The sequence below is a fragment of the Luteimonas terrae genome (assembly GCF_031457535.1).
Taxonomy (GTDB): domain Bacteria; phylum Pseudomonadota; class Gammaproteobacteria; order Xanthomonadales; family Xanthomonadaceae; genus Luteimonas; species Luteimonas terrae_A.
In genome coordinates this window covers 1-57671 of the sequence record NZ_JAVDWO010000020.1, presented here as the reverse complement: position 1 = coordinate 57671, position 57671 = coordinate 1, and the positions used below count along the sequence as shown (strand labels likewise).

The 57671-nt window shown below is 67.0% G+C and carries 44 protein-coding genes (1 of these 44 running past the window's edge); 24 read left to right on the top strand and 20 right to left on the bottom strand.

The window, feature by feature from the left end; all coding sequences use genetic code 11:
• The 6 genes from J2W68_RS17760 to J2W68_RS17735 form a co-directional block, all read right to left on the bottom strand.
• On the bottom strand, positions 1-1797 hold the 5' portion of the coding sequence (locus J2W68_RS17760; RefSeq protein ID WP_310238687.1) for a S9 family peptidase. 252 nt of this gene lie to the left of the window's left edge; only the first 1797 of its 2049 coding nucleotides appear in the window; it begins with the start codon at positions 1795-1797; its stop codon lies off the left edge, out of view.
• A 249-nt stretch (positions 1798-2046) separates the two neighbouring features.
• Positions 2047-2844 carry a transferase gene (locus tag J2W68_RS17755; protein ID WP_310238685.1) on the bottom strand — a complete coding sequence of 266 codons (798 nt, stop codon included), beginning with the start codon at positions 2842-2844 and terminating at the stop codon, positions 2047-2049.
• A gap of 5 nt (positions 2845-2849) precedes the next feature.
• Positions 2850-3755, bottom strand: coding sequence for a 5'-nucleotidase (locus J2W68_RS17750; RefSeq protein ID WP_310238682.1), 906 nt, complete (start codon positions 3753-3755; stop codon positions 2850-2852).
• A gap of 196 nt (positions 3756-3951) precedes the next feature.
• Entirely contained in the window at positions 3952-4740 is a 789-nt protein-coding gene (locus tag J2W68_RS17745) for an NAD kinase (protein WP_310238679.1), read from the bottom strand.
• 146 nt (positions 4741-4886) lie between these two features.
• The gene (locus J2W68_RS17740) at positions 4887-9917 is read right to left on the bottom strand and encodes an NAD-glutamate dehydrogenase (protein WP_310238676.1); all 5031 of its coding nucleotides are present in this window, start codon (positions 9915-9917) and stop codon (positions 4887-4889) included.
• Positions 9918-10096: 179 nt separating this feature from the next.
• The gene (locus J2W68_RS17735) at positions 10097-11245 is read right to left on the bottom strand and encodes an acyl-CoA dehydrogenase family protein (protein WP_310238720.1); all 1149 of its coding nucleotides are present in this window, start codon (positions 11243-11245) and stop codon (positions 10097-10099) included.
• A 254-nt stretch (positions 11246-11499) separates the two neighbouring features.
• On the opposite strand from J2W68_RS17735, the gene J2W68_RS17730 reads away from it, so the two are divergent.
• The 4 genes from J2W68_RS17730 (at position 11500) to J2W68_RS17715 (ending at position 17887) form a co-directional block, all read left to right on the top strand.
• The gene (locus J2W68_RS17730; protein ID WP_310238675.1) at positions 11500-12429 is read left to right on the top strand and encodes an ArsR/SmtB family transcription factor; all 930 of its coding nucleotides are present in this window, start codon (positions 11500-11502) and stop codon (positions 12427-12429) included.
• Positions 12426-13523: a homocysteine S-methyltransferase family protein gene (locus J2W68_RS17725; protein ID WP_310238673.1), complete on the top strand. Its 1098-nt coding sequence runs from the start codon at positions 12426-12428 to the stop codon at positions 13521-13523. The genes J2W68_RS17730 and J2W68_RS17725 overlap by 4 nt, the downstream gene beginning before the upstream one ends.
• 100 nt (positions 13524-13623) lie before the next feature.
• Positions 13624-16386, top strand: coding sequence for a methionine synthase (gene metH, locus J2W68_RS17720; RefSeq protein ID WP_310238670.1), 2763 nt, complete (start codon positions 13624-13626; stop codon positions 16384-16386).
• Positions 16387-16465: 79 nt separating this feature from the next.
• Complete coding sequence (locus J2W68_RS17715; RefSeq protein WP_310238667.1) at positions 16466-17887, top strand: amidohydrolase family protein; 1422 nt, start codon at positions 16466-16468, stop codon at positions 17885-17887.
• A 59-nt stretch (positions 17888-17946) separates the two neighbouring features.
• Here the strand turns inward: J2W68_RS17715 and J2W68_RS17710 are convergent, their stop codons facing one another.
• The 6 genes from J2W68_RS17710 to J2W68_RS17685 all read right to left on the bottom strand — a co-directional run bounded on the left by J2W68_RS17710 (position 17947) and on the right by J2W68_RS17685 (position 22141).
• Complete coding sequence (locus J2W68_RS17710; protein ID WP_345784588.1) at positions 17947-18648, bottom strand: transporter; 702 nt, start codon at positions 18646-18648, stop codon at positions 17947-17949.
• 61 nt (positions 18649-18709) lie between these two features.
• Complete coding sequence (locus J2W68_RS17705) at positions 18710-19411, bottom strand: DUF2058 domain-containing protein (protein ID WP_310238662.1); 702 nt, start codon at positions 19409-19411, stop codon at positions 18710-18712.
• Positions 19412-19422: 11 nt separating this feature from the next.
• The gene (locus J2W68_RS17700; RefSeq protein ID WP_310238660.1) at positions 19423-19650 is read right to left on the bottom strand and encodes a SlyX family protein; all 228 of its coding nucleotides are present in this window, start codon (positions 19648-19650) and stop codon (positions 19423-19425) included.
• 52 nt (positions 19651-19702) lie between these two features.
• Positions 19703-20467 carry an FKBP-type peptidyl-prolyl cis-trans isomerase gene (locus J2W68_RS17695; protein WP_310238658.1) on the bottom strand — a complete coding sequence of 255 codons (765 nt, stop codon included), beginning with the start codon at positions 20465-20467 and terminating at the stop codon, positions 19703-19705.
• 77 nt (positions 20468-20544) lie between these two features.
• Complete coding sequence (locus tag J2W68_RS17690) at positions 20545-21459, bottom strand: FKBP-type peptidyl-prolyl cis-trans isomerase (protein WP_310238655.1); 915 nt, start codon at positions 21457-21459, stop codon at positions 20545-20547.
• Between the two features lie 91 nt (positions 21460-21550).
• A complete protein-coding gene (locus J2W68_RS17685) occupies positions 21551-22141 on the bottom strand; it encodes a glutathione peroxidase (protein ID WP_310238653.1) in 591 nt (196 codons plus the stop codon).
• 132 nt (positions 22142-22273) lie between these two features.
• Between J2W68_RS17685 and J2W68_RS17680 the strand changes: the two genes are divergently transcribed.
• The 8 genes from J2W68_RS17680 (at position 22274) to J2W68_RS17645 (ending at position 28099) form a co-directional block, all read left to right on the top strand.
• Positions 22274-22552, top strand: coding sequence for a hypothetical protein (locus J2W68_RS17680; protein ID WP_310238650.1), 279 nt, complete (start codon positions 22274-22276; stop codon positions 22550-22552).
• A 4-nt stretch (positions 22553-22556) separates the two neighbouring features.
• Positions 22557-22928, top strand: a complete 372-nt coding sequence (locus J2W68_RS17675; protein WP_310150180.1) for a GntR family transcriptional regulator — start codon at positions 22557-22559, stop codon at positions 22926-22928.
• Positions 22925-23800, top strand: coding sequence for an ABC transporter ATP-binding protein (locus tag J2W68_RS17670; RefSeq protein WP_310238647.1), 876 nt, complete (start codon positions 22925-22927; stop codon positions 23798-23800). Before J2W68_RS17675 ends, J2W68_RS17670 begins: the two co-directional genes overlap by 4 nt.
• Complete coding sequence (locus tag J2W68_RS17665) at positions 23797-24843, top strand: hypothetical protein (RefSeq protein ID WP_310238645.1); 1047 nt, start codon at positions 23797-23799, stop codon at positions 24841-24843. Before J2W68_RS17670 ends, J2W68_RS17665 begins: the two co-directional genes overlap by 4 nt.
• 43 nt (positions 24844-24886) lie before the next feature.
• A complete protein-coding gene (locus J2W68_RS17660; RefSeq protein ID WP_310238642.1) occupies positions 24887-25549 on the top strand; it encodes a hypothetical protein in 663 nt (220 codons plus the stop codon).
• Between the two features lie 108 nt (positions 25550-25657).
• Positions 25658-26512: a GIN domain-containing protein gene (locus J2W68_RS17655; RefSeq protein ID WP_430539774.1), complete on the top strand. Its 855-nt coding sequence runs from the start codon at positions 25658-25660 to the stop codon at positions 26510-26512.
• 26 nt (positions 26513-26538) lie between these two features.
• Positions 26539-27270 (top strand): hypothetical protein, encoded by a 732-nt coding sequence (locus J2W68_RS17650; RefSeq protein WP_310238639.1) that lies wholly within the window; start codon positions 26539-26541, stop codon positions 27268-27270.
• A gap of 154 nt (positions 27271-27424) precedes the next feature.
• Positions 27425-28099 (top strand): hypothetical protein, encoded by a 675-nt coding sequence (locus J2W68_RS17645; protein WP_310238637.1) that lies wholly within the window; start codon positions 27425-27427, stop codon positions 28097-28099.
• Positions 28100-28200: 101 nt separating this feature from the next.
• Here J2W68_RS17645 and J2W68_RS17640 read toward each other — a convergent pair whose 3' ends face one another.
• The gene (locus J2W68_RS17640) at positions 28201-29616 is read right to left on the bottom strand and encodes a class II fumarate hydratase (protein ID WP_310238635.1); all 1416 of its coding nucleotides are present in this window, start codon (positions 29614-29616) and stop codon (positions 28201-28203) included.
• Between the two features lie 121 nt (positions 29617-29737).
• Here J2W68_RS17640 and purB point away from each other — a divergent pair, with 121 nt between their 5' ends.
• Positions 29738-31120, top strand: a complete 1383-nt coding sequence (gene purB / locus J2W68_RS17635) for an adenylosuccinate lyase (protein WP_310238632.1) — start codon at positions 29738-29740, stop codon at positions 31118-31120.
• 22 nt (positions 31121-31142) lie between these two features.
• Positions 31143-31541: a VOC family protein gene (locus J2W68_RS17630; RefSeq protein WP_310238630.1), complete on the top strand. Its 399-nt coding sequence runs from the start codon at positions 31143-31145 to the stop codon at positions 31539-31541.
• Positions 31542-31595: 54 nt separating this feature from the next.
• Here J2W68_RS17630 and J2W68_RS17625 read toward each other — a convergent pair whose 3' ends face one another.
• Complete coding sequence (locus tag J2W68_RS17625; protein WP_310238628.1) at positions 31596-31751, bottom strand: hypothetical protein; 156 nt, start codon at positions 31749-31751, stop codon at positions 31596-31598.
• A 194-nt stretch (positions 31752-31945) separates the two neighbouring features.
• Between J2W68_RS17625 and J2W68_RS17620 the strand changes: the two genes are divergently transcribed.
• From J2W68_RS17620 to J2W68_RS17580, 9 genes are all read left to right on the top strand, one after another.
• Positions 31946-33166, top strand: coding sequence for a cupin domain-containing protein (locus J2W68_RS17620; protein WP_310238626.1), 1221 nt, complete (start codon positions 31946-31948; stop codon positions 33164-33166).
• On the top strand, positions 33163-34074 hold the full coding sequence (locus tag J2W68_RS17615; protein ID WP_310238623.1) for a GNAT family N-acetyltransferase: 912 nt from the start codon (positions 33163-33165) through the stop codon (positions 34072-34074). The genes J2W68_RS17620 and J2W68_RS17615 overlap by 4 nt, the downstream gene beginning before the upstream one ends.
• 198 nt (positions 34075-34272) lie before the next feature.
• Entirely contained in the window at positions 34273-37113 is a 2841-nt protein-coding gene (locus J2W68_RS17610) for a 2-oxoglutarate dehydrogenase E1 component (RefSeq protein WP_310238620.1), read from the top strand.
• Positions 37114-37171: 58 nt separating this feature from the next.
• Positions 37172-38407 (top strand): dihydrolipoyllysine-residue succinyltransferase, encoded by a 1236-nt coding sequence (gene sucB, locus J2W68_RS17605; RefSeq protein ID WP_310238617.1) that lies wholly within the window; start codon positions 37172-37174, stop codon positions 38405-38407.
• Between the two features lie 108 nt (positions 38408-38515).
• Entirely contained in the window at positions 38516-39958 is a 1443-nt protein-coding gene (gene lpdA / locus J2W68_RS17600) for a dihydrolipoyl dehydrogenase (RefSeq protein WP_310238615.1), read from the top strand.
• 137 nt (positions 39959-40095) lie between these two features.
• The gene (locus tag J2W68_RS17595; RefSeq protein WP_310238612.1) at positions 40096-40689 is read left to right on the top strand and encodes a TIGR00730 family Rossman fold protein; all 594 of its coding nucleotides are present in this window, start codon (positions 40096-40098) and stop codon (positions 40687-40689) included.
• Between the two features lie 280 nt (positions 40690-40969).
• The gene (locus J2W68_RS17590; protein WP_310238609.1) at positions 40970-41263 is read left to right on the top strand and encodes a GIY-YIG nuclease family protein; all 294 of its coding nucleotides are present in this window, start codon (positions 40970-40972) and stop codon (positions 41261-41263) included.
• Between the two features lie 17 nt (positions 41264-41280).
• Positions 41281-42273 carry an acryloyl-CoA reductase gene (locus J2W68_RS17585; protein WP_310238606.1) on the top strand — a complete coding sequence of 331 codons (993 nt, stop codon included), beginning with the start codon at positions 41281-41283 and terminating at the stop codon, positions 42271-42273.
• 64 nt (positions 42274-42337) lie between these two features.
• Complete coding sequence (locus J2W68_RS17580; RefSeq protein ID WP_310238600.1) at positions 42338-42718, top strand: response regulator; 381 nt, start codon at positions 42338-42340, stop codon at positions 42716-42718.
• 192 nt (positions 42719-42910) lie between these two features.
• On the opposite strand, the gene J2W68_RS17575 is transcribed toward J2W68_RS17580, so the two are convergent.
• Both J2W68_RS17575 and J2W68_RS17570 read right to left on the bottom strand, forming a co-directional pair.
• A complete protein-coding gene (locus J2W68_RS17575; protein WP_310238597.1) occupies positions 42911-43819 on the bottom strand; it encodes a DnaJ C-terminal domain-containing protein in 909 nt (302 codons plus the stop codon).
• A gap of 137 nt (positions 43820-43956) precedes the next feature.
• Positions 43957-44463: an Hsp20/alpha crystallin family protein gene (locus tag J2W68_RS17570; protein ID WP_430539773.1), complete on the bottom strand. Its 507-nt coding sequence runs from the start codon at positions 44461-44463 to the stop codon at positions 43957-43959.
• A gap of 129 nt (positions 44464-44592) precedes the next feature.
• On the opposite strand from J2W68_RS17570, the gene J2W68_RS17565 reads away from it, so the two are divergent.
• A complete protein-coding gene (locus J2W68_RS17565) occupies positions 44593-45072 on the top strand; it encodes a peroxiredoxin (protein WP_310238595.1) in 480 nt (159 codons plus the stop codon).
• Positions 45073-45428: 356 nt separating this feature from the next.
• On the opposite strand, the gene pbpC is transcribed toward J2W68_RS17565, so the two are convergent.
• From pbpC to mtnA, 4 genes are all read right to left on the bottom strand, one after another.
• The gene (gene pbpC / locus J2W68_RS17560; protein WP_430539772.1) at positions 45429-47816 is read right to left on the bottom strand and encodes a penicillin-binding protein 1C; all 2388 of its coding nucleotides are present in this window, start codon (positions 47814-47816) and stop codon (positions 45429-45431) included.
• Between the two features lie 105 nt (positions 47817-47921).
• Positions 47922-52814 carry an alpha-2-macroglobulin family protein gene (locus J2W68_RS17555; protein WP_430539775.1) on the bottom strand — a complete coding sequence of 1631 codons (4893 nt, stop codon included), beginning with the start codon at positions 52812-52814 and terminating at the stop codon, positions 47922-47924.
• Positions 52815-53157: 343 nt separating this feature from the next.
• Positions 53158-55866, bottom strand: a complete 2709-nt coding sequence (gene gyrA, locus J2W68_RS17550) for a DNA gyrase subunit A (protein WP_310238591.1) — start codon at positions 55864-55866, stop codon at positions 53158-53160.
• A gap of 247 nt (positions 55867-56113) precedes the next feature.
• On the bottom strand, positions 56114-57175 hold the full coding sequence (gene mtnA / locus J2W68_RS17545) for an S-methyl-5-thioribose-1-phosphate isomerase (RefSeq protein WP_310238589.1): 1062 nt from the start codon (positions 57173-57175) through the stop codon (positions 56114-56116).
• Positions 57176-57671: the final 496 nt, after the last annotated feature.

Genomic DNA, 57671 nt, shown 5'->3' with positions numbered 1-57671 from the left:
ATGCAGGATCAGTGTCGGCGTACGCGACTTTTCCGCGTGGGTGATCGGACTGGTCTGGCGATACATCTCCGGGCTTTCCCACGGCCAGGTCTGCATGTGCACGTTGTACTGCTCGTAAGGAATGTCGCCGGTCGTGACCAGGCTTGCCTGGTCGGAAATACCGACGAACATCACCGAGGCCGCAAAGCGCTCGCTGTAGTACGTGGCGCCCCAGGCACTGGCGTAGCCGCCGTAGGAACCACCGGTGATGCCGACCTTGTCGCGGTCCACCAGACCGGCCTCGACCAGTTGGTCGACGCCGTCGACGACATCGTCGAATTCTTCCATGCCCGGACGGCCCTGACCGAGCTTGGAGAACGCGACGCCGCGGCCGGTGCTCGACCGGTAGTTCGGGAAGAACGAGGCGAAGCCCCGCGCAGCGGCGACCTGCGCCGGCTGCGAATACGCGTTGAGCCATGCGTTGGAGAAGTGGGACTCGGGACCGCCGTGCACCACCAGGATCAGCGGTACGCGCGCATTGCCGCGGCGCTCGAGTGGATGCACCAGCAGGCCTTCGAGTTCGAGCCCGTCGCGCGCGGTGTAGCGCACGACTTCCTGGCGCGCGAGACGCACGTCCGCGAGCCAGGGATTGCTGTCGGTCAGCCGGCGCGCTTCGCTGGCCCCCGCGGCGAGATGGAACACTTCCGACGGATGCGTGGGATCGCTGCCGACCAGCGCGATGTCGCCGCGCGGCGACGTGCTCAGGCCCATGTGCACCGGGCCGCCCGCAGCCAGCACGGTGCGCGGATTGCCGCCGTCGGCCTGGACTTCACCGATGCGACTCTGCACGCCCTCGTGGCTGAGGAACACCAGTGTCGTAGCGTCGCGCCAGGCGACGCCGCGCACGTGACCTTCGAGGCCGGGCAGCAGATCGCGCTGCGCGCCGCCGTCGCGACTCACTACGGTCAGGCGGCCTTCGCTGGGATCGTTCTTGTCCTCGGCCGAGATGATCGCCAGATGCGCGCCATCCGGGCTCCAGGCCAGGTCGCCGAGCTTGCCGGGATTGTCCACTCGGCCAAGCTCGCGGCCTTCGACCGAGTAGATTCGCACACGCGCCTCGACCATCGTGTCGTCGGTGAGCTGGCGCGGTGTGACCACGACGGCCAGGCGGTCGCCTGCCGGGCTCCACCGCACCGCTTGCACGCTGCCCTCGATGTCGATGCGGCGCGGCGCGGCCTCAGCGCCGAGTTCAGCGATCCACAGTTCGACCGGGCGCCAGTCTTCTTCGTAGACCTTTTGCGAAAAGCCCTTGTCGCGCAGCGCCTTGCGTGCGTCGCTTTCGCGCTGGGCCGACAGCAACGCGGCGCGACGACCATCCGGCGAGAGGTCATAGCTGGAGATGTCGCCGGCGAGCTTCGCCACGCGTGTCGACTCACCGCCGCGCAGCGGAATCGTGTAGAGGCCGCGGGTTTCGTCGCCCTCGCGCTTGGACAGATACGCCACGCGCTGGCCATCGGGCAGCCAGCGTGGTGACGCGACATCGACCTTGCCGGTGATGAAGCCACGGCTGTTGTTGTTGCGATCGACGACATGCAGCTCGGTGCGCGCCGGGCCGTCGGGATCGACCCCCAGCGTGCGCGGCACCGACAGGATGTAGGCCACTTCCTGGCCGTCCGGGCTGATCTGCGCCTGGGTGACGGCGCGCGTCTGCGCGACCTGCTCGAGCGTCATCCCGCCCGTCTTCGTGGCCGCGCCCGCGAGCGGCGCGCCGGTTGCCAGCACGAGCGCGCAGGCGAGTGTCCGGATCCATCGTTGCATTCGGTATTCCCCGTGAACAGTTGCAGTCGACGAACGACTTTGCAGGGGAATGGGCGGGGGTGCAATGTCGCCATCCTCGCCATGCCGGCGGCTTTCGACGGACGAACGTCCGGCAAGGCCCGGATCCGGTGACTTCGAGACAACGACGTCAGCGTCCAACGTATCGCGGCGGCGCGCTGTTTCAGTTCCGTGCCGAGTCGCTGGATCCCGGCCTTCGCCGGGATGACGGACTTTTCCGCCCTGGAGGGTCTACCGCCCTGTCACCGTCCGATGCCGCACCACCCGCACCGCGATCCGCGGAAACACCTCCGGCAACAGCGAGCGCACCGACATCGGTACGCGCATCGTCAGCGCTTCGGCATCGAGCGCCGGCAACGCCCCGCGCCAGGCGAATGCGACCCGGTTGCTCATCTTCGGCTCGTCGACGACCAGCACATGGTCGGCACCGAACGCGGCGCGCAGCTTCTCCACATGCGTTTCGGGATCGCGCACATAGAGGTTGCAGGCCATGACGCCGGACGGGGTCAGCGCGTCACGGCAGGCATCGTAGAACCCCTGTGTGGAGAGTTCGGCGGGAATGCCGTGCTCGTCGTAGCCGTCGACCAGCAAAACGTCGAAGCGGCCGCGGCGCTGTTCCACGAACCGCACCCCATCATCGACGACGACCGACAGCCGTCCATCGTCATCGGGAATGCCGAACGCGCCGCGCAGCGCCACCACGTGCGGATTGTTCTCGACCACCTCGATACGTGTATCTGGCAGCTGCCGGTACGCAAACTTCACCTGCGAACCACCGCCGAGGCCCACCATGCCGAGCACCGCCGGCGCGGGCTGCCACAACAACGCGGCGAACATGGTGCGGGTGTAGTCGATCAGCAGGCGGTCCGGATCGTTGCCGACCATGCGGCTCTGGGTCTGGCGCCGCACGAACTGCAACGACACGAAACCCTCGTGCTCGCGTACATAGGGCTTGCGCGGTCCGGACGCGCCACCGCGCAACCGCTCGATCCAGCGGCCGAGTAGACCGCGTCCGTCCTTGCCCCTCATCGTGCTCAGCGGTTCGACCAGCCGTGCGGCACGTGGCCGGCGGCGACGTGCGGGCGCGCGGAGTCGATGTTGTGCTGCGAATCGTCGAAGAAGATGTCGGCGCCGAAGGCATCGAGGAACGGGCCCTTCGGACGACCGCCGAGAAACAGCGCTTCGTCCAGACGCACGCCCCAGGCACGCAGTGTGCGGATCACGCGTTCGTGGGCCGGCGCCGAGCGCGCGGTGACCAGCGCGGTGCGGATCGGCGCGTCCTTGCCGGCCGGATACGCGGCCTGCAGATCGTGCAGCGCGGCGAGGAAGCCACGGAACGGGCCGCCGGTCATTTCCTCGCGCGCGCGTTCGCGCTCGTGCTTGTGGAACGCGTCGAGTCCGCCTTCCTGCGACAGACGCTCGCCCTCGTCTCCGAAGATGACCGCGTCGCCGTCGAACGCGATCCGCAGCTGATCATTACGATGCGCCGGCGCGCGCGCGGGAATAATTGTTGCCGCGGCGACGCCGTTCTCCAGTGCGCGACGCACCGAGTCCGGATTCGCCGACAGGAACAGCTGGGTGCCGAAGGGTTTGATGTAGGGCCAGGTCGGCTCGCCGGACGTAAACGTCGCGCGGGTGATGCCCAGATTGTGATGCTGGATGGAATTGAAGATCCGCAAGCCGCTGTCGGCCGAATTGCGCGACAGCAGGATGACCTCCACGTGCGGTGCGTCCGGCGGCGCGTCGGTGTTCAGGGCCAGCAGTTTGCGCACCAACGGAAACGCAATGCCCGGCTCGAGGACATCGTCCTCGTGGGCACGCTGGTGTTCGGCGTAGGCCTCGATGCCTTCGGCCTCGAACACTGCATGGCTGTCCTCGAGATCGAACAGGGCGCGCGTGGTGATCGCGACGGTGAGCGTGGGCACGGACAGATCGGGCATGGCGGATCGCAGGTCGATGGGGGACGGCGCTGTCCGGGCGCGCGCGGAATACGAAGATCGCGCGGTGACCAGATGGCCTGCACGAATTATGCGCGATCCGGGCTGCCGCGCCCTGGACCGGAGGACCGGGCCGCCGCGCGCGCGGCGTGGGTTGCCGGACACGCAGAGAGGCGAGGCGCCCATCGCCTGACGCCGCTCAGACCACGAACTGTTCGCTGAGGATCCGCTCTTCGAGATTGTGTTCGGCGTCGAACAGCAGGGTCACGGTACGTTCGCGCGATTCGTGGATGGTGACCTCGACGACATCGCGCACTTCGTGCGAATCGGCGGTCACGCTGACCGGGCGCTTGTAGGGATCCAGCACACGGAACCGCACTTCAGTCTCGGCGCGCAGGATCGCGCCACGCCAGCGCCGGGGCCGGAACGGCGCGATCGGCGTCAGGGCGACGACGCCCGCGCCAAGCGGCAGGATCGGCCCGTGCGCCGAGAAGTTGTAGGCGGTGCTGCCAGCTGCGGTCGACAGGATCACGCCGTCGGCGACGAGCTCCTCCAGGCGTGTGACCCCGTTGAGATCGATCTGCAGATGCGCAGCCTGCCGTGTCTGCCGCAGCAGCGCGACCTCGTTGTACGCGAGCGAGATGATGGTTGCACCCGACTCTGTCTCGGCGCGCATTTCCAGCGGACGCAGCACCGCGGGCTCGGCCGCGGCGATACGCACGAGCAGGTCGGAGCCCGATGCGGGATCGTCCTGCCGGTAATGATTCATCAGGAAGCCGACCGTCCCCAGCTTCATGCCGTAGACCGGCTTGCCGAGCTGGCCATAGCGATGCAGCGTCTGCAGCATGAAACCATCGCCGCCGAGCGGGACCAGCACATCAGCGGACTCGGGATCACACTGCCCGTGCAGACCCGTCAGCACCGACAGGGCGCGCTGCGCCTCGCCGGCCTGGCTGGCGATGAAAGCGATGCGGGGCGTTGCGGTCATCGGCGGGCCGGTGCGTGAACGTCGGCGCGCAGCTTAGCGCAGGCGCTGTAGCAGGATGTCGCGCGCACGGCCGGCCGCAGCCGAACCCCGCTCCCGAAAGGGAGCGGGATTCGCGCACGAAGCGGGCAGACGCACGCGCAACCGGATCAGCTGCGCTGCACCAGCTGCGACACGCGCTGCACTGCGACCGAGGCGGTCGGATAGTCCAGCGACTTCTGCGTGGCGAGTTCGCCAAGCATCGCCAGCGTGAAGCGCAATGCGGAATCGTCACGTTCCAGCCATGCCTGCACCTTGGCTTCCGGCGTCGCGCCCGGCATCGACAGCACCTGCGAGACCAGCGCGCGGTGCTGCTGGCCCAGTTCCTCACGCAGCACGCCGCGCGCGACCGCATGCCAGCGACCGTCGACCTGAAGGGCATCGATCTGCGCGGTGAGCCACGGCAGGTTCAAGGCCTCGCCGAGACGGAAGTGCAGACGCGCGACGTCGACCGGCTTCTGCTTGCGTTCGCTCGCAACCTCGACGATGTCCCAGGCCGCCTCGAGGTACGGTAGCGCGGCCAGCTCGATCGCGAGCGACTTCGGCACGCCCTTCTCGATCCACGCCTGCAGGCTGGCGTCGTGTTCGGCGCGCTGGCCGTCGGCGATGATCTTGCTGCCGTCGCGGATCGCGTGGAAGCCATCGTGGTAACGCTCGACCGCGGTGGTGATGTCCGGAATTGCGCCCGGACGCGCCAGCAGCCAGCGCGTGAACGCACGCTGCAGATTCCAGATCACCTGCAGGGCATCGACCTGCACCGATTCCGGCACCTGGCCATCGAGCGCATCGATCTGGCCCCAGAGCGCACGCGCTTCGATCGTCTCGCGGGTGATCGTGAACGCCTTGGCGACCTCACCCGGCCCGCGGCCGCTGTCTTCCTGCATGCGCAGCAGGAAGGTCGCGCCCATGCGGTTGATCATCGTGTTGGTGACCGCGGTGGCGATGATTTCGCGCTTGAGGCGGTGGCCTTCCATCAGCTCGGCGTACTTCTTCTGCAGCGGCTGCGGGAAGTAGCGCTGCAGCTCTCGCGACAGGTAGGGATCTTCCGGAATGTCGGAGTCGAGCATCTGGTCGAACGCCACCAGCTTCGAATACGACAACAGCACCGAGAGTTCCGGACGCGTGAGGCCCAGCCCCTTGGTCTTGCGCTCGGCGATCTCGGCATCCGACGGCAGGAACTCGATCTGGCGGTCGAGCAGGCCCTGCGATTCCAGCGTACGTATGAAGTGCTGCTTCGAACCCAGGCGCGAAACGCTCATGCGCTCCATCAGGCTCAGCGCCTGATTCTGCCGGTAGTTGTCCCACAGCACCAGACCCGCGACCTCGTCGGTCATCGACGCCAGAAGCTTGTTGCGCGCCGGCAGTTTCATCTTGCCGTCCTGCACCAGTGCATTGAGCAGGATCTTGATGTTGACCTCGTGGTCGGACGTGTCCACGCCGGCCGAGTTGTCGATGAAGTCGGTGTTGAGCAGCACGCCGTGCAGTGCGGCCTCGATGCGGCCGAGCTGGGTCAAGCCCAGGTTGCCGCCCTCGCCCACCACCTTGCAGCGCAAGTCACGGCCGTCGACGCGCAGCGGATTGTTGGCGCGGTCGCCGACATCGGCATGCGTTTCGCTGGAGGATTTGACGTAGGTGCCGATGCCACCGTTCCACAGCAGATCGACCGGCGCACGCAGGATCGCCGACATCAACTCGTTCGGGCTGATCGACGTCGCGTCGCCTTCGATGCCCAGCGCTTGGCGCGCCTCCGCCGACAGCGGAATCGACTTCGCGCTGCGCGGCCACACGCCGCCGCCCTTGGCGATCAGGGTCTTGTCGTAGTCCTCCCAGCTCGAACGCGGAATCGCGAACATGCGCTGACGCTCGGCGAACGAACGCGCGGCATCCGGGTTTGGATCGATGAAGATGTGGCGGTGATCGAACGCGGCGACCAGGCGGATGTGTTCGCTGAGCAACATGCCGTTGCCGAACACGTCGCCGGACATGTCACCGACGCCCACGGCCGTGAAGTCTTCGGTCTGCGAGTTGCGGTTCATCGCGCGGAAGTGGCGCTTGACCGACTCCCATGCGCCGCGCGCTGTGATGCCCATGCCCTTGTGGTCGTAACCGACCGAACCGCCGGACGCGAACGCATCGTCAAGCCAGAAACCGTGCTCGCGCGCGATGCCGTTGGCGGTGTCGGAGAAGGTCGCGGTGCCCTTGTCGGCAGCGACGACGAGATAGGGATCGTTATCGTCATGACGCACGACATCCGCCGGCGGCACGATCTCGCCTTCGACGATGTTGTCGGTGATCTGCAGCAGGCCGTTGATGAAGAGCGTGTAGCAGGCGACGCCTTCGGCGAACTGCGCGTCGCGGTCGCCACCGACCGGCGGACGCTTGACGATGAAGCCACCCTTCGAGCCGACCGGCACGATGACCGTGTTCTTGACCATCTGCGCCTTGACCAGGCCCAGCACCTCGGTGCGGAAGTCCTCGCGGCGGTCCGACCAGCGCAGGCCACCACGCGCGACCGGGCCGAAGCGCAGGTGGATGCCTTCCACGCGCGGACCGTAGACGAAGATTTCGCGGTACGGGCGCGGCTTCGGCAGTTCGGGCACGCGCGCCGAATCGAACTTGAAGCTGATGGTGTCGAGCAGGCCGTTGTCGCGGTTCTTCTGGTAGTAGCTGGTGCGCAGCGTGGCGTCGATGACGGCGAGATAGCTGCGCAGGATGCGGTCCTCGTCGAGGCTGGACACCCGATCGAGCAGCCCCTTGAGCGCCGCGCGTGCGGCATCGTACTGCGCGTCGCGGTCGCTGCCACGGGCCTCGAGCAAGGGCTGCAGCGTCGTCAGCGTCGCATCGTCGTTGCCGCTCAGCGCCTGCAACTGGACAGCGAACGCGTCGCGGCCGGTCTGGATCTGCGCCCGGCTCTCGGTGCCCGTCGCCGGGTCGAAGCGCGATTCGAACACCTCCACCAGCAGACGCGCCAGCAGCGGGTAACGGCCCAGCGTGTCTTCGACGTAGGCCTGCGAGAACGGCACACCGACCTGCAGCAGGTACTTGCAGTAGCCGCGCAGCATCGAGATTTGGCGCCAGTCCAGATCGGCGCCCAGCACGAGGCGGTTGAAGCCGTCGTTCTCGGCATCGCCGCGCCACACGCGATCGAAGGCTTCCGTGAACGCTTCGGCGCGCGCTTCGACGTCGATCGCACCGACCGTGGCCTCGACGTAGAAGTCCTGCAGGAACAGCGTCGTACCGTCGACTTCGATCCGGGTGGGATGTTCGGCGATCACGCGCAGGCCGAGGTTCTCCATCACCGGCAGCACGTCCGACAGGGGGATGTGCGCATCGCGGCGATAGAGCTTGAAGTGCAGCACGGATTCGCCGGTGGTCGGCAACGCCTGGCTGTAGAAGCTCAGCTGCAGCGCATCGGTGTCCGCGGTGGCGGCCAGCTTTTCGACGTCGGTTGCGGCCACGGCCGGCGAGGCGAACTCGATGTAGGTCGGCGACAGGGCACGGCCGAAGCGGCTCGACAGGCGCAGGCCGTCGGCCTCGCCATGGCGGCGCACGAGTTCGTCGCGCAGATCGTCCTGCCAGTTGCGCACGATCGCCTGCAGCGCTTGCTCCAGCGCACCCTGGTCGATATCGGATGCGACGCCCGCGCGTGGACGCACGATCAGATGCAGCTGCGCCAGTGGCGATTCGCCGAGCACCACGCTCGCATCCACGTGATCAGCCTGCATGACTTCGCGCAGCAGCTGTTCGATGCGGTGACGCACGTCGGTGTTGAAGCGGTCGCGCGGAATGTAGACCAGCACCGAATAGAAACGGCCGTAGCGGTCCTTGCGCAGGAACAGGCGGCTGCGCACACGCTCCTGCAGGCCGAGGATGCCGGTGCCGAGGCGGAACAGTTCGTCGGGCGTCGACTGGAACAGCTCGTCGCGCGGCAGCGTCTCGAGCAGGTGCTTGAGCGCCTTGCCGCTGTGGCCGGTCGGCTTCAGACCGGATTCGGTCATCACGTGCTCGAAGCGCTCGCGCACCAGCGGAATATCCCACGGGCGGCGCGTGTAGGCACTCGACGTGTACAGGCCGAGGAAGCGCTGCTCGCTGACGACATTGCCGGCGTCGTCGTAGCCGAGGATGCCGATGTAGTCCATGTAACCGGGGCGGTGAACGGTCGAACGCGCACTGGTTTTGGTCAGGATCAGCGCGTCGATCAGACCTTCGCGGCGCAGTGCATCGGCGCCGAGTTCGCTGACCGGACGCGACTTCACCGCGCCGGGCGTGCGCAGCAGGCCCATGCCGCTGTCGGGCACCGCCTCGAGACGCGCGTCGTCACCCTTGCGCCGGACCTTATAAGCGCGATAGCCGAAGAACGTGAAGTGGTCGCTCGCGGCCCAGCGCAGGAATTCCTGTGCTTCCTCGCGGCTCGATTCGGACACCGGAATCTTCTGCGACTCCAGATCAGCCGCCATCTGCAGCATCTTCTCGCGCATCGCCGGCCAGTCGGCGACGATCACCCGTACATCGTCGAGCACACCGCGCACCAGCGCTTCGATGCGCGCATTCTCTTCCGGCGTCTGCCGGTCGATTTCCAGATGCATCACCGATTCGGCATCGCCCTCGCCCACGCCGGTCAGCCGACCGGCGCGGTCGCGCGCGATCGACAGCACGGGATGGCCCAGCACGTGCACGCCGATGCCCTGCTCGGCCAGCGCCATCGTCACCGAGTCGACGAGGAACGGCATATCGTCGTTGACGACCTGCAGCACCGTGTGCGGCGATTCCCAGCCGTGGGTCTTCATCACCGGATTGAACAAGCGCACGTTCGCCGTGGCCGGCTTGCGCTTGCCGGCGAAGTCGAAGAGATCCGCGGCGAGCGCGGCCCAGCCCTCGGCGTTGTGCAGAGGGAGTTCGTCCTCGGTCATGCGCCGGTAGAACGCCTGGGCGAAAGCGCTGGCGTCTGCATGCGCGGCCTTGCCGGCGCGGCGACGCACGGCGTCGAAGATCGGGTCCAGCAGCCCCAGGCCGGCGCGGCGCGGCGGCGCAGGCAGGACGCTGCCCCCCTGCTTGCCTGCCGGCGCGGCGGCCTTGATGGCCTTGGTGGCTTTCGCGGGCGTGGCCGCGGCGGATTTACCTGTCTTGCGCGATGAGGTCATGACGACAAACGTTCCGATGCAATGAGGCCCGCGTTTTCACGCGGGCCGACGGGAAGGAATCTCTCAATACGACGCGGCCGCATGTGCGACCGGGTCGGGAACCACCGACGCCGCGCGGCCACGGGGGCGGCGCAGGCGACGGAGACACGCGATGCTGGCGTGGCGAAGCGGCATGCGGATCAGCGCAGGCCGGTCTCGTTGCGGGCGATCACCAGACGCTGGATCTCGCTGGTGCCTTCATAGATCTCGGTGATCTTGGCGTCGCGGAAATACCGTTCGATCGGCATCTCCTTCGAATAGCCCATGCCACCGTGAATCTGCAGCGCCTGATGGGTGATCCACATCGCGGCTTCCGATGCGGTGAGCTTGGCGATGGCGGCCTCGTTGCTGAAGCGCTTGCCCTCGCCCTTGAGCCAGGCGGCGCGCAGGGTGAGCAGCAGCGATGCGTCCAGCTTGCACTTCATGTCGGCGATCTTGGCCTGGGTCATCTGGAACGCGCCGATCGGCTGACCGAAGGCCTTGCGTTCCTTGACGTAGGCCATGGTCGCTTCGTACGCAGCACGGGCGATGCCGATGGCCTGCGACGCGATACCGATGCGGCCGGCGTCGAGCACGCCCATGGCGATCTTGAAGCCCTGACCTTCCTCGCCCAGTACGTCGGAGGCCTGGGCCACGTAGTCCTGGAACTCGATCTCGCAGGTCGCCGAGGCCCGGATGCCCAGCTTGGGCTCGGTCTTGCCGCGGTGGAAGCCGTCGCGACTGCCGTCGACCAGGAACGCGGTGATGCCGCGCGCGCCCTTGTCGAGCTCGGTCACCGCGAACAGCACGAAGTACTTGGCGACGGGGCCGGAGGTGATCCAGCTCTTCTTGCCGTTGATGACATAGCTGCCGTCAGCCTGCTTGACCGCGCGGCACTTCATCGCGGTGGCGTCGGAGCCCGATTGCGGCTCGGTCAGTGCGAATGCGCCGATCTCGCGGCCTTCGGCGATTGCGCGCACGTAGGTCTGCTTCTGCTCCTCGGTGCCGTGGGTCAGGATGCCGTTGCAGAACAGCGAGTTGTTGACCGACATGATCGTCGAATGCGCGGCATCGGCCGCGGCCACCTCGATCATCGCCAGCACGTAGGAGATCGGGTCCATGCCGGCGCCGCCGTACTCGTCGGGCACTTCGATACCCATCAGGCCGTTCTCGCCGAGCACCTTCATGTTCTCGACGGGGAAGTCACCGGTGCGGTCATGGTGTTCGGCGCTGGGCGCGATGCGCTCCTGGGCGATCCGGCGCGCGATGTCCTGGATCATCAACTGCTCTTCGCTGAAACCGAACTCCACGGCGTGCAACTCCTGCTCGAAAACGATCCGGCGATTGTAACGTTCCAGCACGGTAAAACACCCGACAAACCGGTTGCGCAGTGCAGCATGAATCGCCCGGAAACACCGGGCGACGCGTTCGGCCAAGTGGGATGCAAAGGGTGTATGTCCACGCCCCGGCGATGTGACCGTCGCATGACGTCGCCCCCGCGCAACCTTGACCCAAGCGCCGTGCGCGCCGACAATTATCTCTATATCGCGATATGGAGATATTGATGGATCTGGAGGCCTGGTCCGCGCGCCTGAAAGTGCTCGCCGACCCCACGCGTGTCCGCCTGCTCGCCCTGCTTGAGGTCGAAGAGCTCACAGTGGCCGAGTTGTCCTCGATCACCCGTCTCGCGCAGCCGCGCGTGTCCACGCATCTGGCGCGCCTGAAGGAAGCGAACCTCGTGCGCGACCGCCGCGCCGGTGTGTCCGCCTATTACCGCTTCGATGATGCCGCGCTCGACCCCGCGCAGCGCGCCCTGTGGCAGGCCTTGTCGACCGGCAGCGACGATCCGCTGCTGCGCCAGGATGCCGAACGCACGCCCGCCGTGCTGGCGACGCGCGCCGCCGATCAGAGTTGGGCCGACACCGTGGCCGGCGACATGGAGCGGCACTACTCACCCGGCCGCACCTGGGAGGCGCTCGCGCGCTCGGCGCTGCCGCTGCTGGAAACCGGCGACGTGCTCGATATCGCATCCGGCGACGGCGTGCTCGCCGAGCTGCTGGCGCCACATGCAAACCGCTATGTCTGCCTCGACGCCAGCCGGCGGGTCGTCGCGGCGTCCGCCGAACGCCTCAAGCGGTTCACCAACGTCGAAGTGCGCGAGGGCGACATGCATGCCCTGCCTTTCGACGAGGCGAGTTTCGATCTGGTCGTACTGATGCATGCGCTGACCTACGCGACCAAGCCCGCGCAGGCCGTCACCGAAGCCGCGCGCGTGCTGCGCCCGGGCGGCCGGCTGCTGCTGTCGAGCCTCGACCGCCACGGTCACGAGACCGCGGTGCAGGCTTATGGCCATGCGAACCTCGGCTTCCCGGACAAGGAACTGCGTCGCTTCGTCACCAAGGCTGGCCTGGAGATCCACAGCGCGGAAACCGTCACCCGCGAGAAGCGTCCGCCGCATTTCCAGGTGATCTCGATCATCGCGAGAAAGCCATGAGTGCCTGGCTGCATCCCGAACGCGTCGCCGCGCTCGACGCGGCGCTGGCTACGCGCATTCTCGTCCTTGACGGGGCGATGGGCACGATGATCCAGCGCCATGAACTCACCGAAGCCGACTACCGCGGCGACCGCTTCACGGATGGCTACGACGCGCTGCATGCCGTCGATGACCACGCGCATGGCGCCAGCTGCGGCTGCGAAAGCTTTGATCAGCGCGGCAACAACGATCTGCTGACGCTCACACGGCCCGACATCATCCAGGGCATCCATGCCGATTACCTCGCCGCGGGCGCGGACATCGTCGAGACCAATACCTTCAACTCCACCGCGGTCTCGCTGGCGGATTACCACCTGCAGCACCTGGTCCACGAGCTCAACCGCGAGGGCGCTGCGCTCGCGCGCGCCGCGTGTGACGCCGCGCAGGCGCAAACCCCCGACCGCCCGCGCTTCGTCGCCGGCATCCTCGGGCCGACCAGCCGCACCGCGTCGATCAGCCCGGACGTCAACGATCCCGGCTATCGCGCGGTGACCTTTGACGAACTCGTCGCGATCTACCGCGACGCCGCGCATGGCCTGATCGACGGTGGCGCCGACATCCTGATGGTCGAGACCGTGTTCGACACACTCAACGCCAAGGCCGCGCTGTACGCGATCGAGACCGTGTTCGACGACCTCGGCGGACGGCTGCCGGTGATGATTTCCGGCACGATCACCGATGCTTCGGGCCGCACGCTGTCCGGCCAGACTGCCGAAGCATTCTGGTATTCGCTGCAGCACGCGCGTCCGCACGCGATCGGCCTGAACTGCGCGCTGGGCGCGAAGGATCTGCGGCCGCACGTCGAGACGTTGGCGCAGATCGCGCAGACTTATGTGTCCTGCCATCCCAATGCCGGCCTGCCGAATGCGTTCGGCGGTTATGACGAAACGCCCGAGGACATGGCCGAGGTGCTGCGCGAATTCGCGACCGCCGGCCTGCTCAACATCGTCGGTGGTTGCTGCGGCACCTCGCCCGACCACATCCGCGCGATCGCCGAAGCAGTCGCCGATGTGGCGCCACGGGTGCCCGGGCGCGTGCAGGAGGCCGCGGCGTGACCGCTATGCGCCCAGCCTGTGTAGGAGCGCGCTCGCGCGCGATCGGGCGTTCGAAGGACACCGTCATCGCGCGCGAGCGCGCTCCTACAGGGGTCGCGAGATGACCCGCCATATGCGCCTGTCCGGCCTCGAGCCGCTGATCGTCACCCCGGAACTGCTCTTCATCAATGTCGGCGAGCGCACCAACGTCACCGGCTCGGCGGCGTTCCGCAAGCTGATCAAGGAAAACCGCTATCCGGAGGCCGTCGAGGTCGCGCGCCAGCAGGTCGAAGGCGGCGCGCAGATCCTCGACGTCAACATGGATGAAGGCATGCTCGATTCCGAGCATGCGATGACCACCTTCCTCAACCTGATCGCCGCCGAGCCGGACATCGCGCGCATCCCGGTGATGGTCGACTCCTCGAAGTGGACCGTCATCGAGGCCGGGCTCAAGTGCCTGCAGGGCAAGGGCGTGGTCAACTCGATCTCGCTCAAGGAAGGCGAAGCCGCGTTCCTCGAACAGGCGCGCAAGGTGCTGCGCTACGGCGCGGCGGTCGTGGTCATGGCGTTCGACGAGGTCGGCCAGGCCGACACCAAGGACCGCAAGGTCGAGATCTGCACGCGCGCCTACAAGTTGCTCACCGAAGTCGTCGGGTTTCCGCCCGAGGACATCATTTTCGATCCGAACATCTTCGCGATCGCCACCGGCATCGCCGAGCACGACAACTACGCGGTCGACTTCATCGAAGCAACCCGCGAAATCAAGGCGACGCTGCCGCATTGCCACGTCTCGGGCGGCGTCTCCAACGTGTCGTTCTCGTTCCGCGGCAACGAGGTCGTGCGGCAGGCGATCCACGCCGTGTTCCTGTTCCATGCGATCCGGGCCGGCATGGACTTCGGCATCGTCAACGCCGGCGCGATGCCGATCGTCGACGACCTCGATCCCGAGCTGCGCACCTGCGTCGAGGACGTGGTGCTCAACCGCCGCAGCGATTCGACCGAGCGCCTGCTCGATCTCGCCGAACGCTACAAGGGCAAGAAAGGCGCGGCCCACGTCGAGAACACCGCCTGGCGCGAGGCGCCGGTGCAGCAGCGGCTCACCCATGCGCTGGTGCACGGCATCGACCAGTACGTGGTCGAGGACACCGAGGAAGCACGGCAATCGTTCACGCGTCCGCTGGACGTCATCGAGGGTCCTTTGATGGCCGGCATGAACGTCGTCGGCGATCTGTTCGGCGCCGGCAAGATGTTCCTGCCGCAGGTGGTCAAGTCCGCACGCGTGATGAAGAAGGCGGTCGCCTATCTGCTGCCCTACATCGAGGCCGAGAAGCTGCGCACCGGCGACGCCGGCAAGAACAACGGCCGCGTGCTGATGGCGACGGTCAAGGGCGACGTGCACGACATCGGCAAGAACATCGTCGGCGTGGTGCTGGCCTGCAACAACTTCGAGGTCGTCGACCTCGGCGTCATGGTCGCCACCCAGACCATCCTCGACAAGGCGCGCGAGGTGCAGGCGGATGTGATAGGCCTGTCGGGCCTGATCACGCCTTCGCTCGAGGAAATGAGCCATGTCGCGCGCGAGATGAAGCGCCAGGGCTTCGAGACGCCGCTGCTGATCGGCGGCGCGACGACGTCGCGCGCGCACACCGCCCTGAAGATCGCGCCGCACTACGCGTCACCGACGGTGTGGGTCAAGGACGCCTCGCGCGCGGTCGGCGTGGTGCAGTCGCTGATCAGCCCGGAGCTGCGCGGCGCCTTCGTCGCCGCCAACGATGCCGACTACGCCGAGATCCGCGCGCGCCACGCCAACCGCGGCGACGCGAAGCGACTGGTGTCGCTGGCGAAGGCGCGTGCGCAGCGCTTCGATGGCGATTGGGACACCTATGTCCCCCCGATCCCGCGCGCGCCGGGCGTGCACGTGTTCGAGGACTGGCCGCTCGACGATCTCGTCGACATCATCGACTGGACTCCGTTCTTCAACGCCTGGGAACTGTTCGGCCGTTATCCGGCGATCCTCAGCGACGAGATCGTCGGCCCGCAGGCCACCGAACTGTTCAACGATGCGCAGGCGATGCTGCGCACGATCGTCGACGAGAAATGGCTGACCGCGAAGGCCGTGTTCGGGCTGTGGCCGGCCAACAGCGTCGGGGACGATGTGGAGGTGGTTCTGTCCGACCAGCGGGCTTCGGCAAGCGGAAACCGGGATTCGGATGCCACCGGCACTCGCGTTTCCGAATCCCCAACTCCCAATGCCCACCCCCGAACCACCACCCTCCACTTCCTTCGCCAGCAGGTCGACAAGCCGGTCGAGCGGCCGGACTTTTGCCTCGCCGACTTCATCGCCCCGAAGGACAGCGGGGTCGAGGACTGGATCGGCGCGTTCGCGGTCACCGCCGGTATCGGTATCGAGCCGCATGTCGCCCGCTTTGAAGCCGCGCACGACGACTACAACGCGATCCTGCTCAAGGCGCTGGCCGATCGTCTGGCAGAAGCACTGGCCGAGCGCCTGCACCAGCGCGTGCGCACCGAGTACTGGGGCTACGCGGCCGACGAAGCGCTCGATACCGACGCACTGGTCGCCGAGAAATACCGCGGTATCCGCCCTGCACCCGGCTATCCGGCATGCCCCGAGCACAGCGAGAAGGGCCGTCTGTTCGAGATGCTGGATGCGACCGCGCACACCACCATGACGCTGACCGAAAGCTTCGCGATGCTGCCGACGGCGGCGGTGTCGGGCTATTACTTCAGCCATCCGAAGAGCCAGTATTTCGTCGTCGGCCGGGTGTCCAAGGAACAGGCACAGGATTACGCCAAGCGCAAGGGCGCGACGCTGGCGCAGGTCGAACGCTGGCTGGCCTCGAACTTGGATTACGACCCGGAATAGGACCGCACGCGGCATGGACACACGACCGCTACCCGGCGGTCGGTAGGCTGTTGCGTCCTCCACGAAACAGGACGCCCGCATGTTCCGACGCCCCGGCGCACTCGTCGCGCTCGCCGCCACGGCCTGCCTCGCCGCCTGCAGCGGCCCCGCACAGGACGCAGCCACCGCTGACGCATCCGCCACGTCCGAGGTCGACACCGGCGTGATCGTCATCGACAACGCGCGCGTGTTCGACGGCATGCGCGATCTGGGCGAAGTCTCGCTGGTGATCCGTGACGGCCTGATCGAACGCGTCGCCGAGGCCGGTGCGAACGACCTGCCCGAAGGCGCCGAGCGCATCGACCATCGCGGCCGTTTCATCATTCCCGGTCTGGTCAACGATCACGCGCACGTCGGCAACACCCGCGGCACCGAGCACGGCGACCGTTTCTATACGCAGGACCAGGTCTCGGCCGATCTGCGCCAGTTCCAGGCCTACGGCATCACCACGGTCGCGTCCCTGGGCATGAACGGCAACGCGTTCGGCGAGATCCGCACTGCGATCAATGCCGATCCGATGCTCGGCGCCCAGCTTTACGGCGCGGGTGGCGGCGTCGGTACACCTGACGGCGCACCGCCGGCCGCGAACATGGGTCTGTCGGACGATCCCGTCGCGCGCCCCGTGGATGCCGAAAGCGCTCGCGCCGCGGTGCGCGCACAGGCCGCATCCGGCGTGGACCTGATCAAGCTCTGGGTCGACGACCTCGGCGGCAAGTCACCGCAGATGACGCCCGAGGTCTACAAGGCCGCGATCGAGGAAGCGCATTCCCTTGAGCTGCTGGTCGCCGCGCATATCCATGATCTGGAACCGGCGGCGGATCTCGTCGCCAGCGGCGTCGACATCATCGCCCACGGCATCCGCGACCAGGCGATCGATGCGACGCTCGTCGAGGCGATGAAAACGGCGGGCACCGGCTACATCGCCACGCTGCAGATCGACGAAGCGAACTATATCTACGCCGAGCAGCCGGACTGGCTGGACACGCCGTTCCTGCGCAACGCCCTGCCCGCGTCGGTGCGCGCGCAATGGTCGGACGCGGCGTGGCGCGAGCAGAAGCTGGCCGATCCGGCGACGCAGACCCATCGCGACGCACTGGCGGTGAATCTCGCCAACCTGTCGTCTCTGCGCGAGGCCGGCGTGCGTATCGGTTTCGGCACCGACGCCGGCGCGTTGCCGCACCGCGTGCCGGGCTTCGCCGAGCATCGCGAACTGGAACTGATGGTCGAGCGGGCCGGCTTCAGCCCCGAGCAGGCGCTGGTGGTCGTGACAAGCGTGGCCGCGCAGATGCTGCGCTTCGATGATCGCGGCGCGCTGCAGCCCGGCAAGCGCGCCGACTTCGTGGTGTTGTCGGCCGATCCGCTGAGCGACATCCGCAACACGCGCAGCATCGAAGCCGTGTGGCAGGCCGGGCGCAAGGTCGCCGGCCCCATTGCCGACTACGACCCGCAGGCGCGGGACTGATCCAGACCCGTCGCGATCCGCGCCCACCCGCGCGGGTCGCGGCCGCCGATGGGGACGCATCAGGGCAGCAGGAAGGACACGCCGAAACCACCGGTCCAGTCGTCCTCGTCGGCGGCGAACCCGCGCAACACCGACAGATCCAGCTGCACCGCAGGCGCGACGCGCCAGGTGACGCCGGTGCCCAGCGCGCGTGAGCGCTGCGCGCCGGTGCCGAGCCCAGCTTCGACGTACGCACCGAGGGAATCGGTCGACAGGAACGTGTAACTCGGTGAGACCGTCCAACCGGTGCCGGTCTCGTCGCGCGTGCCGTTGACGTAGAACGCGAGATCTCCGGTCGCGACGCTGACGCCGAGATCCTGCTGCGCGCGTTCGGCGCGGATGTCGGACGCGCCGGTCAGCACGCCCTGCCGCGCAAGCAACGCCCACTGCGTGTCGTCGTTCGAACCGGGCAACACCCACTTCAGCGCGACGTTGCTGTCGCCACCACCGTGCACGCGTTCGTGTGCATCCGCGCTGCGCGTGCGCTCCCACACGCGGCTGTCGCTGCCGAGCTGCAGCTCGAGATCCGCGCCCAGGCCCACGCGCAACACACTCGCGGCGGCGTAACGCGTGGTGCGCACGCCGTCGCTGTCGGCATGGCCGATGTCGGGCAGGCCCTGCTCCCAGGCGATCTGCCCGGGCGCCAGTACCGAGGGCGAGAAGCCGAGACCGGGCCGGTCGAACTCGACATCGGCCGCGTCCTGGCCTGCGCAACGGCGCAGGCGAACGCGAGCAGTCCGATCGCGCCTGCACGCAGGACGAAACGCGCAGGTAGGAACAGGATCACCAGACGAGATCGTCCGGGACCTGGTATTTCGGATCGCTGTAGGGATCGTCGGCCACCGGCGCGTCGGGATCGATCCGCAGCGCCACCGACGGCGCGAAGATCGAGCCGGCTTCCTCCAGCACCGCCGCGGTGACCAGCATGTAGCGGCCATTGAGTTGCACGACGCCGAGCTCGCCGGCATTGAGCGCCTTGAGCTGTGCCTCGTCGACATGGATGCGCTTGATCTTGCCGCCGTATTCGAAGTGGCGGGCGATCTCGGCCTCGGGCTTGTTGAGCGACTTGTCGGCGAGAAAGACCTCAAGCTTCGCGCGCGCCTCGCGGCGCAGACGAGCCTCTTCCTGCTTGACCCGCTCGGCCTCGATGCGCTCGTCCTTTTCGCGCTGGGCGCGGATGGCGAAGGCCTTGGCCAGATCGATGTCTTCGCGGGGCGGGCGCTTGCCCTGCGGCGCGCCCCTACGATCGTTGTTCGGGCGCGGTTTGCCGTCGTTGCGCGCTGCGCCACTGGTGCGGGCCTGCGGACGCGCGGCGGCATCGCCACGCGGCGCGCCGCCCTTGCCATCGGCGGCGCGGCCGGCGGGGCGTGGGCCACGCCGGTCGTCAGGCCGCGGGCGACGCTCGTCGCGGCGGGGCTTGGGCGCAGCCGGGGCCGGCGCCTTGAATCCGAGGCCGAGCAGCTGGTCGCGGAGGGTATCGGTCATTGCGGTCGACCTCAGTAATGCGGGGGCGGCGGTTCTTCCGACGCGTCGGGGAACTGCACGGTGCGCGCCTGGCGCAGGTCGTCCATCATCCGGCGCAGCAACCCGGTCTGGGCGCTGAGCTCGAGTCGCGCCTGACTCAGTGCGTCGTTGAGCTCGCCGATGGTCTGCTCCTGGAACGCGAGTCGCGTCTCCAGTTCGGTGACGCGCGATTCCAGCGCGTCATGTCCGGTGTCATTCATTGCATTCTCGATGGACCGGCGCGCCGCACGGGGCGGCGCACCGGCCGGGGTCTTACTTGACGATGTCCTGCAGCTCGACTTCGAACACCAGCGCCTGGTTCGGACCGATCGGACCCGAGCCCATCTCGCCATAACCCAGCGCCGCCGGGATCCACAGCTCGTACTTGCTGCCGACCGGCATCAGCTGCAGGCCTTCCTGCCAGCCCGGCACCACCTGGTTAAGCGCGAACTGCGCCGGCTCGCCGCGATCGATCGAGCTGTCGAAGGTTTCGCCGTTGAGCAGCGTGCCCTTGTAATGCACGCGCACGGTGTCGTTCGGGCCCGGCTTGGCGCCGGTGCCTTCGGTGATCACGCGGTACTGCAGGCCCGATGCGGTGGTCTGCACGCCTTCACGCTTGCCGTTCTCGGCGAGGAACTTCTCTGCCTCGGCGGCATTGGTCCGGGACTTCTCTTCCATCTCCGCAACCTGCTTGGCCTGCATGCGCTCGCCGAACTTCTGCATCACGCCCATGGCCTGCTCGTCGCTGATCTCGACGGCCTTGTCGTCCAGCGTTTCGGCAATCGCGCGCTGCAGCGTCTTGACGTCGATCTCGTCCTTGATCTGCTTGAGCTGCTCGCCCATCTGGTTGCCGATGATGTAGCTGATCTGCTCGCGCTCGCCCTTGAGGCCGGCGATCTCGCCGCCTTCGGCCGGCGTCTCGGCAGCGGCGCCTTCGACCGGCTTACCGGTCTCCTTGTCGATCGGCTTGCAGGCGATCATCGCCAGCGGCAGGACGGCGACGAGGCCGACGATGGCGAGGCGCTTGGTGTTCTTCATGCGGTCAAAACTCCGGGATAAGAGGATCTGGAACGGACGGCCGCGCGCGGCGGTCGACGGAAGGAGAAACGGGTTGTCTAGAGGATGTCGATCAGTTCGACATCGAAGATGAGCGTGGAGTTCGCGGGAATGTTCGGCGGGCTGCCGCGCACACCGTAAGCCAGCTCTCCGGGAATCCAGAAACGGTATTTGCTGCCGATCGGCATCAGCTGCAGGCCTTCGGTCCAGCCGGCGATGACCTGGTCGAGCCCGAACACGGCCGGTTCGCCGCGGCTGTAGGAACTGTCGAACTCGGTGCCGTCGAGCAGCGTGCCCTTGTAATGCACGCGCACGCGGTCGCTGGCGCGCGGGCGTGGTCCCTGCCCCGGCGTCTGGACGCTGTACTGGATGCCCGACGCGGTGGCGAACACGCCCGGCTTGCCACGGTTGGCCGTCATGAAGGCAATGCCGGCCTGGCGGTTGTCGTCGGCCGCGCGTGCCGTGCGCAGCTGGCCGCGGGTGACCATGGTCTGACGCACCTGGGCGATCTCGTCGGCGGCCAGCGCCGGCGACTTGCCGTCGACCGTGTCGCGAAGGCCGCGCATCAGCGGCGCGACAGCGATCTCGTCGCGCATCGGGGCCAGCGACCGGCCTACGTCGGCACCGAGCATCTGGCCAACCTTGGCGCGATCGACGGCGGGCGGTTCGCTGCCCGGCGGCAGGCCCGGCACCGGTCGACCACTGCGCGAGGCAACGCGCTGCGCCAGTGCCTGGCCGATGCGCTGGGTTTCGGCAGGGTCGAGCGTCGGCGGCGTACCGGCAAGGGCGGCCGTCACAGCGGCTTCGAACGCGGCGAGGTCGAGATCGGGCGTCACCTGGGACAGCTGGGCGGCCATGTCCATGCCGACCACATAGCTGCTCTTGTCGCGATCGGTGCCTTCGGCAGCCACCGCCAGCGTGGCGACCGGCGCCAGCAGCAACGCAAGTGCCGCGGCACGCATCTGATTCAACATCCGCATGGTTCTCCTGCCCCGGATGCGGGGCGATGCAGCCCGCTATTGTCGCGGGCGCGCGGCGGCGGGGCAATCACGCCTACCGCAGGCTTCAGCGGGCGGCCGGCCTCGGCGCAGCCAGCGCACGCTCGATGGCGGCGAGGATTTCCGGCGCGTCCGGTTTGGTACGGCTGCCCCACTGGCCCAGCACCCGCCCGTCGCGGCCCACCAGATACTTGTGGAAGTTCCACTGCGGCGCCTGTCCGGTGGCCTCGGCGAGCTGCTTGTACATGGGCGTGGCCTCGGGGCCGACCACGTGCACCTTCTGGAACATCGGGAACTTCACGCCGTAGGTCAACGTGCAGAACTCCTGGATCGCCGCCTCGTCCTCGAATTCCTGTTCCTTGAAATCGCCGGACGGAAAGCCCAGCACCGCGAAGCCGCGCGGACGCAGGCGTGCATGCATCGCCTCGAGCGCTTCGTACTGCGGGGTGAAGCCGCACTTGCTCGCCGTGTTGACGATCAGCACCACGTCGCCGCCGTAGGTGCTGCGCAGATCGACGGTTTCGCGGACTGCGAGCTGGCGGAACTGATGATCGAGCACGCCGCGAGGCGCAGCCGGGTCCTGCGCGAAAGCCGCGCCGGCCACCAGAGTCACACCCACTACTAGCGCCATGCGCCAGAACCACCGATTGCCACGCATGTCGCGGTCTCCTGGACGGCCGGCGGACCCGTGCCATCAGTTGGGTAGAAATTTCTGCAAGCCGCGTTGACACCTGCTGCGGTGGTGTTATAGTCACCTACAACACCTACCCACTAGAGCAGGACGGTCCTCATGAACCGCAGGCTCCACACCCCGATCATCGCATGCACCGCCTCCGCCCTGGCGCTCTCGGCCGGCCTGCTGTTCGCCGGTCCGGCGCTGTCGGCCGGCGAGACCGCGTCGTCGCCCGTGACCGTCGCCGTTGCCGCGAAGGCACGTGTCCAGACCGAGCGTGCTGCGACGACGACCGACCTCGACGCGGAGACCCCCCGTCCCCGCACCCGCCGTGCACGCAGCGGCTTCGCCCTGCCGTACTTCTCGTTCGCGCGGGGCGCAGGTGGAAGGAGCTGACGTCATGGCCAATATCGAATGGAGCGACGGCGCTCCCATCTACCGCCAGCTGAAGGAACGCGTCATCGCGATGATGCTCGACGGCGTCCTCAAGCCCGGCGACGCGCTGCCCTCGGTGCGCCAGGTGGCCGCCGACTACCAGCTCAACCCGATCACCGTCTCCCGCGCCTACCAGGAACTCGCCGACGAGGCGCTGGTCGAGAAGCGCCGCGGGCTGGGCATGTTCGTCACCGAGGAAGCCTCGAAGAAGCTGCGCAGCAGCGAGCGCGAGCGGTTCCTGCACGACGAATGGCCGCAGGTGGTGGAACGGATCGAACGCCTGGGGCTGTCGACCCGGGACCTGCTGCAGTCCATCGGCAATGGAGCCAACGAATGAACGCCGTCATCGACACCCCGGTGATCACCGCGCGCAACCTCACCAAGACCTACAAGGGCGCGCGTGCGCTCGACGGCACCAGCTTCCAGATTCCGGCCGGCCGCATCGTCGGCCTGATCGGTCCCAACGGTGCCGGCAAGACCACAGCCTTGAAGGCGCTGCTAGGCCTGATCCGCTTCGACGGTGAGATGTCGGTGCTGGGCCGCGATCCACGCATCGAACGCGACGCACTGATGAACGATGTCTGCTTCATCGCCGACGTCGCGGTGCTGCCGCGCTGGATGCGGGTGCGTGACGCGATCGATTTCGTCGAAGGCGTGCATCCCCGCTTCGACCGCGCCCGTTGCGAGCGCTTTCTCGCCAATACCAAGCTCGGTCCGAAACAGCGCGTGCGCGAAATGTCCAAGGGCATGATCGTGCAGCTGCACCTGGCCCTGGTGATGGCGATCGACGCGAAGCTGCTGGTGCTCGACGAGCCGACGCTCGGGCTCGACATCCTCTACCGCAAGCAGTTCTACCAGCGCCTGCTGGAGGACTACTTCGACGAGCAGAAGACGATCATCGTCACCACGCACCAGGTCGAGGAGATCGAGCACATCCTCACCGACGTGCTGTTCATCCAGAACGGCAAGATCGTGCTGGACGCGCCGATGGACGAGGTCGGTGAGCGCTTCGTCGAAGTGCTGGTCCACGCCGAACACCTCGACGCCGCGCGCGCCCACCGCCCGATCGACGAACGCGCCCTGCCCTTCGGCAAGACGGTGATGCTGTTCGACAACGTGCCCGTTTCCACCCTGTCGACGTACGGCGAAACCCGCAGCCCGGGCCTGGCCGACCTGTTCGTGGCCACGATGAAAGGAGCCTACGCATGAATGCCGCCGCCGAACCCGTGGACACCCCGGTGCCGTCCCGCACCTTCGCAGCCACCCATCCGACCAGCCGCTTCCGCCTGCTGCTGCGGCGCGAGTACTGGGAGCACCGGGGCGGCATCTTCTGGGCGCCGATGATCGCCGGCGGCGTGTCGCTGCTGTTGTCGATCGGCCTGCTGATCGCCGGCATCGCGTTCGCCCACAAGGCGGTCGCCGAGGGCAATCTGGTCCAGCACAACGGCGTGACCATCAACGGGCTGGATCTGGGCACCCTCGCCCAGCAGTTGAGCAGTGACGATCTGCAACAGTTGTCGGAAGGCATGACCTACACGCTGGCGATGTCCGCAAGCTGGCCGTTCCTGGTGATGATCTTCGTCGCGTTCTTCTACTGCCTGGGCGCCCTGTACGACGACCGCCGCGACCGCAGCGTGCTGTTCTGGAAGTCGCTGCCGATTTCTGACGCGTCTACGGTGCTGTCCAAGGTGGTCACGGCCACGCTGGTGATCCCGCTCGTCGCGACGCTGTTCGCAGTCCTGATCATGTTCGCGTTCCTGATCGCCCTGAGCATCGCGGCCGCCGCGCACGGCGCCAATCCGGTGCCGCTGCTATGGGGCAACGGCGCGGTGTTCCTGCTGGCCGGGCAGTTCCTGGCGGCGATCCCGGTGTATGCCGCCTGGATGATGCCGACCGTCGGCTGGCTGCTGCTGTGCTCGGCCTGGGCCAAGAGCAAGCCGTTCCTGTGGGCGCTGTTGATTCCCCTGGCCCTGGGCGTTGCGACGTCGATGACCGGCCTGCTGCAGGTGATCGGACTGGAGCGCCACTGGCTCTGGGGCAACGTGATCTCACGGATGCTGCTGGGCACCGTGCCGTTCACTCACCGCGACCTGGCCTACCTGCAGTCGGACGCCATCGAGGCCAAGGAACTGTTCTCGATCCCGGGCGTTTACAGCAACTTCCTCGAGCCCTCGATGTGGATCGGCATCATCGCCGGCGCCGTGATGATCGCGATCGCCATCCGCCTGCGTCGCTGGCGCGAAGAAGGCTGAGCCACCCCGTTTCTCCCAGTCCGACTGATTCCGGAGACCACCCATGAAAGCTACAACCGTCACCGCATTCGCCCTTGCCCTGTGTCTGCCGATGGCTGCCTGGTCGGCGCCGCCCGAACGCGGTGGCGTGCGGGAGGAGATCCGCCGGGATCTGGAAGACGCCCGTCGTGACATCCGCACCGATCTTGCCAAGGCCCGCGCCGAGCTCGACAGCGAAAATCTCGACGTCGGCAACAGCCTGCAGGTCCATGGCGACGGACGTCGCAAGACGACGGCGGAATCGAAGTTGCCGAAGGCAGAGATCACCCCGCAGGGCGATTTCCTGATCGACGGCGAGTCCATCGCCGTCGACGCGTCGCAGCGCCGCCAGTTGCTCGCCTACCGCGGCATGGTCATCGAGGTCGCCAAGGCCGGTATCGACATCGGCGAGGTCAGCGCGCTGGCGGCCGTGGACTCGGTCGACCGCGGCGTGTTCTCGCTGATGGTCGGCGCGATGACCGGCAGCCTGGAGCGTCGCATCGAGCGGACCGTTCGCACCACGGTCGGACCGGGCGTCCTGCTGATCTGCGACCGCATGCCAGCCCTTCGAGACGCACAGCAGCAGTTGGCCAACGATCTTCCGGCATTCCGGCCCTATGCGCGTCTGGAGGCGCAGGACGCGGATAACTGCCGCAACGAGGTCCGCCGCGAGTTCGTGAGGCGCTGAAGGCCGCACGACTCGCGCAAGCCCATCGATTCAGGTTAGCGTCAGCCACCACGCACGCCTCGGCCTAGCAATGATGCAGGCCGGACACTTCGCCAGGGAGTTTCCACTATGACGTCAGCCATCTCCGCTCGCCCATTGTTCGCCACGCTCATTGCTGCATCGCTGGCACTGCCGTTCGCGGCGCAGGCAGAAGACAGCCCGAAGTGCCGTCACAGCCAGCCCCGCGATCTGGCCCTGCAGCTCGACGGTGTGCGCACCGTGCGGTTCGAAATCGGCAACAGCAAGTTGCGCGTCGACGGCGCCGAGCGTCCGGACGCCACCCTGCGTGGCCGCGCCTGCGCATCGAGCGAAGCCATGCTGGCCTCGCTAGTGCTCGAACAGCAGCGCTCGGGCGAGACCCTGACGGTCACCCTGCGCCGCACGTCGAACTCGACCGGCTGGATGGGTAACCAGTACGCCTACATGGATCTTTCCGGCCAGGTGCCCGCGAACGTGCTGGTGCAGGCAGTCGTCGGCTCGGGTGACGTGTGGGTGACCGGCGTCTCGGCTGCGAGCGCCGATGTCGGTTCCGGCGATGCCGAACTGCGGCGCATCCACGGCCGCGCGACCGCCAAGGTCGGCTCGGGCGACATCACGGTCGACGACGCAGGTGCGCTGAAGGTGCTGTCGATCGGCTCGGGCGACGTCGAGGCCCGCGGCATCCGCGGCGCGGTCGAAGTCGGCAGCGTCGGGTCTGGCGATTTCAAGCTCGAAGGCGCGGACGGCGATGTCCGCATTGGCAGCCTCGGCTCGGGCGACATCGATCTGCGCGACGTGCAGGGCAACGTGCATGTCGGCTCGATCGGTTCCGGCGATGTCGACGCCCGCGTCATCGGCGGCGACCTCGAAGTGGCCGCCAAGGGCAGCGGCGAGGTGTCGCACCGTGATGTGCGCGGCACTGTCAGCGTGCCGCGCAAACGTTGACCCCTTCCCGATCCGGAGGTCCGACCATGAACATCCTGCCGTCCCGTGCACTGCCCCTTGCCCTGCTTCTCGCCTGCGCGGCCACGCTGACCGCGTGTGGCCGTGAGGACACCACCCCACCTGCGAGCGCCGGCGCCGCCACCGCGCCGGCGGAAGAAGGTTTCATCGCCCGCAGCACCCGACGCGCACTGGAAACGGCGCGCAGGGATCTGGTCGAGAAGAACATCAGCGTGGGCGGCAGCGGTGGCGGCGGATTGAACATCAACGGCTTCCGCTTCGGCGGCGACGACAGCCGCACGTCCAGCCTGCCGAAGGCCGAGATCAGTCCGACCGGTGATTTTCTGATCGACGGCAAGATGGTCGAAATCGACGCCGCGCAACGCGAGCTGCTGCTGACGCATCGGGCCAACATCATCGCGATTGCCGAGGCCGGCATCACGATCGGCCTCCAGGGTGCCCAGCTCGGCGCCGAAGCCGCAAAGGGCGCGATCGCCAGCGCGCTGTCGGGCCAGTCCGCGGAGTTCGAGCAGCGCATGGAAGCCGAGGGCGCGAAGATCGAGGCCGAAGCCGACAAGCTGTGCGACAACCTGCCACCGCTGCTCGCCTCGCAACAGGCGCTGGCGGCTGCACTGCCCGCCTTCCAGCCCTACGCGACGATGGACGCGACCGACGTCGAGGACTGCCGCAAGGACACCGTCGTCGATCGTGACAACGAGGCCGCGGAAGCGGACGCTGCGTCGGAACCGGCATCGAACTGACCGGCGGGACGCATTGATACAGACGTCTTGTCTGCCGGATGACGCGCCCTGAACGGACCACCTCTTGATCTTCCGCAGGTGACGCAGGCCGTCGCGTTTCGCTGCCAAGGCTCGGATGATCGCGACCCGCTCACTTGGATAAGGAGTTTTCCGCATGGATCGTGGACTCGGAGGCCGACTCGAAACCCTTGAGCGACAGCACCGACGGACCGTGATCGCGCTGGGCACGCTCTGCGTGCTCGTGATCGCCTCCGGTCTCTTCCTGCTGCTGCGTCCCGCCGCGGCAATGACGGTTCCCGACACCCTGCGTGTCAGCGAGCTCGTGGTGGTAGACCGCGAGGGGACCGAACGCGTGCGACTGTCGGGCGATATGCCGGACGCGGTGATCGAGGGCCGCCGCATCGATCGAGGCAGCAAGGCTGCTGGCGTGATGCTGTACGACCGGACCGGTCAGGAGCGAGGCGGCTATGTGACCTGGGATAAAGGCGACAATGTCGGACTGACACTGGATGGCCGCAAAGGCCAGAACGCCCTGTTCGTCGCCGGCCCCGACGGATCGACATCGCTGCAGATCTGGCATGGCCAGCAGGCCCTGGATCTGCGCGCGGACGCTAACGGCGCGCGCCTGAGCCAGTCGAACAACGGCCAGATGCAATTGCAGCTGCCGCAGATCGCGACACTTTCCAGCGCGACCTGCGGATTGTTCCGCAACGGCTTGAGGCCGGAAGTGCCTCAAGGTCTGCCGATGGCCCAGGTTCGCGACATCTGCAGCAGCCGTTTCAGTACGGCAGCCTGCGATGCCTGCCTCGCGGAGACCGGCACGCGGTAGCGCCGCCACGGCGTGGTTCGAGGCGCGCCCTCCTCCTGCAGCGAATGCGACTGCACTGCGCTGCAAACGAGGCCGGCCCTTGGCCGATCTTGTGCCAGCCGTCAGCCGCCGCCGCTGGCGCCTTCGTGGATGCCGCCCTTGGTCAGTTCGGCGGGATCGAGCAGCGTTTCGAGTTCGGCATCCGACAGGCCGCTGTCCTCGCGGGCGATGTCGAGCACCGGGCGCTGTTCCTTGTAGGCGCGCTTGGCGATCGCCGCGGCCTTCTCGTAGCCGATGATCGGGTTGAGCGCGGTGACCAGGATCGGGTTACGCGCGAGCGCGGCGTCGACGTTCTCACGGCGCACCTTGAGGCCGGCGATCGCGTCGTCGGCCAGCAGGCGGGTGACGTTCGACAGCAGCTGGATCGATTCGAGCAGGTTCGCCGCAATCAATGGCAGTGCGACATTGAGCTGGAAGTTGCCGGTCTGCCCGGCGACGGTGATCGCGGCGTGGTGACCGATCACTTGCGCGGCGACCATGACCGTGGCCTCGGGAATCACCGGATTGACCTTGCCCGGCATGATCGAGCTGCCCGGCTGCAGCGCCGGCAGTTCAATCTCGCCGAGACCCCCGAGCGGCCCGGAGTTCATCCAGCGCAGATCGTTGGCGATCTTGATCAGCGCGACCGCGAGCGTATTGAGCTGGCCGGACAGTTCGACAGCATCGTCCTGGGTCGCGATGCCTTCGAACTTGTCTTCGGCCGAATCGAAACTGGTACGGGTCAGCGTCGAGAGTGCGCGCGCGACCTTTTTCCCGAACTGCGGATGCGCGTTGATGCCGGTACCGATCGCGGTGCCGCCGATCGGCAGGCGGCGCAGGCGCTTGAGCGCATCGCTCAGGCGCGCTTCGGCCGAGGCCAGCTGCGACGACCAAGCGCCGAATTCCTGCGCGAACGTGAGCGGCATCGCGTCCATCAGATGCGTGCGGCCGGTCTTGACCACCTTGCCGAGCGAACGGCCGCGCTTGTCGATTGTGCGGCGCAGGTGCTTGAGCGCCGGCAGCAGGTCTTCGACGACGGCGAGCTGCGCCGACACGCGGATCGCCGTCGGCACGACGTCGTTCGAACTCTGGCCCAGATTGACGTGGTCGTTGGGGTGCACTTTGCGCGTAGCGGTCGAGGCCAGCGTCGCGATGACCTCGTTGGCATTCATGTTCGACGAGGTGCCCGAACCGGTCTGGTAGATGTCGACCGGGAAATGGGCATCGTGTTTGCCTTCGGCAACTTCGAGCGCCGCGACGCGGATCGCCTTGCCGGATTTCTCCGGCAGCAGGCCGAGGCCCGCGTTAACCTCGGCGGCCGCGGCCTTGACCAGACCCAGCGCACGGATGAAACCGCGCGGCATCGGCCGGCCGGAAATCGGAAAGTTCTGCACCGCGCGCTGGGTCTGCGCGCCCCAGAGGGCGTCGGCAGGCACCTGCAGCTCGCCCATGCTGTCGTGTTCGGTACGGAACGCATTCGCGTCGTGGGTCTTGCGCATCGATTCGGCTCCAGGAGGGGGAATGACTCGGCTGGCACGGTCGCTGGCGTCGTGCCCGCAGGATACGCGAGGGCCGCACAGGCTAAAATGACGGCTTCGCCCGCTGCGCCCCACGCCTCCCATGTCCGACACCCAGAAGACCGAAGCCGCCCTGCTCGCCCTGTCGCCGCTCGACGGCCGCTACGCCACCAAGGTCGATGCGCTGCGTCCGATCTTCTCGGAATACGGCCTGATCCGTGCCCGCGTGCGGGTGGAGATCGAATGGCTGTTGGCGCTGGGCGACGAGCCGGGCATCGTCGAACTGCCCGCGTTCGACGACGCGCAGCGCGCCCGCCTGAAGGCGCTTGCGGAGGATTTCTCGGTCAGCGACGCCGCGCGCGTCAAGGCGATCGAGCGCACCACCAACCACGACGTCAAGGCGGTCGAATACTTCATCAAGGAACAGCTCAAGGACGATACCTCGCTGGCGCCGTCGCTCGAATTCGTGCATTTCGCGTGCACCAGCGAGGACATCAACAATCTATCCTACGCCCTGATGCTGTCCGAAGCGCGCCGGGATGTGCTGCTGCCGACGCTCGACACACTGATCCAGACGCTGCGCACGATGGCCCATGACCATGCGGCGCTGCCGCTGCTGTCGCGGACGCACGGGCAGACCGCATCGCCGTCGACCATCGGCAAGGAGCTGGCCAATGTCGTCGCACGTCTGCAGCGCCAGAGCGAACTGCTGTGGGAGGTCGCACTGACCGGCAAGATCAATGGCGCCGTCGGCAACTACAACGCGCATGTGGTTTCGTACCCCGATGTCGACTGGCCGGCGTTCGCGCAGCGCTTCGTCGAATCGCTGGGCATCGACTTCAATCCCTACACCACCCAGATCGAGCCGCACGACTGCGTGGCCGAGATCAGCGATGTGCACAAGCGCATCAACACGATCGGCGTCGATCTGTGCCGCGACATCTGGGGCTACATCTCGCTGGGCTACTTCAAGCAGGCGCTCAAGGAAGGCGAAGTGGGCAGTTCGACGATGCCGCACAAGGTCAACCCGATCGACTTCGAGAACGCCGAAGGCAACTTCGGCATCGCCAATGCGCTGTTCGAACATTTCGCCGCCAAGTTGCCGATCAGCCGCTGGCAGCGCGACCTCACCGATTCCACGGTGCTGCGCGCGCTGGGCACCGCATTCGGCCACACCCTGATCGCACTCGATGCGCTGCAGCGTGGCCTCGGCAAGCTCAGCGTCAATCCCGAACGCCTCGCGGCCGACCTCGATGCCTCGTGGGAAGTGCTGGCCGAGGCCGTGCAGACGGTGATGCGCCGCCACGGCCTGCCCAATCCCTACGAGCAGCTCAAGGCGCTGACCCGCGGCCAGGGCATCACCGCCGAGTCGATGCGCAGCTTCGTCGACGGACTGGACCTGCCGGCCGAGGACAAGGCGCGCCTGCGCGATCTGGTGCCGGGCGGCTACACCGGCCTGGCCGAACAACTTGCGCGCGACATCTGATCGCAGGCGACAGAGGCGCGGCATGGATCTGCTGGTCAATCTTGACGTCCCGGATCTCGATCGCGCGCAGGCGTTGTATGTCGAGGCGTTCGACCTGCAGGTCACTCGCCGTTTCGGCGATGCGGTTGTGGAACTGACCGGGCTGCCGGTGCGCCTGTATCTGTTGCACAAGCCCGCAGGCAGCCTTGGCGCCGGCCAGGCGCCACGCGATTACACACGTCACTGGTGCCCGGTCCATCTGGATGTCGTGGTCGATGCACTCGATGCCGCGCTCGCACGCGCCGAACGCGCGGGCTTCGTGCGCGAGGGCGAGGTGCGCGACGAGGTCTTCGGTCGCATTGTCCAGCTCGCCGACCCGTTCGGGCACGGCTGGTGTCTGCTGGAATTCAGTGCACGCGGATATGACGCGATTGCGCGATAACTGAGCCCGCTTCGATCGTCATCCCGGCGAAGGCCGGGATCCAGTGACTTGCCGTCAGTCGGCAAGCTGAAGGCGCTGGATGACCCGCCATTCGGCGGCTTGGAAGCGCCCGGCATTCGCCGGAGTGACGACTGACCCGGCAATTTCAACTTCTTCGTCATGCGCATCAGAGATGACAGGCCGCTTTCCCAGCGAAAGCTGGGGGCCCATTGTCGTGGTTGCCTCCCGCCTGCATCGACTCAAGCAATCTCAAGATCAAGATGGATCAGCGTGATCAGACATTCGTCTGTTGAAAGCCGCTGGAGGAGGCCGGAAGTACTGGCGCGCCTTGAACCACCATTGTTCGGCATCCAGAACCTCCGCCCCATCGAGCCAGCCCCCGTTTTCGCGTAGGCTCCCCGCCCATGAGCAGAGCCCCACTCCCCTTTGAAATCGACGCCCGCACATACGCCGGCGACGGTCCGCTCGGCATGCCTGCCGCGCACTTCCTGCGCGACTACTGGCAGAAGCGCCCGCTGCTGATCCGCAATGCGTTTCCGGACCTCGAAAGTCCACTGCAGCCTGAAGATCTCGCCGGCCTGGCCTGCGAGGAAGTGGCGCTGTCGCGGCTAATCCGGCACGACCGCGCGCGCGATGCCTGGCAGGTCGAGACCGGCCCCTTCGACGAGGACATGTTCCCCGGCCTCGGCGATCGCGACTGGACGCTGCTGGTGCAGGACGTCGACAAGTGGGACGCCGATGTCGCGGCGCTACTGCCGCATTTCGCATTCCTGCCGCGCTGGCGCATCGACGACATCATGGTCAGCTTCGCGGCGACCGGCGGTTCGGTCGGCGCGCACGTCGATCAGTACGACGTCTTCCTGCTGCAGGGCCAGGGCCACCGCCGCTGGCAGATCGACGCCTCCGACGCGATGGGCCGCGGCGTGCCGCCGCAGGATTGCCGCGACGATGTCGAACTGCGGTTGCTGCGCGAGTTCGCGCCGACCCACGAGTGGGTGCTGGGCCCCGGCGACATGCTGTACCTGCCGCCGATGGTGCCGCACCACGGCGTGGCGGAAGATCCCTGCCTGACGTTCTCGGTCGGCATGCGCGCGCCGTCGGTCAGCGAACTGATGGGCGACTATATCGACACGCTGGCCGCCGAGGCCGACGAATCCATCCGCTATCACGACGAGACCCTGCAGCCCCCGGCCGATCCGAACGAGATCGACGCCGACGCGATGGCGCGCGTGGTCGAGGCGCTCAATGTGATGCGGATGAAGGATCCCGATCGCCTCGGCGACTGGTTCGGCAGCTTCATCACCGGTTACCGCAATGCGCAGCAGGTGGTCGCGGGTGGCGCCGCGCCGCCGCGCATCGAGCTCGAATGGCTGCTGTCGCAAGGCCAGGCAGCGCTGCACCGCAATCCCTTCACCCGGATGGCATGGCGCCAGGCCGCGAGCGGCGCGCGGCTGTTCGTGTCGGGCACCGCGTGGCCGCTGCCGCTGCGCGATGCACGCACGCTGGCCGCCGAAGCGCAGATCGATGGCCGCGCCTACGCGGCGCTCTCGGGCACCGGCCGCGATACGCTGCTCGACCTGCTGGCCGAGGGCCACTACACCCTGCTGGACGCCGAGGACGCATGAGCGCGGCGGCGCCGTTCCGGGTCGCCATCGTCACCGATGCCGGTGACCTGGCCGCAGCGCATGCGGTGCGTACAGCGGTCTTCGTCGACGAACAGGGCGTGCCGGCCGCGCTAGAACGCGACGCGCTCGATGCACTGAGCAGACATGTACTGGCGACCGACGCCGATGGCAGGCCGATCGGCGCAGGGCGGCTCGCACCGGACGGTCGTATCGGCCGGCTTGCGGTCCGCAGCGACTGGCGGGGTCGCGGGGTCGGCGAGGCGATGCTGCGTGCGCTGCTCGACGCTGCGCGCGACGCCGGCCTGCGCGACACCTATCTGCATGCACAGCTGCAGGCGATGGCCCTGTACGCACGCGCCGGCTTCGTCGCCGAGGGCGCGCGTTACGAAGAAGCCGGCATCGCGCATCGCACGATGCGCCGCGTTGCCGGCGCGACGTTCCCGGTCGACGATCTTGCAGCCGCGTTGGATACGACGGTCACCCTCATCGCCGCCGCGCGGCGCACGCTGTGGCTGCGCACGCGCGATCTCGATCCCGATCTCTACGACCACCCGGACGTGCTCGCCGCCTTCCGTCGCGCCGCCACCGGGCGTCGTCGCGTCCAGGTACAGGTGCTGTTGCAGGATCCCTCGACCGCACAGCGACGCGGCTCGGCACTGCTGGCGCTGTCGCAGCGGCTGAGCAGCGCATTCGCATTCCGCGCGGTCGAAGATCCGGTGGATCGCGAGTTCGCGGGCGCGTTTCTGGTCAACGACGTCGGCGGCTTCCATGTCCGCCCGCTGGGGCATCGCGTCGACGGTGAGGCCGCGACCGATCTGCCCGGCCGCGCCCGCCAGTTGGCGCAGCAGTTCGCACCGGTATGGGAACGTTCACGCGCCTGCAGCGAGTTCCGCGCCCTGGGCATCTGAGCCGTTTCTACGCATTCCGACGCGCCCGGGCCGCTGCGCAGACGCTGTGTTGCGCGTCGACCGGAGTCGCCCGATGGTGCATCGCGGCGAACGACCCGCGTATACTCTCCGGCGTCGTTTCGCGCCAGATCCCGCCTGTTTTCCGGAGATCGCTCCGGGTCAGCCCTGCCCTTTCCAAACGAGCACGAATCACCCGACGTGGACAGTCTCCTGAAGCAGTTTGCGCAGTCCTCCCAGTTCGGCGCCAATGCCGCCTTTATCGAAGACCTGTACGAGCAGTACCTCGTCGATCCCGACAGCGTCGGTTCGGACTGGAAGCGATGGTTCGATGCTTTCAAGGGTCGTGAAGCCGGTGATGTGCCCCACTCCGCAGTGGTGTCCGCCGTGGCCGAAGCCGGTCGCAAGGCGCTGCGCGGCGTTGTCGAGTCGACGCCCGGCGGTGCCGGCGACGAACGCGAGCGCCATGTCGGTCGTTTGATCACGGCTTACCGCTCACGCGGCCATTTGGGCGCCAAGCTCGATCCGCTGGATCTGGCTCCACCGCTCAATCCGCCGGATCTGGGCCTGCCCTTCCACCAGCTCACCGATGCCGATCTCGACGACGAGTTCAGCACCGGCGGCGTGGGCGGCCAGCCGCGAATGAAGCTGCGCGACCTGCTCGCGCTGCTCAAGACCACCTACTCCAGCCAGATCGGCGCGGAGTTCATGCACATCCCCGATTTCGAACAGCGCAGCTGGCTCTACCAGCGCCTCGAAGCGGCCGGTGGCCGTTTTGCACGCAGCGAAACGGAGAAGAAGCGCATCCTCGAGCGCCTGACCGCGGCCGAGGGTCTCGAGCGCTACCTGCACACCAAGTACGTCGGCCAGAAGCGCTTCTCGCTCGAAGGCGGCGACGCGCTGATTCCGCTGCTCGACAGCGTGATCCAGCGCGCCGGCAAGGAAGGCGTCAAGGACATCGTGATCGGCATGGCCCATCGCGGTCGCCTCAACGTGCTGATCAACACGCTCGGCAAGAACCCGCGCAAGCTGTTCGACGAATTCGAAGGCAAGTTCGATCACCACGACACCGATCGCGCCCACACCGGCGACGTGAAGTACCACATGGGCTTCTCGGCCGATCTGACGACGCCCGGCGGCCCGGTCCACCTGGCGCTGGCGTTCAACCCGTCGCATCTGGAAATCGTCAACCCGGTGGTCGCCGGCAGCGTGCGTTCGCGCCAGCACCGTCGCCGCGATACCGAGCGCAAGCTCGTGCTGCCGGTGCTGCTGCACGGCGACGCGGCCTTCGCCGGCCAGGGCGTCAACATGGAACTGTTCCAGATGTCGCAGGCCCGCGGTTTCGCGGTCGGCGGCACGGTCCACGTGGTCATCAACAACCAGGTCGGCTTCACGACCAGCGATCTGCAGGACGCGCGCTCCACGCTGTACTGCACCGATGTCGCCAAGATGGTCGGCGCACCGATCCTGCATGTGAATGCAGACGATCCGGAAGCGGTGGTTTACTGCGCGGAACTCGCCTACGACTTCCGCCAGCAGTTCGGCAAGGACGTGGTCATCGATCTCGTCTGCTACCGCCGCCACGGCCACAACGAGGCCGACGAGCCGGCGGCGACGCAGCCGCTGATGTACCAGATCATCCGCAAGCACCAGACCCCGCGCGAGCTCTACACCGCGAAGCTGGTGGCCGAAGGCGTGCTTGCCGAGGCCGATGCCAAGGCGATCGTCGATGGTTACCGCAACAAGCTCGATGCGGGCGAAGTGACGGTCGAGCTGGCCGACGCCAAGCCGAGCGACTACGAGCTGACGATCGACTGGGATCCCTACCTCGCCGGCCGCCTGACTGACACGCTCGACACCACGGTGTCGGTCGACAAGCTCAAGGCGCTGGCGACCCAGATCACTACGCTGCCCGACACCATCACGCTGCAGGCCCGCGTCGCCAAGATCTACGACGACCGCCGCAAGATGGCGCGCGGCGAGCAGGCCGGCGACTGGGGCTTTGCCGAAAACCTCGCCTACGCCACCCTGCTCGACGCCGGCCACCGCCTGCGCCTGGTGGGCCAGGACAGCGGCCGCGGCACGTTCTTCCACCGCCACGCGGTGCTGCACGACCAGGCGTCCGGCGACACCTACATGCCGCTGCGCGAGCTCGTGCAGAACCCCGAAGACGCGACGATCATCGACTCGCTGCTCAGCGAGGAAGCGGTCATGGCGTTCGAGTACGGCTACGCATCGTCGGAGCCGGGCACGCTGTGCATCTGGGAGGGCCAGTTCGGCGACTTCGCCAACGGCGCCCAGGTGGTCATCGACCAGTTCCTGTCGTCGGGTGAAGCCAAGTGGGATCGCCTCTGCGGTCTGGCGCTGTTCTTGCCGCACGGCTACGAAGGCCAGGGCCCCGAGCACAGTTCGGCGCGTCTTGAACGCTTCCTGCAGCTGTGCGCGCTCGACAACATGATGGTCTGCGTGCCGACCACCCCGGCGCAAGCCTTCCACATGATCCGTCGCCAGCTGTGCATGACCACGCGCAAGCCGCTGGTGGTGATGACGCCGAAGTCGCTGCTGCGTCACAAGCTGGCCGTGTCCTCGCTTGAGGAACTGGCCAACGGCGAGTTCCAGCACCTGATCCCCGACACCGACGCCGACCCGAAAAAGGTCACGCGCGTGGTGGCGTGTTCGGGCAAGGTCTATTACGACCTGCTGGAAGAAGCCCGCAAGCAGGAGCTCGACAACGTCGCGCTGCTGCGTGTGGAACAGCTGTATCCGTTCCCGCGCGAACTGCTGGCCGCCGAGCTCAAGCGCTTCCCGAAGGCCACCGAGGTGGTCTGGTGCCAGGAAGAGCCGCAGAACCAGGGCGCCTGGTACCAGATCAAGCACCACCTCGAGTTCTGCTCGGGGCCTAAGCAGTCAGTGCATTACGCCGGTCGCGCACGCTCGCCCTCGCCCGCCGTCGGTCATTTCAACGACCACGTCACCGAGCAGCAGCAGCTGATCGCCGATGCGCTGGTCAACGATCTCGCCGGCAAGGTGCTCGCCGAGTAATCCGGCGCGCATCCCGCTCATCCATTTCCCCACATTCAACGCTTTTCCAGGAAGCCACATGGCCACTGAAATCAAAGTCCCGGTCCTGCCCGAATCCGTCTCCGACGCGACCATTGCCACCTGGCACAAGAAGGTCGGCGATGCGGTCAAGCGCGACGAGAATCTCGTCGACCTGGAGACCGACAAGGTCGTCCTCGAAGTCCCGTCGACCGTTGACGGTGTGCTGAAGGAAATCAAGTTCGAAGAAGGCGCGACGGTCAACAGCCAGCAGATCATTGCGATCATCGAGGAAGGTGCTGCCGCCGAAGCGCCGGCCGCCGAATCGGGCGCCAAGGACAAGGAAGCGCCGGCCGCCGGTGCCGAGGAAGTGCAGCCGAAGGCGGAGGCCAAGAAGGCCGACGACAAGGCGCCGTCCTCCACCAAGCCGCAGTCGTCGGGCAAGAGCGACGGTCTGCCGCCGGGTGCGCGCTTCACCGCGGAGTCCAAGGGAATCGACGCCTCGCAGGTCGAAGGCACCGGACGCCGCGGCGCGGTGACCAAGGAAGATCTGCTGAACTACGCCTCGGGCAAGACCCCGGGCGTGTCGGGTGGCGCCCGTCCGGAAGAGCGCGTGCCGATGACCCGCATCCGCAAGACCATCGCCGCGCGCCTGATGCAGTCGAAGGAATCGATCGCGATGCTGACCTCGTTCAACGAGGTGAATCTCAGCAAGGTGATGGCGCTGCGCAAGGAGCTCGGCGAGCAGTTCCAGAAGGACTACGGCATCAAGCTTGGTTTCATGAGCTTCTTCGCCAAGGCCGCCGCCAATGCGCTGGCCAAGTATCCGGTGGTGAACGCCTCGGTCGACGGTAACGACATCATCTATCACGGCTACGCCGACATTTCGGTCGCCATCTCGACCGATCGCGGTCTGGTGACGCCGGTGCTGCGCAACGTCGAGCGCCAGGGCTTCGCTGAAATCGAGCAGGGCATCGCCGATTTCGCCAAGAAGGCGCGCGACGGCAAGCTGGGTCTGGACGATCTGCAGGGCGGCACGTTCACGATCACCAACGGCGGCACCTTCGGCTCGCTGATGTCGACGCCGATCGTCAACCCGCCGCAGTCGGCGATTCTGGGCATGCACGCGATCAAGGAGCGCGCGATCGTCGAGAACGGCCAGGTCGTGGCCGCGCCGATGATGTATCTGGCGCTGTCCTACGACCATCGCATCATCGACGGCAAGGACGCGGTGCTGTTCCTGGTCGACATCAAGAACCAGCTGGAAAACCCGCACCGCATGCTGCTCGGGATGTAAACCCGAGCAGCACGGGATTGGGGATTGGGGAATCGGGAATCGGCAGAGCCGTCCCCCGCTTTGCCCAATCCCCAATCCCAAATCCCCATTCCCGTGTGAGCGAATGAAATGAGCGAAACGCAACAATTCGACGTCGTCGTCATCGGTGCCGGCCCGGCCGGTTACCACGCTGCCATCCGCGCCGCGCAGCTGGGCAAGAAGGTCGCCTGCATCGACGCGGCGCTGGGCAAGGACGGCAAGCCCGCGCTCGGCGGCACCTGCCTGCGCGTGGGCTGCATTCCGTCGAAGGCGCTGCTCGATTCCTCGCGCCAGTTCTGGAACATGGGCCACATCTTTGGCGACCACGGCATCAGCTTCAAGGACGCGAAGATCGACGTCGAAGCGATGATCGGCCGCAAGGACAAGATCGTGAAGCAGTTCACCGGCGGCATCGCGATGCTGTTCAAAGCGAACAAGGTCACGCCGTACTACGGCTTCGCCACGTTGCACGCCGACCGCCTGGTCAAGGTGAAGCAGCATGACGGCAGCGAGGTCGAGCTGACCGGCGCCAACGTGATCATCGCGGCCGGTTCGGATTCGATCGAACTGCCATTCGCGAAGTTCGACGGCGACACCATCGTCGACAACGTCGGCGGCCTGGACTTCACCGAAGTGCCGAAGCGCCTGGCTGTCATCGGCGCAGGCGTGATCGGTCTCGAGCTCGGCAGCGTGTGGAAGCGCCTCGGCGCTGAGGTCACGATTCTCGAAGCGCTGCCCGACTTCCTCGCACTGGCCGACGCCGAAGTGGCGAAGACCGCGCTCAAGGAGTTCAAGAAGCAGGGCCTCGACATCAAGCTGGGCGCCAAGGTCTCCAAGACGGAGATCACCGGCAAGGGCAAGAAGAAGGAAGTCGTGGTCAGCTACACCGACAGCAGCGGCGAGCAGACGATCACCGTCGACAAGCTGCTGGTCGCGGTGGGCCGCAAGGCTGCCAGCAAGGGCCTGCTGGCCGACGACAGTGGCGTGAAGCTCACCGAGCGCGGCCAGATCGAGGTCGACGACCACTGCCACACCGGCGTCGACGGCGTCTGGGCGGTCGGCGACTGCGTGCGCGGCCCGATGCTCGCGCACAAGGGTTTCGAGGAAGGCATCGCGGTCGCCGAACTCATCGCCGGCCTGCCGGGCCACGTCAACTTCGACACGATTCCGTGGGTCATCTACACCGAGCCGGAACTGGCCTGGGTCGGCAAGACCGAACAGCAGCTCAAGGACGAAGGCATTCCCTACAAGGCGGGCAGCTTCCCGTTCGCCGCGAACGGCCGTGCGGTCGCGATGATCGAGGCCACGGGCTTTGTGAAGGTGCTCGCGCACGCCGAAACCGATCGCGTGCTCGGCATGCATCTGGTCGGCGCGAACGTCTCCGAGCTCGTGCACGAAGGCGTGCTGACGATGGAGTTCAGCGGCTCGGCCGACGACCTCGCCCGCATCTGCCACGCCCATCCCTCGCTGTCGGAAGTGGTGCACGACGCGGCGATGGCGGTCGACAAGCGGTCGATCCATAAAGCCAACTGATCGAACGGTGGGATTGGGAATGCGGGATTGGGGATTCGATAGAGCCCTCGCCGCGATCTGACCGATCCCGAAAATGGACGCCGGGCATTGCCCGGCGTTCGCATTTCCAAATCCCCAATCCCGAGTTTCGAATCCCGATGAAAAGCATCTGCGTCTACTGCGGTTCCAACGCTGGCAACAAGCCCGTCTACGCCGAACGCGCGATGGCGCTGGGTGATCGGCTCGCGAAAGACGGCCTGCGTCTGGTCTACGGCGGCGGCAACGTCGGCCTGATGGGCACGGTGGCCAACGCCGTGCTGGAAGCGGGTGGCGAAGTCACCGGCGTGATCCCGCAGCAGCTCGCCGATTGGGAAGTCGCGCATCGCGGCCTGACCGAACTCGAGATCGTCGATTCGATGCATGCGCGCAAGATGCGCATGTTCGAACTCTCCGACGGCTTCGTCACCCTGCCCGGCGGTTTCGGCACGATGGAAGAAATCTTCGAGATGCTGACCTGGCGCCAGCTCGGCATCGGCAACAAGCCCTGCGCCTTTCTTGACGTCGATGGGTTTTATGCGCCGCTGATCGGCATGATCGATCGCATGGTCGAGGAGCGTTTCCTGCATCCCGACCAGCGCGCGGATCTGTGGTACGGCAGCGACATCGACGAGATGCTGGCGTGGATGCGCGCGTATGAACCGGCGCAGGCGAGCAAGTGGATCGACGAGAAGCGGCGGAGTGTTGTGGGGTAAAGCAGTGGAGCTCCCCGCGCTAAGCGCGAAAGTTTGCGCCCGACCCGTCTTCACATGAGTGTCTGCTCTGAGCTAAGTCGCTGGATCCCGGCATGCGCCGGGATGACGAGCGAAAAACACTGTGGACGAAGGCTCAGCACGCACGGCTTAGCCGGATTGGCGAGCGGAAAAGCCTGACACCCATATATACCGTCGTCCCGGCGCAGGCCTGGACCTAGCGACTTACCGCGCAGCCACCAGCTGACTAGCATCGGGCAACGATGCGCGACCGAGCAAGTCAATGCGGGAACGGATTCCCTGCGTCTACATCCTTGCGAGCAGCCGCAATGGCACGCTTTATGTCGGTGTCACTTCAGACATTGTGAAGCGCGTCTGGCAACACAAAGCAGATCTCGTCGCCGGTTTCACGCAGCGACACAGGATCCACACACTCGTCTGGCACGAAGTGCACGAGACAATGCAGTCCGCCATCGCACGCGAGAAGGCACTCAAAGAGTGGAAACGTGCCTGGAAACTCGCACTGATCGAAGACGCCAATCCATACTGGCACGACCTGTATCCTGACCTCATCTGACACCACGAGGTTTCCGGATGCCCATTCCCGCCCGTTTCGACGCCTTCCGTATTTACAACGATGACGCCGGCTATCGCAGCGGCATCGAGCAGATCGCCCTCGCCGACCTCGCCGACGGCGAGATCGACATCACGGTTGCGCACTCGTCGGTCAACTTCAAGGACGCGCTTGCGGGTACCGGCAAGGGCAAGATCCTGCGGCGCTTCCCGATGGTCGGCGGCATCGACGTCGCCGGGCATGTCGTCGCCTCGCGCGATCCGGCGTTCAAGGAAGGCGACGCGGTGCTCGTCACCGGCAGCGGGCTTTCCGAAACGCGCGACGGTGGTTACACGCAGTACGCGCGCATCGAGTCGAAGTGGGCCGTGCCGCTGCCGGCCGGGCTGAGTTTGCGCGAGAGCATGATTCTCGGCACGGCCGGCTTCACCGCGGCGCTCGCGCTGCTGCGCATGCAGGAGAACCGGCAGACGCCCCAGCTGGGCCCGCTCGCGGTCACGGGTGCCACCGGTGGCGTCGGCTCGCTTGCGGTCGACATCTTCAGCAGCGCCGGCTTCGAGGTGCATGCGATCAGCGGCAAGGCCGAGCACGCGGAGTATCTGACCATGATCGGCGCGTCCGAGGTGCTCGGCCGCGACGTGCTCGGCACCACGCGTCCGATGGAGTCCGCGCGTTTCGGCGGCGGCCTCGACAACGTTGGCGGCCCGATGCTGGTCAGCCTGCTCGCGCAGACCGTGCCCTACGGCAACGTCGCTACCGCCGGGCTCGCGGCGAGCGCCGATCTGCATGCCACCGTGATGCCCTTCATCATCCGCGGCGTGTCCCTGCTGGGGGTTGCGTCGGCTGGCACCCCGCGCGATGTCCGCGATCAGGTCTGGCAGCGCCTGGCCAGCGAATGGAAGCCACGCCATCTCGATGCGATCTGCACGCGCGAGATCGGCCTGGCGGAATTGCCGGACGTGTTCGACACCATGCTCGGCGGCGGCTCGTTTGGACGGACGCTCGTCACGCTTTGACGTGCGCCGCGCGCGCGAGGCTGAATGCGCGGCTAGAATCGCAATCGTCATAAGGGGGGAATCGATGGCACGCATTCTGATCGTGGACGACTCGCCGTCCCAGCTCATGGGGATCCGGCGGATCGTCGAAAAACTCGGCCACGTGCCGCTGACTGCGGAAGATGGCCAGGCCGGCGTCGACGCGGCCAAGCGCGAGCTGCCGGACCTGATCCTGATGGATGTGGTGATGCCGAACCTCAACGGGTTCCAGGCCACGCGTTCGATCACCCGTGAGCCGACGACCGCCCACATCCCGGTGATCCTGGTGACCACGAAAGACCAGGACACCGACCGCGTCTGGGGCATGCGTCAGGGCGCGAAGGCCTATCTCACCAAGCCCTTCAGCGAGGTCGAGCTGTCGGACGCGATCCTCAAGACCATCGGGGGTGGCGCGCCGGCTGCTTGAGTCGTCGCGGGCTTAGGCGCGGCGCCTCGGCTTTCGCCCAGGCGCATCTTGATCGTCGTGATTGAGAGAGAACGGCGACTTCAAGACAGGTCCCGGCTCGGCAATAGGTTCGTCTGTTGAAAGCGCTGGGATGACGATAGGCGCACGCGCCAACGGACGCGCCGGACGCGACGTCGACGCTTTCGCGTCAGTTCACTTCTTCCCCACCGCGAACGCATCGCGCAGCGCCTCGTAGGCCGCGATCTGCTGCAGATCCTTCGCCACTGGCGCCTGGATCTCGAGTTCGACGATCTGATCGCCGTCCGGCGCGCCGCCAGCGCCGGGCAATCCACGCCCACGCAGGCGCAGCTTGCGTCCCGCTTCGGAACTGGCCGGAATCTTCAGGTCCACGTGCCCACCGAGCGTCGCCACGCTGATCGTCGCGCCGAGTGCGGCATCCCACGGCGCGATCGGCAACGTGTGGATGATGTTGCGACCGTCGACTTCGAAATCCGGGTGCGCGGCGTATTCGATCTCCAGCAGCAGGTCGCCGCCGTGCTGGCCCTGACGTGGCAGACGCACCACCTGGCCTGGACGGATGCCACGGGGGATCTTCACTTCGAAGGTCTTGCCCATCACCGGTACCCGCACGCTGTCGCCGCGATGGATCGTTTCCAACGGCACCGCGAGGCGCGCACGCGTATCGCCGCGCGGCTGCTGCGGGCCACCGCGGCCTGGCTGCTGCGGACCGGCATAGCCGCCGGCGCGCCGGCCGAACATCTGTTCGAAGAAATCGCTGAAACCGCCGCCTGCGCCGCCGCCTGCGAAGATCTCGTCGAAGTCCACGCCACCCGGTCCGCCGCCGAAGCCACCCGGAGGCGGTTGCACTTCGTCGCCAGGGCGATAGCCGCGCGCGCGCAGCTGGTCGTAGGCCTTGCGCTTGTCCGGATCACGCAGCGCCTCGTAAGCCTCGTTGATTGACTTGAAAGTGTCCTCCGCGCCCGGCTCCTTGCTGACATCCGGGTGGTATTTGCGCGCGAGCCGGCGATATGCGGTCTTGATCTCCGCATCGCCCGCGTTCGGCTCGACGCCGAGAATTTCGTAGTAATCCTTGAACTGCATGTGTCCGTGTCCGATGCGGGCGCGTGGCCCGCCGCCCAGTGGAACGCCATAAACGGCGACGGCCCGCAGGATACCCGCAGGCCGTCGCCACGTCGTGGACTCCACAACCGTCGACCGCCCGGTTGTGGCTGGCGACCTTACTGTCGGGTGCCCGACTCCAGCGCCGCGCCCACTTGAATGCGGCGCGGCGTGGTTTCCGGACGCTTGGGAATGCTGATCTCCAGCACGCCGTTGTGACCGGTGGCAGTCACGCCGTCCGCATCGGCGCTGTCGGGCAGTGTGAACCGGCGATGGAAGCGTCCGGTGCTGCGCTCGACCCGCGAGAAACGCACTTCGCCGGCCTCGCCGTCGGCTGCTTCACCGGCCAGCGGCTTTCGCTCGCCCTTGAGGCTGAGCACGCCCTTGTCCATCCAGACTTCGACTTCGGCCGGATCGATCCCCGGCAGGTCGGCCAGGATCACGAACCTGTCACGATCCTCCCGGATGTCGACGCGGGGCGTCCACTGGCTGGTGACAACCGAGGAGCTGTCCGTTGCATCGCCGTTGACGAAGTGGGTCAGCAGCTGGCGCATCTCGTCGTGCAGGCTGGCACGCTCGGGGCGGGCGGACTGGCGGACGAGGGGGCGCAAGGCTTCGTTACGCATATGAGTCACTCCATGGCAGGGGCGGCGCGAGGCCGCGATGGCCGGGATCTGGGCGCCCCGCGTCAACTTTCAAGCGGTCTGCAGGCACGACCGGATAGACTCCGTTCACCCTCACGCGCGAGCACGCCCATGGTCATCCAGATCGGCGACACCATTCCCGAAGTCACTCTCAAGCACATCCACGACGGCGTGCGCGTCGTCGACACGCCGACGCTGTTCACCGGCAAGCAGGTCGTGTTGTTTGCGGTGCCCGGCGCGTTCACGCCAACCTGCTCGGAGCATCATCTGCCCGGCTTCGTCGAACACTTTGCGGCGTTCCGCAAGCGCGGTATCGACGTGATCTGCATCGCCGTCAACGACCCCTTCGTTATGCAGGCCTGGGGCGAGAGCGTCGGCGTGCCGGAAGGCCTGCAGATGGTGTCCGACGGCAACGGCGACCTGGTCAAGGCGATGGGCCTGGAAATGGACGCCAGCGCCTACGGTATGGGCCTGCGCGCGAAGCGCTTCGCACTGTATGCGGACGATGGTGTGGTGAAGCAGCTGTTCGTCGAAGCGCCGGGCGAGTTCAAGGTGTCGTCGGCCGAGCATGTGTTGGCGCATCTGGACTGACGATTTGCGCTTTGAAGTTCGCGCTCGCTGAAGATCGAGTTTCCGGAAGTCGGATTGCAGCGCTGAAGTCGCTGGGCCCCGGCGTGCGCCGGGGCGACGGCAGTTGTCACGCGTCTCTTTCAACCGGGGCTACCGGCTCTTCACCGTCATCCGGGCGGCTGGTCATCCAGTGAAGGGAGCGAGGTCCTCCGGACGCGTCCAGCAACGTCTTCTGAAGCCCGGAATCGTTTTTCAGGATCATCCCCAGCGTCGCCCCAGCGCACGCTGTGGCCCATTTTGATCTGGCTAGCTCAGAGCCAAATGGATCACGTCCTCCGATGATGGGCGCTTCGAGCGAACACGCGCCAGATTGCCCCTCACTCCGCGACCCGGAACGCCACACTCCGCCACGCGCCATCATCCGCAAGCGCCGTCAGCGTATGCGCGCCCGGCATGTCGAACTCGTGCCGCAGCCATTGCGTGCCACGCGTCTCGCCGATCCAGCGTCCGTCGAGCAGCCACTGCACGCGCCCCTCGCTGCCGAGCGCGCGCAACTGCAGGCGCACGCCATGGGTACTGTTCGGTGGTCGCGCCAACAGCGTGCCGGGGGTCAGACCTTCGATGTGCAGCGCTTCCGACGCGTCACGTCCGTCGGGGACGCAGTCGGGTGCCAGCGCAGGCAGTCTGGACGCCTGGCGCGCGGTGGCCGGTAGCCATGGCGCAACCAGCGCTGGCCATCGGGCGACCTCGGCGCTGCGTCGCAGGTGCGGTGCGCTGCAGTCCGCCGACAGACGCAGCCCACTGCCCGCATCGACATCGAAGCGCACGATGCCTGCGCCCCAGCGGTTTGCATCCCGCTCCGCCAGCGTCGGCGGCACATTGCCGTCGAGCGTCCAAGCATCACGTCGGCGTTGGCAGAGCGCATCGGTCTGCATATCCGCAGCGGTGCCGAGCGGCCAGCAGATCTCGACTTCGCGCACGTTGCCCGGTGGCGGCGCGCGCACGGCATCGCTGCGGTCGCGCGGCAGGCTGTCGACGGTCTCGAACAGCAGCGGCAATGCGGTCACTGCGCCGTACTGGCCCGGCAGCGGCGTGCCATCGGGCCGCCCCACCCATACGCCGACCGTGTAGCGGTGTGTGCCGCCGATCGCCCAGGCATCGCGGTAGCCGTAGCTGGTGCCGGTCTTCCACGACACACGCGGACGCCCGCCGGTATCGAAGGTGTCGGCGCGCTCGCCCGGGCGCGGATTCGATTCGAGGATCTCGCGCACGATCCACGCTGCGCCCGGTGACATCAGACGTCGCTCGACCAGCGGCGCGTCCGGCGTCAGGCGCACGCGCGCCGCGATTCCCTCACGATGCAGCGCCGCATGCGCACCGACGAGCTGCTCCAGTGTCGCCCCGGTGCCGCCGAGAATCAGCGAGAGGTTCGGTGCCGCGCCGCGCGGGAAACGCAGCGTGACGCCCGCGTTCTCCAGCCTTGCCGCGAATCGTGCGGGGCCGACGCGGTCGAGCAGGTCGACGGCCGGCACGTTGAGCGACAGCCGCAACGCCTCGTCGGCCGCGATCGGCCCGTTGAACGCGGCATCGAAATTACCGGGGCGATACCCATCGAATGACTGAGGCGCATCGCTCAGCAGGCTGCCGGAATGGATCAGGCCGTCATCGAGCGCCATGCCATAGAGGAACGGCTTGAGCGTGGAACCCGGCGATCGCCACGCGCGGACCATGTCGACGTGCCCGAGACGCGCGCGATCGCCGAACGCGACCGAACCGACATAGGCCTGCGCCTCCAGCGTGCGGTTGTCGACCACCAGCAACGCGGCCGAGGTGCGCTCGGGCAGCTGCGAGAAGTAACTCGAGACGCGTTGTTCCAGCACGCGCTGCAGACCGATGTCGATCGTCGACACGATGCGCGCCTGCCGGGGCGCCGATTCGCGCAGACGCTGCGCGAGCAGCGCGGCGTGCATGGGCTGGCGCAGGCTGCGCGCGACGACCGCTTCCACCTTGGCATCGTGGACATCGGCGCGCGCCCACACGTCCAGCGTCGCCATGCGCTCGAGCACCTTGTCGCGCGCCGCGCGTGCGGCCTCGGGTTCGCGGTCCGGGCGCAGCCGGCTGGGCGCCTGCGGCAACACCGCGAGCAGCGCGGCTTCTGCATGCGAGAGCTCCGCGGCCGACTTGCCGAGATAGGCCCAGCTCGCCGCCTCGACGCCTTCGATCGTGCCGCCGAACGGCGCACGCGTCAGATACAACGCGAGGATCTCGTCCTTGGACAGATGCACTTCCAGCTGCACCGCGCGCAGCATCTGCACCAGCTTGCCGCCGACGGTACGTCCACGCGGCGTTGGATCGAGAATGCGCGCGACCTGCATCGTCAGCGTCGAACCGCCTGAGACGATGCGCCCGCCGCGCATCCACTGGCCGCCCGCCCGCGCGAGCGCCCAGGGATTGATGCCCGGGTGCCGGCGGAACCAGCGGTCTTCGTAGCCGAGCAGCGCCTGCAGATACAGCGGCGACACCGTGTCGGGCGAGGCCGGATGTCGCCACACGCCGTCGGCATCGGCGAACGCGCGCAGCGGCGTGCCGTCGCGCGCGACCACGACGACACTGGTGTCGGCACGTGTCGGCAGTTGCGGCGGGAATGCGAGGTCGAGTGCCAGCAGCGTCAGCAGCAGTGCGGCCGTGCCCCAGCGCAACCATGGCGCGACGCCGCGCCACACTTGCCCTGCCCGGTTGCGCCGTTTCGCACCTGCGTCAATCAAGGCGCTGGATTCCCGCCTACGCGGGAATGACGGCGGAGAGGACACGCATCTCCACCGTCAGGTGTCCGGGGAATCCAGCTCCGGTGCAGCTGTCGACTGCCCCACTCACGGCTGCACCACCGTGATCCGCGCCGGCACCGAGGTGCCCACGCCGCGCAACTGCGGCCGGTACATGTCCTCGACCAGCGGGGGCGGCGCGGTGTACGTGCCCGGGCTCACCGCACGTACGAGGTAGAACACGCGCGCGGTGCGGCCGCTGGCGAGCTTGAGCGCGGCGACGTAGCGGTCGTCGCGATACTCCTCGTGCTGCACCGTCGCCGCGCTGCCGCGTTCGGTGATCCGGATGCCGTCGACCACCACGTCCGCCCACTGCTTGGCATCGCCCAGGTTGAAGTTCTCGACCTCCAGGCCCGCCGGCAACAGATCCGTCAGCAAGGCATCGGGCGTGGCGCGATCAGCGACGACGGAAATCGCGACGATCAGCGCCTCGCCCTCCTTCAGCGGTCCCGGAGTCCATGGCTTGCCGTCGGTGCCGTAGAGCTTGCGCTCGACCTTGAGTACGCTGGCATCGGCAGCCGGCGCCTGCCGCGGCACGCCGGCGACGTCGATGCTGGCGTACAGCGGCGGCTCGCCCTGCGGAGTGAAGCGCACCCCCCGGCGCAGGCCGGCCTCGTCGTAGGCACGGCCGACGATCGTCGCGGGCGCCACGGCCTCGTCCACGTCGCCTTCGCGCAGGGTGCCGCCGACACGCTTGCGCTGGTCGGATGAGAGCGCGCGGCCGAGTCGCGCGAGCGCGATCTGCTCCTGCGTGCTGAGGTACATCCATCCGCGGTTGCGACGCACATCGACCTCGCGCCCGATATCGACCGCGCGCGCGTCGAACGCGGGCTTGGCGACGCCGCGCTCGTGGGTCAGCGCGATCATCAGCGAGGCGTCGCGCAATGGCGTGCCGTAGTCCCACAGATACCCAGGCCGGTCACCACTGAAATCGAACCCCGCCTGCACCGCCCGCTCGCCACGCGCCTTGTCGCCCTGCAGTGACAGTGCAAGGCCCAGATGCACCAGCGGCAGGCCGCTGAGCGTGCGGCCGCGGTCGTTGTCGTAGAGCGCGCGCAGCGTGCCCAGCGGTGCACGATTCACCCGGGCGAGCACGTAACCGGCATAGGCGCGGTAGGCGAAACGCAGGTGTTCGCGATGGTCCTGTCCGTAGAACTCGTTGCCGCCCGAGAGTAGATCCTCGCCGAGTCGCTCGAGCGATTTCTGCAGCACCGCCTCCGGCACCGCGAAGCCGGCATCGCGCGCATCGAGCAGGAACTCGACGATGTACGGCGTGAGCATCGGATTGACGTAGCCGTCGCTGCCCCACATCGAGAAGTGCCCGGTGCTGACCTGCATCGATGCGAGGCGTCCGAACGCGGCTTCGACGAACTGCCGGCGCTTGGCCGCATCCACGCCCTGGATGCCGAGCATCGACACCGTGGCATCGTCGAGCTGTAGTGCCGCATAGCCGCGACTCGTGGTCTGCTCGGCGCATCCGTAGGGATACGACAGCGCGCCGGTGATCGCGGCCGCGAACGGAATCGGCGGCAGCGCGCTGACGGTGAACCGCGCGTTGACCGAACCGGCCATCAGCCCGTCCATCAGCGTGGTGTCGAGCGTCACCGGCGTGGCGCCGTCCAGCACGCGGGTGCTCGAACGCAGCACCGCCGGCCAGGCTGCACGCACCGGCAAATCGTAGCTGCGGTCCACGCGCACGTCCGTGCCCGTTACACGCACGCGCACCTTGGCCACGGTGTAGCCTTCCTGCGCGGTCAGCGGGAAGCTCAACGTCGTTTTGCCCTCGGCTGCGAGGTCCACCTTGCGCCGGCCCTCACCGATCGCGAGCGGGCCGATGCCATCGACCTGCACGTCGAAACTGCCGGCGCGCCCGCTGAAATTGCTCAGATCCAGTGTCACGGTGCTGGTGTCGCCAGGTGCCATGACCCGCGGCATGCTCGCCTCGGCGACCAACGGCGCGCGCACGACGGTCTCGACATCGCGACTGCCGTAGCGGTCCGCGGACCACACCAGCGCGGACACCCGCAGCGTGCCGTTGAAATCCGGCAGCTGCAGCGGCACGCGGGCGTTGCCACGCGCATCGAGCTTCACCGGCCCCGCGAACAGATCCACCGTCTGCACGCGCGCGGTCGGCCGCCGCGCCTGCGGCAGCGCGGCCAACGGCGCATCGCCGCCGAAACGCAGGCGCGCGGTGCCACCTTCGAAACTCTCGATGACCCGGCCGTAGAGATCGAAGGCATCCACGCCGAACCGGCGCTGCGCGAAGAAGTGCGTCCACGCATCGGGCACCGGGAAGCGGGTGATGTTGAGGATGCCGACATCAACCGCCGATACCGTGACCCATGCGTCCTGCCCGGCCAGCTGCGGCGCGCTGACGGTGACCTGCATCGGGACTTCGGGGCGCGTGAGTTCCGGCGCCTTCAGGCCGACGGCGATGCGTCGTTCGCGACGTTCCATCGGCACATGCGCCACGCCGACCGCGCGCGCCGGCGTCACCGTACTGGTCGCGCTGCCGCCGCGGAACACCAGCGCGGTCACGTAGACGTCGTGGCGCTCCCAGTCCTCGGTGACCGGGATGTCGAAGGTGCTACCCGGCTTGGCGTCGATCTCGTGCAGGTAGAGCATGCGGTCGCTTTCGACCATCAGCAGGCCCTTGCCCGGATGCGGCGGCGTCACCGTCACGCGCATCGTGTCGCCGGCGCGATAGCCCGCCTTGTCGAGCGCGACCTTGACCTTGTCCGGGCGCGCGTCGAGGCCGCGGTTGCCGTCGTCCCAGCTCCAGCCGGCGCGGAACGGATAGCGCGAGATCAGTTTCGTCGCCGGGTCTTCTACATCGATGCGGTACTCGCCCCATTCCACCGGGAAATCGAAACGCGTGGCATCGCTGCCGGCATCGAGCGTGCGCGTCTCGACGGTCTCGAAGCGACGGGTGAACTCATAGCGCCAGCCGGCGTCGTCATTGCGCCAGTGGTAATCGCGATGTTCGCGGATCAACGACACCTTGAGCCCCGCCTGCGGCCGCGTCTTGCCATCGGCGCCCACCCGGGTCAGCTCGAAGCGCGCGTTGGTGTTGGGGTCGGCGCCATCGCCGGGTTCGAACAGCGGGCGCACGCCGACCAGCGCGTCGGCCGGCCACAGCACGCGCTTGAGCGTGCGGTTGACGCTGCGGCCACCGGTCTCGTACAGGCTGCCGGACACGATCGCGGCGATCGGCGTCGTGGGCCTCGCTTCTTCCGGCAACGGAATGTCCGTCGTCAGGCGACCCAGCACATCGAATGTGCCTTCAAAGACATCCTTGGCCTCGCGCGGCAGGTCGACAGTCGCATCGCCGAATACGAAACCGGGCAGGCCTTCGACCGGCGAGCGCTCCACGGCCAGCGCCAGGCGCGCGGTGAACCGGTTGCCGCTGGCCGGCGCGCCGTAGAGATAGGCGCCGGTCGCCTGCAGCTTCAGGGGCTCGCCCGGTCGCAATGTTGCCTGGGCATCGAGATCGAGCTTCATGCGCTCGGGCAGGAACTCCTCGATGCGCAGCGTCATGCCCTGTACCGCTTCGCGCGCGGCGGGATCGGTACGGAACTCGACACGCCAGCTGCCGGTGGGTGCGTCGACCGGAATCTCGCGCTCGAACCGGAAGTACCCGCTCTCGCCCGGCTCGACACGAGTTTCGAAGAAGGTCTTGCCATCGGGCTGGCGCAGGCGCGCGAACAGCGACTGCGAACGGCCGTCCTTCGCCGCGACTGGACGTCCGTCCTGGTCCCGCAGCAACGCCGACACGCGCACGGTTTCGCCGGGGCGATACAGATCGCGGCCGGACCACGCGAACACGTCGAACCAGGCCTGCTCGCGGCCGCTGACGGCGAATTCCGACAGATCCAGCGCGGGCTGGTTGAATGGCAGCAAGGACACATCGCTGCCGCGGCTGGCGACCAGCACATGGCCCGCATCCAGCGTGTAGTCGAGCATCGCATTGCCCTTGGCATCGGTGCTCGCGCGGTAGACCGTCGCGCCCTTGGCATCGAGCACCTTTAGCTCGGCGCTGCCGATTGGCGCGCCGTTGTGCAGCGACGCGGTATGCACGAACAGCTTTTCGCCATACGCGCGGGCATGCAGGCCGATGTCGCTGACCGTGAAGAACGCGGTCTCGTACTGGTCGGCGAACGCGCCGGCGCGCTTCATCACGGCAAAATACAGACCCGGCTGCTGCAGCTCGCGGATCTCCTGCAATGGCAAATAGGTCAGCACGCGCTCGTTGCGCGCGCCGTCGATGGCGAAACGGTTGACGTACACCGGCGTGGCCAGCTTCGACAGCGGCGTATTCTCGCCCCAGCGGTTCTCGAGTTCCCAGCTCCCGCGGCGGCCGCCGCGCTGGTACTGGGTGAGGAACGCGGGCAGCGATTCGTCATCGACGCGCAGGAACTCGACATCGACCTCGGCGACGTTGATCGACACGATCGGCAGGCCGCGCGATTCCTTCGCCGGCAATACGCTGCCCTGTGAGGCGAAACCCACCACCGGTTCCAGCTCGCCGGTGAAGACTTTGCGTTCGAGATCGGCGCCGAGCGTGTCGCCGCCAGCCGATGCGAGCTTGCCGGACAGGCGCACGGTGTAGTCGCGGTTCGCCTCGACATGCGGAAAGCGCAGAATCCTGGCGTCGTCATCGAGCGTCCAGCTGCCCTCGCGCGCAGCGCCGTCGGCGAAGGTCACCAGCGCATCGAAATCCTGCGTGCCGACCAGCGGCTCGGAGAACTCGAGCGCCAGCGCGAGTGCGCCTTCGCGCTGGTCGGGGAACGCGCGCACCAGACCGAAGCCTTCGATCGTTTCGCGATCGGTCTGGATCGCCTCACCGCTGATGCTGGGCGTCTGGCCGGCTGTCTCGCGTTTGCACGCCGCCAGCCCGCACACGAGGAGCAGGACCATCAGGCCTGCGAGCAAATGACACATGCGCAGCGATGCGCGCTCGGTTCCGAAGGACATCCGCTGTGCTCCGCTGGTTGTTGGTCGTGAGTATAGGCTCGTCGTGTGGCGTTCCGGCGGCGGGTGACCGGCGGTTTGCGTGGCGCGTTGGCGCGTGCATGCGTCAGGGTTTGGACGCATCGGAGTGGAACAGCGTGCTGTGGTTGTCTTCGACAATCGAGCCCGCAAGCCCTTGCCCTCCAACCGCCTCCAGAAGAAAGCGGCTCGGATGTTTGCACGGTCTTTCGCGTGCTCGCGACCGCAGGTAGAGAAGCATCCGCATACAAAAAAGGGCCGGCACTGCCGGCCCTTTTCGGTCAATCGAAACGCATCAGGCGTCAGGCGACGCGCTCGGTGCATCCGTCGTCGGCGTCTCGCCCGGCGGCAGTGCATCGATGTCGTCATCGCTGCTGTCGACGATCGAGCCGTCCACGCGCTCGATGCCCTGCAGGCGCTCGTCCTTGGACACGCGCATCAGGGTCACGCCCTGGGTGTTGCGGCCCACGCGCGCGATCTCCGAGGCGCGGGTACGCACGAGGGTGCCGCCGTTGGAGATCAGCAGCACTTCGTCGTGGTTACGCAGCAGCACCGCGCCGACCAGGGGCCCGTTGCGTTCGGTGGTCTGGATACCGATGACGCCCTGCGTGCCACGCCCCTTGCGCGGGTATTCCGACAATGGCGTGCGCTTGCCGTAGCCGTTCTCGGTCGCGGTGAGGATGTAGGGAATGTCATCCCCGGCGCCGATTTCGACCGCGACATCGCCGGCCGTCTCGACGCTGGCATCCTCGCCGTTCTCGTCAGACTCGTCCTCAAGACCACCCGCGGGCTCGGACACGATCAAACTCACCACCTGCTCGCCCTTCGTCAGGCGGATACCGCGCACGCCGCCCGCGGTACGGCCCATCGAACGCACGCGGTCCTCACCGAAGCGCACCGTCTTGCCGTTGGATGCGAACAGCAGCACGTCCTTGTCGCCATCGGTCAGCGCCACGCCGATCAGCGCATCGCCCTCGTCGAGACGGATCGCGATCTTGCCGCGCGCCAGGCGATAGGCGAACTCGGTGAGTGGCGTCTTCTTGACCGTGCCTGCGCGGGTGGCGAAGAACACGAACTGGTCGGCGGCGTATTCGCGCACCGGCACGACGGCCTGCACTTTCTCGTGGGCTTCCAGCGGAATCCAGTTGATGATCGGCCGGCCGCGCGCATTCGGGCCAGCATCGGGCAACTGGTGCACCGGCAGCCAGAACACGCGGCCGGCGCTGGTGAAGGTCAGCAGCGTGTCGTGCGTGTTGACCAGCCACAGCTGCTCGATGAAATCCTCGTCCTTCGTCGCGGCCGCGTTGCGGCCTCGGCCACCCCGCTTCTGTGCGCGATAGGCGCTGACCGGCTGGCGCTTGGCGTAGCCGGAGTGCGACAGCGTCACCACCACGTCCTCGGGCGCGATGAGATCGAGGATGTCGAGATCCTCCTCGCTGGCACGGATTTCGCTGCGACGCGCATCGCCGAATTCTTCCTTGACGTTGCGCAGTTCGGTGCGGATGACGTCCAGCAACACGTCCGGGTTTTCGAGGATTTCGATGAGGCCACGGATCGCCTCCAGCAGCACCTTGTATTCGTCGGTGAGGCGGTCCTGCTCGAGACCGGTCAGGCGATGCAGGCGCATCTCGAGGATCTGCTGCGCCTGGACATCGGTCAGCTGGTAGTGGCCGTCGATGAGGCCGACGCCATCGGGCAGGTCTTCCGGCCGCGAAGCCTCGGCACCGGCCGCGCCGAGCAGTGCGCCGACCAGGCCCGCTTCCCAGCGCCGGGCGAGCATCCGCTCCTTGGCGACCTGCGGATTCTCGGACGTCTTGATCAGCTCGATCATCTCGTCGATGTTCGCGAGCGCAACCGTCAGACCTTCAAGGATGTGCGCGCGGTTGCGCGCCTTGCGCAGTTCGAAGATCGTCCGGCGCGTGACCACTTCGCGGCGGTGACGGACGAAGGCTTCGAGGATCTGCTTGAGGTTCAGCAGCTGCGGGCGGCCGTCCACCAGCGCCACCATGTTGATGCCGAACACCGACTCCATCTGCGTCTGCGAATAGAGGTTGTTGAGCACCACGTCGGCCGAGTCACCGCGCTTGATCTCGATGTAGATGCGCATGCCGTCCTTGTCGGACTCGTCGCGCAGTTCGCTGATGCCTTCGAGCTTCTTTTCCTTCACCAGCTCGGCGATCTTCTCGATCAGCCGCGACTTGTTGACCTGGTACGGAATCTCGGTGACCGCGATCGCCTCGCGGCCGTTGTCAGCGACTTCGATCTCGGCGCGCGCACGCATGCGCACACGACCACGACCGGTGCGGTACGCCAGATGGATGCCACCGACGCCGTTGATGATGCCCGCGGTCGGGAAATCGGGCCCGGGGATGTACTCCATCAGCCCGTCGATATCAATTTCGGGATTGTCGATCAACGCAATCAGCGCATCGATGACCTCGCCCAGATTGTGCGGCGGGATGTTGGTCGCCATGCCGACCGCGATACCGGCCGAACCGTTGACCAGCAGGTTCGGGAACCGGGTCGGCATGACCGTCGGCTCGCTTTCCTTCTCGTCGTAGTTGAGCTGGAAATTGACCGTTTCCTTGTCGATGTCGGCCATCAGCTCGTGGCTGAGGCGCGCCATGCGGGACTCGGTGTAACGCATCGCCGCGGCGGAATCGCCGTCGACCGAACCGAAGTTGCCCTGGCCGTCGACCAGCATGTAGCGCAGCGAGAACGGCTGGGCCATGCGCACCAGGGTGTCGTACACCGACTGGTCGCCATGCGGGTGGTACTTACCGATGACGTCACCGACGATACGCGCCGACTTGAAGTACGCCTTGTTGCTGTGCGCGCCGAGCTCGTGCATCGCGAACAGCACGCGGCGATGAACCGGCTTGAGGCCATCGCGGACGTCGGGGAGTGCGCGCCCCACGATCACGCTCATCGCGTAATCGAGGTAGCTGCGGCGCATCTCGTCTTCGAGGTTGACGGGGATGATTTCTTTCGCGGAATCGACCATCTAGAGGGTTTGCATCCTGTCTACGCGGTCCGGATTTCCGGCGCTGGGCGCAAGGCACCAACGCGGCGCGTACCGGCCGCCGGCAACGCGATCAAAACGACAGGAAATCTTAGCACAAAAGCGACCCTCACAGGCCGCCTTTCCGACGCAAAAACAATCACTTAAGCGATCTGCGCCACCGTATTTCCGGCGAACACCGCGCAAACGACGCATCGCGCGCTTGCACGTGCCTAACGAGCTATCGGAATCAGCCTTGAAACAGCGCCCGCATCGATGCTGCCGTCGGCTGCTCGACGACGCCCTGCTCCGTCACGATCGCGTCGATCAACTCGCCTGGTGTCACGTCGAACACCGGGTTCCATGCCTGGATGCCTTCCGCCACGGTGCGTGTGCCGCCGATGCCGAACAGCTCGCCCGGATCGCGCTGCTCGATCTCAATCAGATCGCCCGATTCGGTATCCATGTCGACGGTCGACGACGGCGCGACGACCATGAATTTCACCCCGTGATGGCGTGCGGCGATCGCCAGCTGGTAGGTGCCGATCTTGTTGGCGGTATCGCCGTTCGCGCAGATGCGATCCGCGCCGACGACGATCCACTGCACTGCGCCGGTCTTCATCAGGTGCGCGGCCGCGGAATCGGCGATCAGCGTGGCGTCAATGCCGTCCTGCTGCAGCTCCCACACCGTCAGACGCGCACCCTGCAGCCACGGCCGCGTCTCGCCCGCGAACACCTTGCCGATGCGTCCTTGCGCCATGCCGGCGCGGATCACGCCCAGCGCGGTGCCGAAGCCTGCCGTCGCCAGCGAGCCGGTATTGCAGTGGGTCATGACGCCACTGCCGGGCGCGATCAGTTCCGCGCCGAGCGCGCCCATGTGACGGTTGGCGGCGAGATCCTCTTCGGCGATCGCCTGTGCCTCGCGCTCCAGTACCTCACGCCAGTCGGCGCCCGATGTCGCCAGCACACGCCGCATCCGCGCCAGCGCCCAGGCGAGATTCACCGCGGTCGGCCGCGCGGCATTGAGCCGCTGCAATGCCGGCTCGAGCTTCATCAGCGCTGCCGCGCCGTCATCGGCCTCGATCTCGCGCGCACCCAGCACCGCGCCCCATGCCGCCGCGATGCCGATCGCCGGCGCACCGCGCACAGTCAGCTCGTGGATCGCCAGCGCGACCTGGTCGCTGGTGGTGCAGGACACGTGCTCGACCACGAAAGGCAACTTGCGCTGGTCGAGCAGCTCGAGCGTGTCGCCGGTCCAGAGGATCGGGCGGATGTGGTCGTAGCGGTCGAAATCGAGGGGGGATGTGTTCATGGGGAGATTGTAAATCGGGGATGTTGGATTGCTGTTGTTGAGATTGGCGTGGCCTCCTGCACTTAAGGCTGCTTGCGCGCGATTCGCTGCTTTTACGCGCGCTCGTCAAAGAGGCTTACGGCCAGCTTGCAGAATCCGTGATTCCCACGGCTTTCAACAGACGTACGTCTGGTCAGGCGGGAATCCATCTTGATCTTGTTTTTGGTTTCAGACTCGGCTCTCGCTCCGCTTTGGCTTTGGCTTTGGCTTTGGCTTTGGCTTTGGCTTTGGCTTTCAGCTCTTGATCTGAAATCGAGCCGTAAAGCGAGCCGAGCACCGGAGCCTGGCGTGGCCGAAGAGCAGCCCATGTCTGAGCGCAGCGAGTTTGGGCTGCGTGCCACGTCAGGCGAGGAGCACAGGGCACCGATGCGGCTTCATCGCATCGGCTCGCGTCCGGCGAAGGGACCTTTTGGTTCCTTTTGGGTCCATCCAAAAGGGACTCGCACGCGCAGCGGGC

Coding starts and splice junctions, on each gene's coding strand:
- J2W68_RS17615 (WP_310238623.1), top strand. CDS start 33,163: ATGAGCGCGGCGGCGCCGTTCCGGGTCGCCATCGTCACCGATGCCGGT.
- J2W68_RS17730 (WP_310238675.1), top strand. CDS start 11,500: ATGGATCTGGAGGCCTGGTCCGCGCGCCTGAAAGTGCTCGCCGACCCC.
- J2W68_RS17590 (WP_310238609.1), top strand. CDS start 40,970: ATGCGGGAACGGATTCCCTGCGTCTACATCCTTGCGAGCAGCCGCAAT.
- J2W68_RS17725 (WP_310238673.1), top strand. CDS start 12,426: ATGAGTGCCTGGCTGCATCCCGAACGCGTCGCCGCGCTCGACGCGGCG.
- J2W68_RS17620 (WP_310238626.1), top strand. CDS start 31,946: ATGAGCAGAGCCCCACTCCCCTTTGAAATCGACGCCCGCACATACGCC.
- gyrA (WP_310238591.1), bottom strand. CDS start 55,866: ATGGTCGATTCCGCGAAAGAAATCATCCCCGTCAACCTCGAAGACGAG.
- J2W68_RS17595 (WP_310238612.1), top strand. CDS start 40,096: ATGAAAAGCATCTGCGTCTACTGCGGTTCCAACGCTGGCAACAAGCCC.
- J2W68_RS17675 (WP_310150180.1), top strand. CDS start 22,557: ATGGCCAATATCGAATGGAGCGACGGCGCTCCCATCTACCGCCAGCTG.
- J2W68_RS17745 (WP_310238679.1), bottom strand. CDS start 4,740: ATGACCGCAACGCCCCGCATCGCTTTCATCGCCAGCCAGGCCGGCGAG.
- J2W68_RS17570 (WP_430539773.1), bottom strand. CDS start 44,463: ATGCGTAACGAAGCCTTGCGCCCCCTCGTCCGCCAGTCCGCCCGCCCC.
- sucB (WP_310238617.1), top strand. CDS start 37,172: ATGGCCACTGAAATCAAAGTCCCGGTCCTGCCCGAATCCGTCTCCGAC.
- J2W68_RS17625 (WP_310238628.1), bottom strand. CDS start 31,751: ATGGGCCCCCAGCTTTCGCTGGGAAAGCGGCCTGTCATCTCTGATGCG.
- J2W68_RS17700 (WP_310238660.1), bottom strand. CDS start 19,650: ATGAATGACACCGGACATGACGCGCTGGAATCGCGCGTCACCGAACTG.
- J2W68_RS17680 (WP_310238650.1), top strand. CDS start 22,274: ATGAACCGCAGGCTCCACACCCCGATCATCGCATGCACCGCCTCCGCC.
- J2W68_RS17740 (WP_310238676.1), bottom strand. CDS start 9,917: ATGACCTCATCGCGCAAGACAGGTAAATCCGCCGCGGCCACGCCCGCG.
- J2W68_RS17630 (WP_310238630.1), top strand. CDS start 31,143: ATGGATCTGCTGGTCAATCTTGACGTCCCGGATCTCGATCGCGCGCAG.
- J2W68_RS17750 (WP_310238682.1), bottom strand. CDS start 3,755: ATGCCCGATCTGTCCGTGCCCACGCTCACCGTCGCGATCACCACGCGC.
- J2W68_RS17580 (WP_310238600.1), top strand. CDS start 42,338: ATGGCACGCATTCTGATCGTGGACGACTCGCCGTCCCAGCTCATGGGG.
- J2W68_RS17585 (WP_310238606.1), top strand. CDS start 41,281: ATGCCCATTCCCGCCCGTTTCGACGCCTTCCGTATTTACAACGATGAC.
- J2W68_RS17575 (WP_310238597.1), bottom strand. CDS start 43,819: ATGCAGTTCAAGGATTACTACGAAATTCTCGGCGTCGAGCCGAACGCG.
- J2W68_RS17755 (WP_310238685.1), bottom strand. CDS start 2,844: ATGAGGGGCAAGGACGGACGCGGTCTACTCGGCCGCTGGATCGAGCGG.
- metH (WP_310238670.1), top strand. CDS start 13,624: ATGACCCGCCATATGCGCCTGTCCGGCCTCGAGCCGCTGATCGTCACC.
- purB (WP_310238632.1), top strand. CDS start 29,738: ATGTCCGACACCCAGAAGACCGAAGCCGCCCTGCTCGCCCTGTCGCCG.
- J2W68_RS17665 (WP_310238645.1), top strand. CDS start 23,797: ATGAATGCCGCCGCCGAACCCGTGGACACCCCGGTGCCGTCCCGCACC.
- J2W68_RS17650 (WP_310238639.1), top strand. CDS start 26,539: ATGAACATCCTGCCGTCCCGTGCACTGCCCCTTGCCCTGCTTCTCGCC.
- J2W68_RS17690 (WP_310238655.1), bottom strand. CDS start 21,459: ATGTTGAATCAGATGCGTGCCGCGGCACTTGCGTTGCTGCTGGCGCCG.
- J2W68_RS17655 (WP_430539774.1), top strand. CDS start 25,658: ATGACGTCAGCCATCTCCGCTCGCCCATTGTTCGCCACGCTCATTGCT.
- J2W68_RS17660 (WP_310238642.1), top strand. CDS start 24,887: ATGAAAGCTACAACCGTCACCGCATTCGCCCTTGCCCTGTGTCTGCCG.
- J2W68_RS17705 (WP_310238662.1), bottom strand. CDS start 19,411: ATGACCGATACCCTCCGCGACCAGCTGCTCGGCCTCGGATTCAAGGCG.
- mtnA (WP_310238589.1), bottom strand. CDS start 57,175: ATGAACACATCCCCCCTCGATTTCGACCGCTACGACCACATCCGCCCG.
- J2W68_RS17565 (WP_310238595.1), top strand. CDS start 44,593: ATGGTCATCCAGATCGGCGACACCATTCCCGAAGTCACTCTCAAGCAC.
- J2W68_RS17670 (WP_310238647.1), top strand. CDS start 22,925: ATGAACGCCGTCATCGACACCCCGGTGATCACCGCGCGCAACCTCACC.
- lpdA (WP_310238615.1), top strand. CDS start 38,516: ATGAGCGAAACGCAACAATTCGACGTCGTCGTCATCGGTGCCGGCCCG.
- J2W68_RS17715 (WP_310238667.1), top strand. CDS start 16,466: ATGTTCCGACGCCCCGGCGCACTCGTCGCGCTCGCCGCCACGGCCTGC.
- J2W68_RS17640 (WP_310238635.1), bottom strand. CDS start 29,616: ATGCGCAAGACCCACGACGCGAATGCGTTCCGTACCGAACACGACAGC.
- J2W68_RS17685 (WP_310238653.1), bottom strand. CDS start 22,141: ATGCGTGGCAATCGGTGGTTCTGGCGCATGGCGCTAGTAGTGGGTGTG.
- J2W68_RS17555 (WP_430539775.1), bottom strand. CDS start 52,814: ATGTGTCATTTGCTCGCAGGCCTGATGGTCCTGCTCCTCGTGTGCGGG.
- J2W68_RS17645 (WP_310238637.1), top strand. CDS start 27,425: ATGGATCGTGGACTCGGAGGCCGACTCGAAACCCTTGAGCGACAGCAC.
- J2W68_RS17695 (WP_310238658.1), bottom strand. CDS start 20,467: ATGAAGAACACCAAGCGCCTCGCCATCGTCGGCCTCGTCGCCGTCCTG.